This is a genomic window from Pseudomonas sp. LBUM1646 (genome assembly GCF_059716165.1).
Map to the genome: position 1 here is coordinate 1 of NZ_CP166810.1, position 57,671 is coordinate 57,671.

At 59.6% G+C, this 57,671-nt stretch carries 50 protein-coding genes (1 of these 50 running past the window's edge); 28 read left to right on the top strand and 22 right to left on the bottom strand.

Going from position 1 to position 57,671, the window contains the following annotated elements:
• The 4 genes from dnaA to gyrB are packed head-to-tail and all read left to right on the top strand — an operon-like array spanning position 1 to position 6,217.
• On the top strand, positions 1–1,521 hold the full coding sequence (gene dnaA / locus ACA071_RS00005; protein ID WP_497642606.1) for a chromosomal replication initiator protein DnaA: 1,521 nt from the start codon (positions 1–3) through the stop codon (positions 1,519–1,521).
• Positions 1,522–1,560: 39 nt separating this feature from the next.
• A complete protein-coding gene (gene dnaN, locus ACA071_RS00010; protein WP_054048133.1) occupies positions 1,561–2,664 on the top strand; it encodes a DNA polymerase III subunit beta in 1,104 nt (367 codons plus the stop codon).
• A 20-nt stretch (positions 2,665–2,684) separates the two neighbouring features.
• On the top strand, positions 2,685–3,788 hold the full coding sequence (gene recF, locus ACA071_RS00015) for a DNA replication/repair protein RecF (RefSeq protein ID WP_201196040.1): 1,104 nt from the start codon (positions 2,685–2,687) through the stop codon (positions 3,786–3,788).
• Between the two features lie 5 nt (positions 3,789–3,793).
• Positions 3,794–6,217: a DNA topoisomerase (ATP-hydrolyzing) subunit B gene (gene gyrB / locus ACA071_RS00020; RefSeq protein ID WP_497642607.1), complete on the top strand. Its 2,424-nt coding sequence runs from the start codon at positions 3,794–3,796 to the stop codon at positions 6,215–6,217.
• Between the two features lie 151 nt (positions 6,218–6,368).
• Here the strand turns inward: gyrB and ACA071_RS00025 are convergent, their stop codons facing one another.
• Positions 6,369–7,088, bottom strand: coding sequence for a response regulator transcription factor (locus tag ACA071_RS00025; RefSeq protein ID WP_497642608.1), 720 nt, complete (start codon positions 7,086–7,088; stop codon positions 6,369–6,371).
• Positions 7,089–7,899: 811 nt separating this feature from the next.
• Here ACA071_RS00025 and ACA071_RS00030 point away from each other — a divergent pair.
• Complete coding sequence (locus ACA071_RS00030) at positions 7,900–8,880, top strand: FecR family protein (protein ID WP_497645416.1); 981 nt, start codon at positions 7,900–7,902, stop codon at positions 8,878–8,880.
• Positions 8,881–8,898: 18 nt separating this feature from the next.
• Positions 8,899–11,211, top strand: coding sequence for a CHASE2 domain-containing protein (locus ACA071_RS00035; protein WP_497642609.1), 2,313 nt, complete (start codon positions 8,899–8,901; stop codon positions 11,209–11,211).
• Between the two features lie 215 nt (positions 11,212–11,426).
• Here the strand turns inward: ACA071_RS00035 and ACA071_RS00040 are convergent, their stop codons facing one another.
• The 4 genes from ACA071_RS00040 to glyQ all read right to left on the bottom strand — a co-directional run bounded on the left by ACA071_RS00040 (position 11,427) and on the right by glyQ (position 15,833).
• Complete coding sequence (locus ACA071_RS00040; RefSeq protein ID WP_497642610.1) at positions 11,427–12,206, bottom strand: lysophospholipid acyltransferase family protein; 780 nt, start codon at positions 12,204–12,206, stop codon at positions 11,427–11,429.
• Between the two features lie 82 nt (positions 12,207–12,288).
• Positions 12,289–12,822 carry a D-glycero-beta-D-manno-heptose 1,7-bisphosphate 7-phosphatase gene (gene gmhB / locus ACA071_RS00045; protein ID WP_497642611.1) on the bottom strand — a complete coding sequence of 178 codons (534 nt, stop codon included), beginning with the start codon at positions 12,820–12,822 and terminating at the stop codon, positions 12,289–12,291.
• A 6-nt stretch (positions 12,823–12,828) separates the two neighbouring features.
• Positions 12,829–14,883 carry a glycine--tRNA ligase subunit beta gene (gene glyS, locus ACA071_RS00050; protein ID WP_497642612.1) on the bottom strand — a complete coding sequence of 685 codons (2,055 nt, stop codon included), beginning with the start codon at positions 14,881–14,883 and terminating at the stop codon, positions 12,829–12,831.
• Positions 14,880–15,833: a glycine--tRNA ligase subunit alpha gene (gene glyQ / locus ACA071_RS00055; RefSeq protein WP_008155694.1), complete on the bottom strand. Its 954-nt coding sequence runs from the start codon at positions 15,831–15,833 to the stop codon at positions 14,880–14,882. Before glyQ ends, glyS begins: the two co-directional genes overlap by 4 nt.
• Before the next feature lie 81 nt (positions 15,834–15,914).
• On the opposite strand from glyQ, the gene tag reads away from it, so the two are divergent.
• From tag to ACA071_RS00070, 3 genes are all read left to right on the top strand, one after another.
• On the top strand, positions 15,915–16,472 hold the full coding sequence (gene tag, locus ACA071_RS00060) for a DNA-3-methyladenine glycosylase I (protein WP_497642613.1): 558 nt from the start codon (positions 15,915–15,917) through the stop codon (positions 16,470–16,472).
• A gap of 40 nt (positions 16,473–16,512) precedes the next feature.
• The gene (locus tag ACA071_RS00065; RefSeq protein ID WP_497642614.1) at positions 16,513–17,400 is read left to right on the top strand and encodes a lysophospholipid acyltransferase; all 888 of its coding nucleotides are present in this window, start codon (positions 16,513–16,515) and stop codon (positions 17,398–17,400) included.
• 72 nt (positions 17,401–17,472) lie between these two features.
• On the top strand, positions 17,473–17,712 hold the full coding sequence (locus tag ACA071_RS00070) for a PilZ domain-containing protein (RefSeq protein WP_461982768.1): 240 nt from the start codon (positions 17,473–17,475) through the stop codon (positions 17,710–17,712).
• Here ACA071_RS00070 and ACA071_RS00075 read toward each other — a convergent pair whose 3' ends face one another.
• The 5 genes from ACA071_RS00075 to def all read right to left on the bottom strand — a co-directional run bounded on the left by ACA071_RS00075 (position 17,713) and on the right by def (position 22,401).
• Positions 17,713–18,030, bottom strand: coding sequence for a tetratricopeptide repeat protein (locus ACA071_RS00075; RefSeq protein ID WP_497645417.1), 318 nt, complete (start codon positions 18,028–18,030; stop codon positions 17,713–17,715). It abuts the gene before it with no gap.
• Between the two features lie 142 nt (positions 18,031–18,172).
• On the bottom strand, positions 18,173–19,546 hold the full coding sequence (gene trkA / locus ACA071_RS00080; protein WP_497642615.1) for a Trk system potassium transporter TrkA: 1,374 nt from the start codon (positions 19,544–19,546) through the stop codon (positions 18,173–18,175).
• A 24-nt stretch (positions 19,547–19,570) separates the two neighbouring features.
• Positions 19,571–20,881, bottom strand: coding sequence for a 16S rRNA (cytosine(967)-C(5))-methyltransferase RsmB (gene rsmB / locus ACA071_RS00085; RefSeq protein WP_497642616.1), 1,311 nt, complete (start codon positions 20,879–20,881; stop codon positions 19,571–19,573).
• Positions 20,878–21,837 (bottom strand): methionyl-tRNA formyltransferase, encoded by a 960-nt coding sequence (gene fmt, locus ACA071_RS00090; RefSeq protein ID WP_497642617.1) that lies wholly within the window; start codon positions 21,835–21,837, stop codon positions 20,878–20,880. Before fmt ends, rsmB begins: the two co-directional genes overlap by 4 nt.
• Positions 21,838–21,894: 57 nt before the next feature.
• A complete protein-coding gene (gene def / locus ACA071_RS00095) occupies positions 21,895–22,401 on the bottom strand; it encodes a peptide deformylase (protein WP_497642618.1) in 507 nt (168 codons plus the stop codon).
• A gap of 167 nt (positions 22,402–22,568) precedes the next feature.
• On the opposite strand from def, the gene ACA071_RS00100 reads away from it, so the two are divergent.
• The 4 genes from ACA071_RS00100 to ACA071_RS00115 all read left to right on the top strand — a co-directional run bounded on the left by ACA071_RS00100 (position 22,569) and on the right by ACA071_RS00115 (position 26,755).
• Positions 22,569–23,594: a LysM peptidoglycan-binding domain-containing protein gene (locus ACA071_RS00100; RefSeq protein ID WP_497642619.1), complete on the top strand. Its 1,026-nt coding sequence runs from the start codon at positions 22,569–22,571 to the stop codon at positions 23,592–23,594.
• A gap of 79 nt (positions 23,595–23,673) precedes the next feature.
• On the top strand, positions 23,674–24,774 hold the full coding sequence (gene dprA, locus ACA071_RS00105; protein WP_497642620.1) for a DNA-processing protein DprA: 1,101 nt from the start codon (positions 23,674–23,676) through the stop codon (positions 24,772–24,774).
• A 55-nt stretch (positions 24,775–24,829) separates the two neighbouring features.
• Positions 24,830–25,387 carry an L-threonylcarbamoyladenylate synthase type 1 TsaC gene (gene tsaC, locus ACA071_RS00110; protein ID WP_497642621.1) on the top strand — a complete coding sequence of 186 codons (558 nt, stop codon included), beginning with the start codon at positions 24,830–24,832 and terminating at the stop codon, positions 25,385–25,387.
• Positions 25,388–25,585: 198 nt separating this feature from the next.
• Positions 25,586–26,755, top strand: a complete 1,170-nt coding sequence (locus ACA071_RS00115) for an IS4 family transposase (RefSeq protein ID WP_497641581.1) — start codon at positions 25,586–25,588, stop codon at positions 26,753–26,755.
• A 50-nt stretch (positions 26,756–26,805) separates the two neighbouring features.
• Here ACA071_RS00115 and ACA071_RS00120 read toward each other — a convergent pair whose 3' ends face one another.
• Positions 26,806–27,783: an NADPH:quinone reductase gene (locus ACA071_RS00120; RefSeq protein ID WP_497642622.1), complete on the bottom strand. Its 978-nt coding sequence runs from the start codon at positions 27,781–27,783 to the stop codon at positions 26,806–26,808.
• A gap of 164 nt (positions 27,784–27,947) precedes the next feature.
• On the opposite strand from ACA071_RS00120, the gene hemF reads away from it, so the two are divergent.
• Positions 27,948–28,862, top strand: a complete 915-nt coding sequence (hemF, locus tag ACA071_RS00125) for an oxygen-dependent coproporphyrinogen oxidase (RefSeq protein WP_497642623.1) — start codon at positions 27,948–27,950, stop codon at positions 28,860–28,862.
• 13 nt (positions 28,863–28,875) lie between these two features.
• Positions 28,876–29,697, top strand: a complete 822-nt coding sequence (gene aroE, locus ACA071_RS00130) for a shikimate dehydrogenase (protein ID WP_497642624.1) — start codon at positions 28,876–28,878, stop codon at positions 29,695–29,697.
• 92 nt (positions 29,698–29,789) lie between these two features.
• Here the strand turns inward: aroE and ACA071_RS00135 are convergent, their stop codons facing one another.
• From ACA071_RS00135 to betC, 3 genes are all read right to left on the bottom strand, one after another.
• Positions 29,790–31,358 (bottom strand): SulP family inorganic anion transporter, encoded by a 1,569-nt coding sequence (locus ACA071_RS00135; protein WP_497642625.1) that lies wholly within the window; start codon positions 31,356–31,358, stop codon positions 29,790–29,792.
• A 169-nt stretch (positions 31,359–31,527) separates the two neighbouring features.
• Positions 31,528–32,448: a choline ABC transporter substrate-binding protein gene (choX, locus tag ACA071_RS00140; RefSeq protein WP_497642626.1), complete on the bottom strand. Its 921-nt coding sequence runs from the start codon at positions 32,446–32,448 to the stop codon at positions 31,528–31,530.
• A gap of 16 nt (positions 32,449–32,464) precedes the next feature.
• Positions 32,465–33,979: a choline-sulfatase gene (gene betC / locus ACA071_RS00145; protein WP_497642627.1), complete on the bottom strand. Its 1,515-nt coding sequence runs from the start codon at positions 33,977–33,979 to the stop codon at positions 32,465–32,467.
• A 114-nt stretch (positions 33,980–34,093) separates the two neighbouring features.
• On the opposite strand from betC, the gene ACA071_RS00150 reads away from it, so the two are divergent.
• On the top strand, positions 34,094–35,044 hold the full coding sequence (locus ACA071_RS00150; protein ID WP_497642628.1) for a choline sulfate utilization transcriptional regulator: 951 nt from the start codon (positions 34,094–34,096) through the stop codon (positions 35,042–35,044).
• 80 nt (positions 35,045–35,124) lie between these two features.
• Here the strand turns inward: ACA071_RS00150 and ACA071_RS00155 are convergent, their stop codons facing one another.
• Complete coding sequence (locus ACA071_RS00155; protein WP_497642629.1) at positions 35,125–35,790, bottom strand: NAD(P)-dependent oxidoreductase; 666 nt, start codon at positions 35,788–35,790, stop codon at positions 35,125–35,127.
• Between the two features lie 84 nt (positions 35,791–35,874).
• Here ACA071_RS00155 and ACA071_RS00160 point away from each other — a divergent pair, with 84 nt between their 5' ends.
• Positions 35,875–36,201: a DOPA 4,5-dioxygenase family protein gene (locus ACA071_RS00160; RefSeq protein ID WP_497642630.1), complete on the top strand. Its 327-nt coding sequence runs from the start codon at positions 35,875–35,877 to the stop codon at positions 36,199–36,201.
• Here the strand turns inward: ACA071_RS00160 and ACA071_RS00165 are convergent, their stop codons facing one another.
• The gene (locus ACA071_RS00165; protein WP_497642631.1) at positions 36,202–36,603 is read right to left on the bottom strand and encodes a GFA family protein; all 402 of its coding nucleotides are present in this window, start codon (positions 36,601–36,603) and stop codon (positions 36,202–36,204) included. It abuts the gene before it with no gap.
• 318 nt (positions 36,604–36,921) lie between these two features.
• Here ACA071_RS00165 and ACA071_RS00170 point away from each other — a divergent pair, with 318 nt between their 5' ends.
• The 9 genes from ACA071_RS00170 (at position 36,922) to ACA071_RS00210 (ending at position 47,938) form a co-directional block, all read left to right on the top strand.
• Positions 36,922–38,229, top strand: coding sequence for a CitMHS family transporter (locus ACA071_RS00170; RefSeq protein ID WP_497642632.1), 1,308 nt, complete (start codon positions 36,922–36,924; stop codon positions 38,227–38,229).
• Positions 38,230–38,315: 86 nt separating this feature from the next.
• Complete coding sequence (locus tag ACA071_RS00175) at positions 38,316–39,083, top strand: TerC family protein (RefSeq protein ID WP_497642633.1); 768 nt, start codon at positions 38,316–38,318, stop codon at positions 39,081–39,083.
• A 363-nt stretch (positions 39,084–39,446) separates the two neighbouring features.
• Positions 39,447–41,105 carry a Na/Pi cotransporter family protein gene (locus ACA071_RS00180; RefSeq protein WP_497642634.1) on the top strand — a complete coding sequence of 553 codons (1,659 nt, stop codon included), beginning with the start codon at positions 39,447–39,449 and terminating at the stop codon, positions 41,103–41,105.
• Between the two features lie 175 nt (positions 41,106–41,280).
• Positions 41,281–42,669, top strand: coding sequence for a M16 family metallopeptidase (locus ACA071_RS00185; RefSeq protein ID WP_497642635.1), 1,389 nt, complete (start codon positions 41,281–41,283; stop codon positions 42,667–42,669).
• 659 nt (positions 42,670–43,328) lie between these two features.
• Positions 43,329–44,357, top strand: a complete 1,029-nt coding sequence (locus ACA071_RS00190; RefSeq protein ID WP_497642636.1) for a DUF5924 family protein — start codon at positions 43,329–43,331, stop codon at positions 44,355–44,357.
• A gap of 54 nt (positions 44,358–44,411) precedes the next feature.
• Positions 44,412–45,560 (top strand): ABC transporter permease, encoded by a 1,149-nt coding sequence (locus ACA071_RS00195; protein WP_497642637.1) that lies wholly within the window; start codon positions 44,412–44,414, stop codon positions 45,558–45,560.
• Entirely contained in the window at positions 45,557–46,360 is an 804-nt protein-coding gene (locus tag ACA071_RS00200; protein ID WP_497642638.1) for an ABC transporter ATP-binding protein, read from the top strand. Before ACA071_RS00195 ends, ACA071_RS00200 begins: the two co-directional genes overlap by 4 nt.
• A gap of 1 nt (position 46,361) precedes the next feature.
• On the top strand, positions 46,362–47,300 hold the full coding sequence (locus tag ACA071_RS00205) for an MlaD family protein (protein ID WP_497642639.1): 939 nt from the start codon (positions 46,362–46,364) through the stop codon (positions 47,298–47,300).
• On the top strand, positions 47,297–47,938 hold the full coding sequence (locus tag ACA071_RS00210) for an ABC-type transport auxiliary lipoprotein family protein (RefSeq protein ID WP_497642640.1): 642 nt from the start codon (positions 47,297–47,299) through the stop codon (positions 47,936–47,938). Before ACA071_RS00205 ends, ACA071_RS00210 begins: the two co-directional genes overlap by 4 nt.
• Before the next feature lie 138 nt (positions 47,939–48,076).
• Here the strand turns inward: ACA071_RS00210 and ACA071_RS00215 are convergent, their stop codons facing one another.
• The 5 genes from ACA071_RS00215 to ACA071_RS00235 form a co-directional block, all read right to left on the bottom strand.
• Positions 48,077–49,306, bottom strand: coding sequence for a nucleoside recognition domain-containing protein (locus ACA071_RS00215; protein WP_497642641.1), 1,230 nt, complete (start codon positions 49,304–49,306; stop codon positions 48,077–48,079).
• A gap of 193 nt (positions 49,307–49,499) precedes the next feature.
• Positions 49,500–50,831 carry a glutamate/aspartate:proton symporter GltP gene (gltP, locus tag ACA071_RS00220; RefSeq protein ID WP_123408509.1) on the bottom strand — a complete coding sequence of 444 codons (1,332 nt, stop codon included), beginning with the start codon at positions 50,829–50,831 and terminating at the stop codon, positions 49,500–49,502.
• 699 nt (positions 50,832–51,530) lie between these two features.
• Entirely contained in the window at positions 51,531–51,995 is a 465-nt protein-coding gene (locus tag ACA071_RS00225) for an inhibitor of vertebrate lysozyme family protein (protein ID WP_497642642.1), read from the bottom strand.
• Positions 51,996–51,997: 2 nt separating this feature from the next.
• Positions 51,998–52,162, bottom strand: coding sequence for a DUF1328 domain-containing protein (locus ACA071_RS00230; RefSeq protein ID WP_003177151.1), 165 nt, complete (start codon positions 52,160–52,162; stop codon positions 51,998–52,000).
• An 81-nt stretch (positions 52,163–52,243) separates the two neighbouring features.
• Positions 52,244–52,531, bottom strand: a complete 288-nt coding sequence (locus tag ACA071_RS00235) for a hypothetical protein (RefSeq protein WP_497642643.1) — start codon at positions 52,529–52,531, stop codon at positions 52,244–52,246.
• A 439-nt stretch (positions 52,532–52,970) separates the two neighbouring features.
• Between ACA071_RS00235 and algB the strand changes: the two genes are divergently transcribed.
• Together algB and ACA071_RS00245 are read left to right on the top strand one after the other, a co-directional pair.
• Positions 52,971–54,317: a sigma-54-dependent response regulator transcription factor AlgB gene (gene algB, locus ACA071_RS00240; RefSeq protein WP_497642644.1), complete on the top strand. Its 1,347-nt coding sequence runs from the start codon at positions 52,971–52,973 to the stop codon at positions 54,315–54,317.
• A gap of 10 nt (positions 54,318–54,327) precedes the next feature.
• On the top strand, positions 54,328–56,118 hold the full coding sequence (locus ACA071_RS00245) for an ATP-binding protein (protein ID WP_497642645.1): 1,791 nt from the start codon (positions 54,328–54,330) through the stop codon (positions 56,116–56,118).
• Between the two features lie 7 nt (positions 56,119–56,125).
• On the opposite strand, the gene ACA071_RS00250 is transcribed toward ACA071_RS00245, so the two are convergent.
• Positions 56,126–57,671, bottom strand: the 3' portion of a protein-coding gene (locus ACA071_RS00250) for an EAL domain-containing protein (RefSeq protein WP_497642646.1). It continues 68 nt past the right edge of the window; only the last 1,546 of its 1,614 coding nucleotides appear in the window; its start codon lies off the right edge, out of view; it ends in the stop codon at positions 56,126–56,128.

The window sequence follows — 57,671 nt, forward strand, 5'->3', positions numbered from 1 at the left end:
GTGTCAGTGGAACTTTGGCAGCAGTGCGTGGAGCTTTTGCGCGATGAGCTGCCTGCCCAACAATTCAACACTTGGATCCGTCCACTACAGGTCGAAGCCGAAGGCGACGAGTTGCGTGTTTACGCACCGAATCGTTTTGTTCTCGACTGGGTCAACGAAAAGTACCTGGGCCGCGTCCTCGAACTGCTCGATGAGCATGGCAATGGCATGGCGCCGGCGCTTTCCTTATTAATAGGCAGCAAACGCAGTTCGGCGCCGCGTGCGGCACCCAATGCCCCGCTGGCCGCTGCGGCTTCCCAGGCCCAGGCTGCTCAAGCGCCAGTCAGCGCGCAAGCACCTGCCCCGGTCGCCACACAGACCAAACGTGCAACCCAAAAGATTGCCGACGTCAGTGAGGAGCCGTCCCGCGACAGCTTCGACCCGATGGCCGGCGCCAGCTCGCAACAGGCCCCGGTCCGTGCCGAACAGCGCACGGTCCAGGTTGAAGGCGCGCTCAAGCACACCAGCTACCTGAACCGCACGTTCACTTTCGAGAATTTCGTCGAAGGTAAGTCCAACCAACTGGCCCGGGCCGCGGCCTGGCAAGTGGCGGACAACCCCAAGCACGGTTACAACCCGCTCTTCCTTTATGGTGGTGTTGGCTTGGGTAAAACCCACTTGATGCACGCTGTGGGTAACCACCTATTAAAGAAGAACCCGAATGCCAAGGTCGTGTACTTGCATTCCGAGCGTTTCGTGGCCGACATGGTCAAAGCGCTGCAACTGAACGCCATCAACGAATTCAAGCGCTTCTACCGTTCGGTGGACGCCCTGCTGATCGATGACATTCAGTTCTTCGCCCGCAAGGAACGTTCCCAGGAAGAGTTCTTCCACACCTTCAACGCCCTGCTTGAAGGTGGCCAGCAGGTCATTCTCACGAGTGACCGCTATCCGAAAGAAATCGAAGGCCTCGAAGAGCGCCTCAAGTCCCGCTTCGGCTGGGGCCTGACGGTTGCCGTCGAACCGCCGGAGCTGGAAACCCGCGTGGCGATCCTGATGAAAAAGGCCGACCAGGCCAAAGTCGATCTGCCACACGATGCGGCGTTCTTTATTGCCCAGCGTATTCGCTCCAACGTCCGGGAGCTGGAAGGCGCGCTTAAACGCGTGATTGCCCACTCGCACTTCATGGGCCGCGATATCACCATCGAGCTGATTCGCGAATCCCTGAAGGACTTGTTGGCGCTGCAAGACAAACTGGTCTCTGTGGATAACATTCAGCGCACTGTCGCCGAGTACTACAAGATCAAGATCTCCGACTTGCTGTCCAAGCGTCGTTCACGCTCGGTCGCACGTCCGCGTCAGGTTGCAATGGCCCTCTCCAAAGAGTTGACTAACCACAGCCTGCCGGAAATCGGCGATGTGTTTGGCGGCCGCGACCACACGACCGTTTTGCACGCCTGCCGCAAGATCAACGAACTTAAGGAATCCGACGCGGACATCCGCGAGGACTACAAGAACCTGCTGCGTACACTGACCACTTGATGAACACCAGCGCAGCTTATTAAGGCAAGGGACTAGACCATGCATTTCACCATTCAACGCGAAGCCCTGTTGAAACCCCTGCAACTGGTCGCAGGCGTTGTCGAGCGCCGACAGACCTTGCCGGTGCTCTCCAACGTGCTGCTGGTTGTCGAAGGCCAGCAACTGTCGCTGACCGGTACCGACCTGGAAGTCGAGCTGGTCGGTCGTGTGCAACTCGAAGAACCGGCTGATCCAGGTTCCATCACCGTGCCTGCGCGCAAGCTGATGGACATCTGCAAGAGCTTGCCGAACGACGCGCTGATCGACATCAAGGTCGATGAGCAGAAGCTCGTCGTGAAAGCTGGCCGTAGCCGCTTCACCCTGTCGACCCTGCCAGCCAACGACTTCCCGACGGTGGAAGAAGGCCCGGGTTCGCTGACTTGCAGCCTGGAGCAAAGCAAACTGCGTCGTTTGATCGAACGCACCAGCTTCGCCATGGCCCAGCAGGACGTGCGTTATTACCTGAACGGCATGCTGTTGGAAGTGTCCGAAGGCATCATCCGCGCCGTGGCCACCGACGGTCACCGTCTGGCCATGTGCTCGATGAAGGCAGATATCGGTCAGCCGGATCGTCACCAGGTCATCGTGCCGCGCAAGGGGATCCTTGAACTGGCGCGCCTGCTGACCGAGCCGGACGGTCTTGTCAGCATCGTCCTGGGTCAGCACCACATCCGTGCGACCACTGGTGAGTTCACCTTCACTTCGAAACTGGTCGACGGCAAATTCCCGGATTACGAGCGCGTTCTGCCCAAAGGTGGCGACAAGCTGGTACTCGGCGACCGTCAGGCCCTGCGTGAAGCCTTCAGCCGCACCGCGATTCTCTCCAACGAGAAGTACCGCGGCATTCGTCTGCAATTGGCCAATGGTCAACTGAAGATCCAGGCGAACAACCCGGAGCAGGAAGAAGCGGAAGAAGAAGTGGGCGTCGAGTACAACGGCGGCAATCTGGAAATCGGCTTCAACGTGAGCTACTTGCTCGACGTATTGGGCGTGATGACCACCGAGCAGGTTCGCCTGATCCTGTCAGACTCCAACAGCAGTGCGCTGGTGCAAGAGTCCGACAACGACGACTCGGCCTACGTTGTCATGCCGATGCGTCTGTAATCATGCTCAGCAGAAGCTAGATGTCCTTAAGTCGCGTCTCGGTCACCGCGGTGCGCAATCTGCACCCGGTGACCTTCTCCCCCTCTCCCCGAATCAACATTCTTTACGGCGCCAACGGCAGCGGCAAAACCAGTGTTCTGGAAGCCATTCATCTGCTGGGGCTTGCCCGTTCGTTTCGCAGCACCCGCCTTTTACCCGTGATTCAGTACGAGCAATTGGCGTGCACGGTGTTTGGTCAGGTGGAATTGGCCGAGGGCGGACACAGTGCGTTGGGGATATCTCGGGACCGTCAGGGCGAGTTCCAGATCCGTATCGACGGGCAGAATGCCCGCAGCGCCGCGCAACTGGCAGAGATCCTGCCGTTGCAATTGATCAACCCGGACAGCTTCCGGCTGTTGGAGGGGGCGCCGAAGATTCGGAGGCAGTTTCTCGACTGGGGTGTGTTCCACGTGGAACCGCGATTCATGTCCACTTGGCAGCGCTTGCAGAAGGCCCTGCGTCAGAGAAACTCTTGGCTGCGGCATGGTACACTTGACGCCGTTTCGCAAGCGGTTTGGGACAGGGAACTGTGCCAGGCCAGCGCAGAAATTGATGAATACCGCCGCGCTTACATCAAAGCCTTGAAACCAGTCTTTGAACAGACCTTGAGTGAGTTGGTTGAGCTCGAGGGCTTAACGCTCAGCTATTACCGAGGTTGGGACAAAGAGCGCGAGCTAAGTGCCGTGCTCGCCGGGTCTCTTCAGCGGGATCAGCAAATGGGCCATACCCAGGCCGGACCACAACGTGCTGATTTGCGTCTTCGATTGGGCGCACATAACGCCGCGGACATTTTGTCCCGGGGTCAGCAGAAGTTGGTGGTCTGTGCATTGCGGATTGCCCAAGGGCACTTGGTTAGCCAGGCCCGACGCGGCCAGTGTATTTATCTGGTGGATGACTTGCCGTCCGAACTGGACGAGCAACACCGCCGTGCGCTTTGCCGCTTGCTGGAAGACTTACGCTGCCAGGTGTTTATCACCTGTGTAGATCACGAATTATTGAGGGAAGGCTGGCAGACGGAAACGCCAGTCGCTCTGTTCCACGTGGAACAGGGCCGTATCACCCAGACCCACGACCATCGGGAGTGAAGGCATTGAGCGAAGAAAATACGAATACCTACGACTCAACGAGCATTAAAGTGCTGAAAGGCCTGGATGCCGTACGCAAACGTCCCGGTATGTACATTGGTGACACCGACGATGGTAGCGGTCTGCACCACATGGTCTTCGAGGTAGTCGACAACTCCATCGATGAAGCGCTCGCTGGCCATTGCGACGACATCAGCATCATTATCCACCCGGATGAATCCATCACCGTGCGCGACAACGGTCGTGGCATCCCGGTAGACGTGCATAAAGAAGAAGGCGTATCCGCAGCCGAGGTCATCATGACCGTGCTGCACGCCGGCGGTAAGTTCGACGACAACTCCTACAAAGTATCCGGCGGTCTGCACGGTGTAGGTGTATCGGTTGTGAACGCCCTGTCCGAAGAACTGGTCCTGACCGTTCGCCGCAGCGGAAAAATCTGGGAACAGACTTACATCCACGGTGTTCCGAAAGAGCCGATGAAAATCGTTGGCGAGAGCGAATCCACCGGTACCCAGATTCACTTCAAACCGTCCGACCTGACCTTCAAGAACATCCATTTCAGCTGGGACATCCTGGCCAAACGGATCCGTGAACTGTCCTTCCTCAACTCCGGTGTCGGCATCGTCCTCAAGGACGAGCGCAGCGGCAAGGAAGAGCTGTTCAAGTACGAAGGCGGCCTGCGTGCGTTCGTTGAATACCTGAACACCAACAAGACTCCGGTCAACCAGGTGTTCCACTTCAACATCCAGCGTGAAGACGGCATTGGCGTGGAAATCGCCCTGCAGTGGAACGACAGCTTCAACGAGAACCTGTTGTGCTTCACCAACAACATTCCACAGCGCGATGGCGGTACTCACCTGGTGGGTTTCCGTTCCGCACTGACGCGTAACCTGAACACCTACATCGAAGCGGAAGGCCTGGCGAAGAAACACAAAGTCGCCACCACCGGTGACGATGCCCGTGAAGGCCTGACCGCGATCATTTCGGTGAAAGTACCGGATCCGAAGTTCAGCTCCCAGACCAAAGACAAGCTGGTTTCTTCCGAAGTGAAGACCGCGGTCGAACAGGAAATGGGCAAGTACTTCTCCGACTTCCTGCTGGAAAACCCGAACGAAGCCAAACTGGTCGTCGGCAAGATGATCGACGCGGCGCGCGCTCGTGAAGCGGCGCGTAAAGCCCGTGAGATGACCCGTCGTAAAGGCGCGCTGGATATCGCCGGCCTGCCGGGCAAACTGGCTGACTGCCAGGAAAAAGACCCTGCCCTGTCCGAACTGTACCTCGTGGAAGGTGACTCTGCTGGCGGCTCCGCCAAGCAGGGTCGCAACCGTCGCACTCAGGCTATCCTGCCGTTGAAAGGCAAGATCCTGAACGTCGAAAAGGCGCGCTTCGACAAGATGATCTCTTCGCAAGAAGTGGGCACCTTGATCACCGCGCTGGGCTGCGGCATCGGCCGCGACGAGTACAACATCGCCAAGCTGCGCTATCACAACATCATCATCATGACCGATGCTGACGTCGACGGTTCTCACATCCGTACCCTGCTGCTGACCTTCTTCTTCCGTCAGTTGCCGGAGCTGATTGAGCGCGGTTACATCTACATCGCTCAGCCGCCGCTGTACAAGGTCAAAAAAGGCAAGCAAGAGCAATACATCAAAGACGACGACGCCATGGAAGAGTACATGACGCAGTCGGCCCTGGAAGACGCGAGCCTGCACCTGAACGAGGACGCTCCGGGTATTTCCGGACCTGCCCTTGAGCGCCTGGTGAATGACTTCCGTCTGGTAATGAAGACCCTTAAGCGTCTGTCGCGCCTGTACCCACAGGAATTGACCGAGCACTTCATCTACCTGCCTGCTGTCACCTTGGAACAACTGTCCGATCACGCAGCAATGCAGGACTGGATGGCCAAGTTTGAAGTTCGCCTGCGTACCGTCGAGAAGTCTGGCCTGGTTTACAAAGCCAGCCTGCGTGAAGACCGTGAACGTAACGTCTGGCTGCCAGAGGTCGAACTGATCTCCCACGGCCTGTCGAACTACATCACGTTTAACCGCGACTTCTTCGGCAGCAACGATTACAAGACGGTTGTCTCGTTGGGCGCGCAACTGAGCACCCTGTTGGACGACGGCGCGTACATCCAGCGCGGCGAGCGCAAGAAGCCGGTCACCGAGTTCAAGGAAGCACTTGAATGGCTGATGGCTGAAAGCACCAAGCGTCACACCATCCAGCGCTATAAAGGTCTGGGCGAGATGAACCCGGATCAGCTGTGGGAAACCACCATGGACCCAGCCCAGCGCCGGATGCTCAAAGTGACCATCGAAGACGCCATTGGCGCGGATCAGATCTTCAACACCCTGATGGGTGATGCGGTCGAACCCCGTCGTGACTTCATCGAAAGCAACGCCTTGGCGGTTTCCAACCTGGACTTCTGATCCAGCGGCAGCGCCAAAACGAAAAAGGCCAACGCACATGCGTTGGCCTTTTTTTATGGCTTCTGGAAAATCAAAAGATCGCAGCCTTCGGTAGCTCCTACGCCGACCGCATTTCCCTGTAGGAGCTGCCGAAGGCTGCGATCTTTTGATCTTATTCGCTCACCGACCCCACACTCTCCAACCGATACCCATACCCATAAATCGTCAGCAGCTGCCAGCCACGATCCGCCGTCAGCCCGAGCTTATTGCGCAGGCGATAAATGTGAGTATCCAGCGGTCTTGAAGAGACCATTTCTTCATGACTCCAAAACCGCTCATACAGGTATTCCCGAGACAGCGGTCGGCCCAGGTTGGTGAACAAGCAGTGGGCCAGTCGGTATTCTTTTTCAGTCAGGCTGATGGGGCTGCCGGCACGGGTGACGGTCAGTTCCGCGTCGTCGAAGGCCAGGTCATTGAAGGTCAGTAATTCGGTGGCGGCTGATCGCTGTAGACCGTGGCGCCGCAGCACCGCGCTGACCCGCGCCTTGAGCTCGTTTGGGCGGAACGGTTTGCTCACGTAGTCATCGGCACCGGCATTCAGCGCCTGGACGATATCACTCTCGGCGTCGCGACTGGTCAGCATGATCGCGGCAGGCGGAGCGGCCATGTGTTCGCGGGTCCAGCGTAACAATGACAAGCCACTGAGATCGGGCAGATGCCAGTCGAGGATCAGCAGGTCGAAGGTTTCCCGCCGAAGTTGTCGCAGCAAGTCCTCCCCTCGTTCGAAGCTGTGCAACGTCCACGCTTGCTCTCCCGTGGCCGGGATCTGTCGCAGTGTCTGTTCCACCCGTCGTAGCTCGGCGGGTTCGTCATCCAGTATTGCGACACGCATGCGCAGTGATTCCCTATCTCGTCAGTGCAAAGTTGAAGAAAAGTCCTACAGGAGCAAGTTTAGGCTGATTGCCTGATTCTGAACAATTGTGGCAAATCGCTCCGGATTCCCCGAGGGTGGCTACGCTAGTAGCACTTCGCCGTCAGGCGAGAAGCCATTGGCAGAATACTCAATAGGGACTGTGGGAAAGATGCAGCGCAAGGTTCTGGAAAAGATTGCCTGTCACGGTTTTACAAGATGGGCTGCATTGGTGTTTGTAGGCAGCCTTGGGCTGGGATGCACCTCGGTTCCATCGACTCCGGGCATCTATCGAGAGGTCACTGCGCACTATTTCAGTCCTGGAGGAATCAGCCCATTTATGGGGGATTCCCAGGGTTTCGCACCTGTGCATTCGCCGCCGGTGGAAGTGGCTCAACCCGCCAGTCAGGCGCAGCAACAACAACGCTGGGTGTTTTAGAACCCAGGGCAATTCTGAACAAATATTGAGAATCGCCTCACAGTGGGTGCATGCCGGTAAATTCGTTCTCGCTGAGCGGCACATAGGCATTGGGATGTGCCGACGCAGGGAGCGTCAACGCCAACCTGGCGGGACCGCCGATCGCCGGTTTGCGGGCGGTCTGCAGTTCAGGGGGAAATCAAGGAGTGCCTGCTCAGCAATCAAATTGGCCCGATGATCGAGCCGATTCCGACACAGGGAAGTGTCATCCCCGAGGCCTTTGGCTATCTGCCAGAGCGTCCGGTCAGGTATGGTGCTTCCAGCGGATCGAAGCCTTCGCGGCGTGATTACCACAAGAGCATAAAAAGCCAATCCATGAATTCCAAGACTCTACTGCACCTGCGCCGTTGTGGCGTTTGCCTGTTTTTGGTGACCGGCCTGATGGGGATGATCGCCCAAGGCGCATCCGCCGCTTCAGCCTCCGTAAAACGTCTCCCGTATATCGACGACAACCAGCAATGCCGTGGCCAGCCGCTGCCCGCGACGGTTGAGCACTTGACCGGCGAAGCCTGGAAGCTCGACATCGAAGGCAAACAAGTACCGCTGCAAGAAGGCATGAAGGTGGGTGAACGAGAAGGTGTCATGACTTCCCCGTCGGCATTCGTCAGCCTTTCCATGGGTGATGGTTCTCGTATTGTCTTGCCTTCAAGCTCCCGGATTACCCTGCGTTTGAATGAAGAACATTCGATCCCCCAAGTCATTCTTGAGCAGGGCCAAGTCGAGTCGTATGTGATCAAGCGCGCCAGCGACTATGATCGTTTCCAGATTGTCACGCCGGTTGGTGTATTGGGCGTGCGCGGGACACATTTTCGGGTTCGTAACGATGATGGTGGCCAGGCGATGCTGGAAGTGCTGAACGGGCAAGTGGCGGTCAAGCGTGAGGACGAGCCGCAGTCCCCCACTGCAAAACGTTCTGATGATCCAGACAATGATGAAGTCCAGGTCATGGCTCGCCAGGGGCTGCGTATACAGAAACAGGGCAAGTTGACCCCGGTCGAATTGCTACCGGCCCCGCGACTGCTCGGGCAGGCAGGTCAGACTGGACCGGTACCCACTTGGCAGCTGATCATGAAGCCCATTGAGGGGGCCACGCGTTATCGAGCGCAAGTCGCCACCGATCCGGCGTTTCTGAACATCAAACAAGAGCAGTATTCCAGCACGCCCCAGGTCAATTTCCACGACCTGAAAGCGTTCTTCTATCATGTGCGGCTCTCGGCGTATGACGCGCAGGGACTAGAGGGAGAAACCGGGGTATATGATATTTTCTATTACCCCAGGACCACACGTGTCCGATAGCACCCCGGCCAACTGCCGATGAAGGGCCGGCCAAGGAAGGAAGCGCGCGAGCCGACCCAGGCTCAACGATTGTTTCGGCGGATGGTCCGCGAATGGCTGTGGGTCAGTCTGATCCTGCTGCCACTCACTGCGATCCTGTCCCTGAGTCATGGCCTGACCTTGAGTAATCTGCTGTACGACAGCCTGCGCCGACTCAGCCCGCTGCCGGTCGATCCCCGAATCCTTATTGTGACCATCGACGACTACAGCCTGCAGCAGCTTGGGCAATGGCCGTGGTCGCGAGCGCTACACGCCGATTTGCTTGATCGACTGAGCGCTGCAAACGCCAAAGGCATTCTGTTCGATGTGATCTTCAGCGAACCCGACACCCATCCCGACAACGATCAGCGCCTGGCCCAGGCAGCCTGTCGGGCGGGCAATGTGTTTGTGCCGCTGCTGCGTGAAGGTGTGGCGCGTTACGGGCAGCCGCTGGGGGAAATCGAACCGGTGGCGCCGCTGAGCCATTGCGCCAAAGGTATCGGGCACATCAATGCCGAAGCGGACGTCGATGGCATCGTGCGCAGCGTGTACCTGAGCGAAGGATCGGCGCAACAGCCTCGGGCTCAGCTTGCGTGGCTGTTGTATGAACGGAGCCTGTCCGGCGATCACCTTCCAGCAATGCCCGGCAGCCCTGCCCCGCTGTCGGTGCAAGGTTGGCAACGCGCCCACGAAATACGTATTCCTTTCATCCGGTCCGATGCCGGTTTTCCCAGCGTGCCCTACGTCAGCGTGTTGCGTGGCGAGGTCGCGCCGCAGTTGCTGCGTGATCGGTTGATTCTGATTGGCTCGACCGCGCCGGGTCTGGGTGACCGCTACGTCACGCCGCAATCGGCCAGTATTGGCACGACGCCGGGCATCGAGATTCAGGCGAACATTCTCAACGGGTTGCTGCAGCAGCGAAGCATTGTGGTCCTCGATGAGCGATGGGCAGTGTTGCTCTCGGTGATGAGCGTAGGGTTGCTGCTGGGCCTGTTGTTGCTGCGCCCTCGCCTGGCCCTGTGGATAACGGTTGGTGGCATCGCGGTTGTCTTGCTCGGGTCTTGCCTGCTGTTGCGGCTGGGCTGGTGGTGGTCTCCGGCGGCAAGTCTGCTGGGCATGTTACTGGGTTACCTGATCTGGAGCTGGCGGCGGCTGAGCGCGGTACTCGCTTACTTCGGCTGGGAACTGGCGCGACTGGACAGCGAGCCGAAAGTCTTCCCCGAGCGCCGACGTACCCAGGCCCCGGCCGGAGATTTCCTGCAAGGGCAAATTGTTGCACTGGAACAGGCCATGAGCCGGACACGGGACACCCGGCGCTTCATCGCCGATGGCCTGGAGTACCTGCCGGTCGCGACCCTGATCAGCGATCCAAACGGCCGCATTCTGTTGGCCAATCGCAAAGCTCGCGATGTGTTTGCCAGCGAGCTGGTGGGTCAAGACTTGCTCAATCAATTGACTGCACTGGGTTATCCGGTAGCTCCAAATGACACGCCTGCAGCGTTATCGAGCCTGGAGCCGATGGAATTTCGTGACACCCAGTCACGCAGTCTGCGAGTCGATCTCGCCCCGTTGCTGCCCGCCGAAGGGGATACGCCGATTGGCTGGCTACTGAGCCTGACCGACTTGAGCGTTGAACGCGATGCCGAAGAGCAACGGGCGGTGTTGCTGCGGTTTCTGTCCCATGACCTGCGGGCGCCGCACTCGGCGATCCTTGCGTTGCTTGATGTGCAGCGGCATCCGCTGAGCGGCGACGCTCAATTGTTCGCCCAGATCGAGTTGCAAGTGCGCAAGGCGCTGAGCCTGACCGAGGCGTTTGTGCAGTTGGCGAAAGCCGAGTCGGAGGCCTATCAGTTCCAGCCGAGCATGTTCGCGATGCTGCTGCTCGATACTTTCGACCAAGCCCTGAGCATCGCGCAGCTAAAGAACATCCAACTGCTGCATGACCTGGATGAAGACGCTGAAGCCTTGGTCATGGCCGATCAATCGTTGCTGACCCGCGCGCTGTTCAACCTGCTGGAGAATGCGATCAAGTACAGCCCGGCCGGTTCGCGGATCACCGTGGGGGTAAGTTGTGCCGATGACTGGCTGACGTGTGAGATCACTGATCAGGGCAAAGGCATCGCCGCCGAAGAATTGCCTGAGTTGTTCAGCCAGTATCGGCGTTTTGCTTCGGCCCATGGCAACGACGGTTTGGGTCTGGGTCTGTCGATGGTGAAGGCGGTGGTGGATCGTCACGGTGGGCGGATCGAGTGCCAAAGCGAGGTCGGACATGGCACTACGTTCAGGCTTTTTTTACCGGTTTTTATCGATTAAAGGCAGAAGATCGCAGCCTGCGGTAGCTCCTACACAAGCTCGTTGTTTGAGTCATAAAAAAACCGGCTATATCAGCCGGTTTTTTTACGTCTTAAAAAAACTTATGCACCTTTTTCGGCGTTTTATGAGCTTAAGAAATATGTATATAAATCAGCAGCCTACAAACTAAATTCGCTGTTTTTCAACAAAACGGTACACAGGTTATCCACAGAATCTCAGACAGCCACTTGATCTGTAGCGGCCGGGGCTTGAGGAGCCGGAGGCAGCGAACCCATGTCGCGCTGCATCTGCTCGTTCCAGGCCTGGACGCGATCATTCAGTGCAGCAACGGCTCGCGGCCCCGTGCCCTCGGCGTACATCGGTTCGCCAATGATCACGGTGATCACTCCCTGCTTCTTTGCCCAACCGGTTTTCGGCCAAAACTTGCCGGCATTGTGTGCAATCGGCAGTACTGGAAGTTCAGCGTTGACGGCCAAAGCGCTACCACCGCGCGAGAACTTTCCGACGGTGCCGTAGGGAACGCGAGTGCCCTCAGGGAAGATCAGCACCCAGACGCCATCCTTCAGTAACTCATCGCCTTTCTTCGCCACATGCTTGAGCGCGGCTTTCGGGTTATCGCGGTCGATGGCGATCGGGCGCAGCATGGCCATCGCCCAGCCGAAGAACGGTACGAAGAGCAGAGAACGTTTGAGAACCTGGCTCAGCGGCTCGAAGTACGCCGAGAGAAAGAACGTCTCCCAAGTGCTCTGGTGGTTCGACTGAATCACGCAGGGCCGCTCAGGCACGTTCTCGGCGCCTTTGATTTCGTAGGTGATGCCCAGAAACACTTTGCTCAGCCACAACGCGCAGCGGCACCAGTACACGTTGATAAAGCGATAACGCGCCTTGAATGGCAGAAACGGCGCGATAAAAAAGCTCAGGCTGCACCAGAGCAAAGAGCTGGTGCCCAGCAGCAGGTAAAAGAGGAAGGTTCTGATGGCCTGCAGTATCGACATGGTGACGTTTACCGTGCGGGCTCTGCCCGTCTATATAAAGCGCACTCCCGATCAATCCTTGGTCAGGAACAATCGAAGCACTCTAATTGTGGATAAGTTCTGCGGCAATCGCCGCCAGATCGTCAAAAATCAAGGTGCCTACCGGTAGGGTCTTGCCCAAAGTCTTTTCGCCTTTCCCGGTCTTTACTAAAACTGGCTGAGAATCGACGGCTTTTGCGGCTTCCAGGTCACCAAGGGTATCGCCGACGAACCAAAGATTAGTCAGCGACACGTTGTAATGTGCGGCGATGGTTTTCAACATCCCGGGTTTTGGCTTGCGGCAATCGCAGCCATCGTCCGGCCCGTGAGGGCAATAGACGATCAGCCCGACTTCACCGCCCTGCTCCGCCACTAACGAACGCAAGCGCTCGTGCATGGCTTCAAGGGTGGCGATGTCGTAATAGCCGCGAGCGATGCCCGACTGGTTGGTAGCGACTGCCACCGTCCAGCCGGCCTTGCTCAACTGCGCGATGGCTTCGATCGAACCGGGGAGCGGAATCCACTCCTCCACCGACTTGATGTAAGCGTCGGAGTCGTAATTGATCACCCCGTCCCGATCGAGAATCAGCAGTTTCAAACAGTCTTACCCCAGCAGCGAAATGTCGGCAACGCCGAGGAACAGCCCACGCAGACGCGACAGCAGTGCATAACGGTTGGCGCGCACGTTGGCGTCATCCGCGTTGACCATCACCGCTTCGAAGAACGCATCCACCGGCTCGCGCAAGGCAGCCAGACGCGCCAGCGATTCGCTGTACTGACGAGCAGCGGCCATTGGCTGGACAGCCTGGTCAGCCTGCTGGATTGCCGAGTACAGGGAGAACTCGTTGGCGTTGTCGAAGTACTTGGCTTCCACCACCGATGGAATCGAGCCTTCGGCCTTGCTCAGCAAGTTCGAAACACGCTTGTTCACCGCGGCCAGGGCTGCGGCTTCCGGCAATTTGCGGAACGCTTGAACCGCTTGCACACGCTGATCGAAGTCCAGCGCCGAACCCGGCTTCAGGGCACGTACCGACAGGTAAGTCGCGACGTCCACGCCTTCGTCTTCGTAGCGGGCCCGCAGACGGTCGAAGACGAACTCCAGCACCGACTCGTTCAGGCCGGCAGCCTTGATCTTGGCGCCGAACGCGTTCACGGCGAAAGCCACGGCGTCGTTCAGGTCGAGGTCGAGCTTCTTGTCGATCAGAATGCGCAACACACCGAGTGCAGCACGGCGCAGGGCATACGGGTCTTTGCTGCCGGTGGGCAGCATGCCGATGCCGAAGATACCGACCAACGTGTCGAGCTTGTCGGCGATGGCCACGGCCGCACCGGTCAGGGTGGTCGGCAGTTCAGCACCGGCACCGCGCGGCATGTACTGCTCGTTCAGCGCCAAGGCGACTTCTTCCGGCTCGCCGTCATTGAGGGCGTAGTAGTAACCGGCGACACCTTGCATCTCCGGGAACTCACCGACCATCTCGGTCGCCAGGTCGCACTTGGACAGCAGGCCGGCACGGGAAGCCCAGGCTGCGTTGCCGCCAATGCGCTGCGCGATGTACGCCGCGAGTTTGGAAACGCGTTCGGCCTTGTCGTAGACGCTGCCGAGTTTTTCCTGGAACACCACGTTTTGCAGGCGCAGGTTGAAGTCTTCGAGTTTCTGCTTCTTGTCTTGCTTGAAGAAGAACTCTGCGTCGGTCAGGCGTGGGCGAACCACTTTCTCGTTACCGGCGATGATCTGCTGCGGGTCTTTGCTTTCGATGTTGGCCACGGTAATAAAACGTGGCAGCAACTTGCCGTCGGCATCCAGCAGGCAGAAGTACTTCTGGTTGTCCTGCATGGTGGTGATCAGGGCTTCTTGCGGCACGTCGAGGAAACGTTCCTCGAATGAGCACACCAGCGGCACCGGCCATTCAACCAGCGCAGTCACTTCGTCGAGCAATGCCGGAGGAACGATGGCCGTGCCTTCCTGCAGGGTCGCGAGTTCTTCGGTGCGCTTGCTGATGATTGCGCGACGCTCGTTGGCATCGGCCAATACGTAGGCGCCACGCAGGTCGGCCAGGTAGTTGGCTGGCGCGGTGATGCGTACGCTTTGCGGGTGATGGAAGCGGTGGCCACGGGAGTCACGGCCAGCCTTTTGGGCGAGGATCGTGCAATCGATGACTTGGTCACCGAGCAACATCACCAGCCACTGGGTCGGACGAACGAATTCTTCCTTGCGAGCACCCCAGCGCATGCGCTTCGGGATCGGCAGGTCGTTCAGGGAATCTTCGACGATGGTCGGCAGCAGGCTCGCGGTCGGTTTACCGGCGATGCTCTGGCTGTAACGCAGTTTCGGACCGCTCTGATCGATTTCGCTCAGGTCGACGCCGCACTTCTTGGCGAAGCCCAGGGCGGCTTGAGTCGGGTTGCCGTCGGCATCGAACGCAGCCTGACGTGGCGGGCCGTCGAGGTTGATGCTGCGATCCGGTTGCTGGGTATCCAGCGCGGTGATCAGCACAGCCAGGCGACGTGGCGCGGCGTAGACGGTTTTGGCTTCGTAGCTCAGGCCAGCAGCTTGCAGGCCCTTGTCGATACCGGCCAGGAACGCGTCGGCCAGGGTGTTCAGGGCTTTGGGTGGCAGTTCTTCGGTGCCCAATTCAACCAGGAAATCCAGAGCACTCATTGTGCAGCCTCCAGCTTAGCCAACACTTCATCACGCAGGTCCGGGGTCGCCATCGGGAAGCCCAGCTTGGCGCGAGCCAGCAGGTAGGCTTGCGCAACGGAACGCGCCAGGGTGCGTACACGCAGAATGTATTGCTGACGCGCAGTCACCGAGATCGCCCGGCGCGCATCCAGCAGGTTGAAGGTATGGGAGGCCTTCAACACCATTTCGTAGCTCGGCAATGGCAGCGGCTGGTCGAGTTCGATCAGGCGCTTGGCTTCGCTTTCATAGAAATCGAACAGTTCGAACAGCTTCTCGACGTTGGCGTGTTCGAAGTTGTAGGTCGACTGCTCGACTTCGTTTTGGTGGAACACGTCGCCGTAGGTCACTTTGCCCATAGGACCGTCAGCCCAGACCAGGTCGTAGACCGAGTCCACGCCTTGCAGGTACATGGCCAGACGCTCAAGACCGTAGGTGATCTCGCCGGTCACCGGGTAGCACTCGATGCCGCCCGCTTGCTGGAAGTACGTGAACTGCGTCACTTCCATGCCGTTGAGCCAGACTTCCCAGCCCAGACCCCAGGCGCCCAGGGTTGGCGACTCCCAGTTGTCTTCGACGAAGCGGATGTCGTGGACCAGCGGGTCCAGGCCAACGTGCTTGAGGGAGCCCAGGTACAGTTCCTGGAAGTTGTCCGGGTTCGGCTTCAGGACTACCTGGAACTGGTAGTAGTGCTGCAGACGGTTCGGGTTTTCGCCGTAGCGGCCGTCAGTCGGGCGACGACTGGGCTGCACATAAGCGGCGTTCCAGGTTTCCGGGCCGATGGCGCGCAGAAACGTGGCTGTGTGGAAAGTGCCGGCGCCTACTTCCATATCGTAGGGCTGAAGTACCACGCAACCTTGCTCGGCCCAGTATTGCTGGAGGGCGAGGATCAAGTCTTGGAAGGTACGCACGGCTGGCGTAGGCTGGCTCACGAAATTCACCTGTTTCTTGGGCTGCGATTTAAAGAGCGGGAGTATACCCGATTCGTTGCTGCGCACGCCCCCTGGAGCCTTATGCCACGCTGCTTTTGGTGTTCCGAAGATCCGCTGTACATGGCTTATCACGATCAGGAGTGGGGCACGCCGCTACGCGATGCGCAGGGTTTGTTCGAGTTGCTTTTGCTCGAAGGGTTCCAGGCCGGCCTTTCATGGATCACCGTGTTGCGAAAACGTGAGCGATATCGCGAGGTGTTGTTCGGCTTCGACGTCCAGCGCGTGGCGCAGATGAGTGACGCGGAAATCGATGAATTGATGCTCGATCCCGGCATCATCCGCAACCGCCTCAAACTCAACGCCGCCCGACGCAATGCTCAGGCCTGGCTGGCGCTGGAAGACCCGGTGGGGTTTCTCTGGTCGTTCGTTGGCGGCAACCCCGTGATCAATCATTTCAAGGATCGCAGCCAGGTTCCGGCTATAACGCCGGTCGCCGTGGAGATGAGCAAAGGCCTGAAAAAGGCCGGATTCACGTTCGTCGGCCCGACCATCTGTTACGCGCTGATGCAGGCTTCGGGCATGGTCATGGACCACACCCAGGATTGCGATCGCTACGCGACGCTGGCGAACGGCGGTTAGAATGGCCGCCTCGCACACAGCACAAGATCAGGAGTGACCTGTGGATAAGTTTAAAGGCGCCTTGCTGGTAGGCGCTCTGCGGCTGTTTGCCTTGCTTCCGTGGCGGGCAGTGCAGGCGGTGGGCTCGGCCATTGGCTGGATGATGTGGAAAACCCCCAACCGTTCCCGCGACGTGGTGCGTATCAACCTGGCCAAGTGCTTCCCGGACATGGACCCAGCCGAGCGCGAGCGCCTGGTGGGCCAGAGCCTGAAAGATATCGGCAAGTCCCTGACCGAAAGCGCCTGCGCCTGGATCTGGCCGGCCCAGCGTTCCATTGATCTGGTGCGCGAAGTCGAAGGCCTCGACGTATTGAAGGACGCCCTCGCTTCCGGCAAAGGCGTGGTTGGCATCACCAGCCACCTGGGCAACTGGGAAGTGCTGAACCACTTCTATTGCAACCAGTGCAAACCGATCATTTTCTATCGCCCACCGAAATTGAAGGCAGTGGACGATTTGCTGCGCAAGCAGCGGGTGCAATTGGGCAACCGCGTGGCGGCTTCTACTAAGGAAGGCATCCTCAGCGTCATCAAGGAAGTGCGCAAAGGTGGTGCAGTGGGCATCCCCGCGGACCCGGAACCGGCCGAATCCGCCGGGATCTTCGTACCGTTTTTCGCCACCCAGGCGCTGACCAGTAAATTCGTACCGAATATGCTCGCCGGCGGCAAAGCGGTCGGCGTGTTCCTGCATGCCCTGCGCCTGCCGGACGGTTCGGGGTACAAAGTGATCCTCGAAGCTGCGCCAGAAGCCATGTACAGCACCGATACCGAGACTTCCTGCGCAGCGATGAGCCAAGTGGTCGAGCGTTACGTGCGGGCGTATCCGAGCCAGTACATGTGGAGCATGAAGCGCTTCAAGAAGCGTCCGCCGGGCGAAGAGCGTTGGTACTGATTCAATTGGCATGATCTGTGGATAACCTTGGGCTCAAGGTTATCCACAACCGTTCATTCAAGGGCGCAGAAGATGTCCGAACACCGCAAATCGTTTCGCATCAAGATCAGCCACGAAAGCTTCGGCGAATGCCTGGGGCAGACCCGCAATCTTTCGACGACGGGCGTCTACGTCAAACATCCAGGCCTGTCGGCGTTGCCCAAGGGCGCGGTGGTCTACGGTCAGGTGCAGGACTTACCCACAGGCGCGCCGCGAGTGCGCATGGAAGTGGTGCTAGTGGATGCCGAAGGGATCGGCCTGCGCTATCTCTGATCAGTGGGCCTGACGATCAAGCTTCTTCAGGAACACCGTCATTTCCTTCTCAGCCTGCTTGTCACCATGGGCGCGAGCGGCTTCCAACCCTTGCTCCCATGCCTGACGCGCGGCCCCATGGTCTGCCAGCGCCAGATGGGCCTTGCCCAACAGTTTCCAGGCCGCCGAATACTTCGGATCAAACTCTACGCAGCGCTGGAAATGCTCCGCCGCTTTGGCGTTCTCCCCAAGATCCAGATAACCCTTGCCGAGACCGAAGCGCAGCAGCGAGTTATCCACACCCTTGGCGAGCATTTTTTCCAGGGATTCGATCATCAGTATTTGCCCTCAGTCAATGATCGTTCCCACGCTCCGCGTGGGAATGCCTCAACGGACGCTCCGCGTTCGGCTTTGGATAGGACGCGGAGCGTCCCGGGCTGCATTCCCACGCGGAGCGTGGGAACGATCAGTTAACGATCAGTTAGAAGAAGCTAAGCCCCACGTGGAACAGCTTCTCCACATCCCTAATATGTTTCTTATCCACAAGGAAAAGAATCACATGGTCGCCCGTTTTGATCACCGTATCGTCGTGGGCAATGATCACTTCTTCATCACGAATGATCGCGCCAATCGTGGTGCCCGGCGGCAAACCAATGTTCTCGATGGCCTTGCCAATCACTTTGCTCGACTTCGCATCGCCATGGGCAATCGCCTCGATGGCTTCCGCTGCGCCCCGGCGCAATGAGTGCACGCTGACGATATCGCCACGGCGCACGTGGGCCAGCAAAGTGCCGATGGTCGCCAGTTGCGGGCTGATGGCGATGTCGATGTCGCCGCCCTGGATCAGGTCGACGTACGCCGGGTTGTTGATGATCGTCATCACCTTCTTCGCGCCCAGGCGCTTGGCCAGCAGCGAGGACATGATGTTGGCTTCGTCATCGTTGGTCAGCGCCAGGAAGATATCGGCATCGGCGATGTTCTCTTCCAGCAGCAAGTCGCGGTCCGAAGCGCTGCCCTGCAACACCACGGTGCTGTCGAGGGTGTCCGAGAGGTAGCGGCAGCGCGCCGGGTTCATCTCGATGATCTTCACCTGATAGCGACTTTCGATGGCTTCAGCCAAGCGTTCGCCGATCTGCCCGCCTCCGGCAATAACAATGCGTTTGTAGCTCTCGTCGAGACGGCGCATTTCGCTCATAACGGCGCGAATGTTCGCTTTGGCGGCGATGAAAAACACTTCGTCGTCCGCCTCGATCACCGTATCGCCCTGAGGCAAAATCGGCCGATCACGACGAAAAATCGCCGCTACGCGGGTTTCGACATTCGGCATGTGTTCGCGCAATTGCCGCAGTTGCTGGCCCACCAACGGTCCGCCGTAATAGGCCTTCACCGCCACCAATTGCGCTTTGCCTTCGGCGAAGTCGATCACCTGCAAGGCCCCCGGATGTTCGATCAGGCGCTTGATGTAATTGGTGACCACCTGCTCCGGGCTGATCAGCACGTCCACCGGGATTGCTTCGTTGTTGAACAACCCGCCGCGCGTCAGGTACGCGGCTTCGCGAACCCGGGCGATCTTGGTCGGGGTGTGGAACAGGGTGTGGGCGACCTGGCAGGCGACCATGTTGGTTTCGTCGCTGTTGGTCACCGCGACCAGCATGTCCGCGTCATCGGCGCCGGCCTGGCGCAGCACGGTCGGAAACGACGCACGGCCCTGCACGGTGCGAATGTCCAGACGATCGCCGAGGTCGCGCAGGCGTTCGCCGTCGGTGTCGACCACGGTGATGTCATTGGCTTCGCTGGCCAAGTGTTCCGCCAGCGAACCGCCGACCTGCCCCGCGCCGAGGATGATGATCTTCATCCAGTCACTCCCTTGGAAATCCGGTTATCCGCGCGCGGCGGCAATCTTGATCAGCTTGGCGTAGTAGAACCCGTCGTGACCGCCCTGCTGGGCCAGCAATTGGCGACCATGAGGCTGCTTGATCCCGGCCGTGGTGGCGAGGTCCAGCTCACGCGCGCCCGGCGTGCGGGCGAGGAAGGCTTCGATGACTTCGGTGTTCTCGGTCGGCAATGTAGAGCAGGTGGCGTAAAGCAGAATCCCGCCGACCTCCAAAGTTATCCACATCGCATCAAGCAGTTCGCCCTGAAGCACCGCGAGCGCGGCGATGTCGTCGGGTTGGCGCGTCAACTTGATGTCCGGGTGACGACGGATCACACCGGTGGCCGAGCACGGCGCGTCCAGCAGGATGCGCTGGAACGGCTTGCCATCCCACCAGGTCGCGGTGTCGCGGCCGTCGGCGGCGATCAGTTCGGCGCTCAGGCCCAGGCGCGCGAGGTTTTCCCGCACTCGCACCAGACGCTTGGCTTCCAGGTCCACCGCCACGACGCCGGCCAGCGCGGGCTCGGCTTCAAGGATGTGGCAGGTCTTGCCGCCCGGTGCGCAGCAGGCGTCCAGCACCCGTTGGCCGGGTGCCAGGTCCAGCAAGTCAGCGGCCAGTTGCGCCGCTTCGTCCTGCACACTGATCCAGCCTTCGGCGAAACCCGGCAGGCTGCGCACATCGGCGGCGGCCTCGAGGATGATGCCATCGCGGCTGTAAACGCATGGGTTAGCGGCGATACCTGCTTCGCTCAGCAATCCGAGATAAGCGTCGCGCGTCTGATGACGGCGGTTAACCCGCAAAATCATTGGCGGATGCGCGTTGTTCGCCGCGCAGATGGCTTCCCACTGTTCAGGCCAAAAGGCTTTCAGGGATTTTTGCAGCCAGCGCGGGTGGGCGGTGCGCACCACCGGGTCGTGTTCTAGCTCAGCCAGCAGTGCTTCGCTTTCCCGTTGGGCGCGGCGCAGCACGGCGTTGAGCAAGGCTTTGGCCCAGGGTTTTTTAAGCTTTTCGGCGCAACCGACGGTTTCGCCGATGGCGGCGTGGGCCGGGACGCGGGTGTAGAGCAATTGATAGAGGCCGACCAGCAACAATGCCTCGACATCGGCGTCCGCAGCCTTGAACGGCTTCTGCAGCAACTTGGCCGCCAACGCCGACAAGCGTGGTTGCCAGCGCGCGGTGCCGAATGCCAGGTCCTGAGTGAAGCCGCGGTCGCGGTCTTCGACTTTGTCCATCTGCGTCGGCAAGGAACTGTTGAGTGAGGCTTTTCCGTTCAGGACAGCGGCGAGTGCCTTGGCGGCGGCCAGACGCGGGTTCATTGAGCGTCCGCCACTTGACCAAGCACGGTGCCGACGGCGAATTTCTCACGACGGCTGTTGAAGAAGTCGCTGAAGTTCAGCGCCTTGCCGCCGGGCAATTGCAGGCGGGTCAGGCACAGGGCCTGTTCACCGCAAGCGACGATCAAGCCGTCCTTGCTGGCGCCGAGGATTTCTCCCGGATTGCCCTGCCCCTCGGCGAGATTTGCGGCCAGCACTTTCAGCGCTTCGCCATTTAGGGTGCTGTGGGTGATCGGCCATGGGTTGAAGGCGCGGACCAGACGTTCCAGCTCAACGGCCGGACGGGTCCAGTTGATGCGCGCTTCGTCTTTGTTCAATTTGTGCGCGTAAGTGGCGAGGCTGTCGTCCTGTACTTCACCTTCAAGCGTGCTCGCGGCAAGGCCGGCAATCGCTTGAATTACGGCTGGTGGGCCCATTTCCGCCAGACGGTCGTGGAGGCTGCCGCCGGTGTCTTCGCCAGTGATCGGCGTGGTGACTTTGAGCAGCATCGGTCCGGTGTCGAGGCCCAGTTCCATGCGCATCACGGTTACGCCGCTTTCCGCATCGCCCGCTTCGACGGCGCGCTGGATCGGCGCCGCCCCACGCCAGCGTGGCAGCAAGGACGCGTGGCTGTTGATGCAACCCAGGCGCGGAATATCCAGCACCACTTGCGGCAGGATCAGGCCGTAGGCGACCACCACCAGCAAGTCCGGTTTGAGCGCAGCCATTTCAGCCTGGGCGTCTTCGTTGCGCAGAGTCGGCGGTTGCAACACCGGGATGTTGTTTTCCAGAGCCAACTGCTTGACCGGGCTCGGCATCAGTTTTTGCCCGCGACCCGCCGGACGGTCCGGTTGGGTGTAGACCGCGATGATCTCGTAAGGGCTGGCGAGCAGGGCCTTGAGGTGTTCAGCGGCGAATTCCGGGGTGCCGGCAAAGACGATGCGCAGTGGCTCAGTCATGGGAGCAATCTCTGAAAAGAAAAAGGCTTGCCGCAGCAAGCCTTTGAAAGGAGGGCATCAAGCGTTCTGGCGATGGAGCTTTTCCAGTTTCTTCTTGATTCGGTCGCGTTTGAGGTTCGACAGGTAATCGACGAACAACTTGCCGTTGAGGTGGTCGCATTCATGCTGGATGCACACGGCGAGCAGGCCTTCGGCGATCAGTTCGTAAGGCTGGCCGTCGCGGTCCAGGGCCTTGATCCTGACCTTCTGCGGGCGATCGACGTTTTCGTAGAAGCCCGGCACCGAGAGGCAGCCTTCCTGGTATTGCTCCATCTCGTCGGTCAGGGTTTCGAACTCGGGGTTGATGAACACCCGCGGATCGCTGCGGTCTTCGGAGAGGTCCATCACGACGATACGTTTGTGCACGTTGACCTGGGTCGCGGCGAGGCCGATGCCTGGCGCTTCATACATTGTTTCAAACATGTCATCGACCAACTGACGCACTTCGTCGTCCACTACGGCCACAGGTTTGGCGATAGTGCGCAGGCGCGAGTCGGGAAATTCGAGGATGTCTAAAATGGCCATAAGCTTAATTGCTGCACATGTGAGGTAAAGTCGGGTCGATGGCCTGGCGGGTCCGAAGATGCAGGCTACCGTTGTAAAACGTAGCTCCTTTCTTTGTGAAGAGCCAGGAGCGAGCCACGGGGGCTCTGGCGTTTTACGCGAACGCACATAATAAAGGGATTCACCGCATGAGGAAATCACTACTCGCCTTGCTCCTTCTGGCCTCGGCTGGTTTGGCGCACGGGCAAGTGCAACTCAAGGAAGGTTTTCCGCAGCAATACACAGTGGTAAGGGGCGACACACTTTGGGACATCTCCGGGAAATTTCTGCGTGAGCCGTGGAAATGGCCCGAACTCTGGCAGGTCAACCCGCAAATCCAGAACCCCAATCTGATCTATCCGGGCGACTCGCTGACGCTGGTCTATGTCAACGGCCAGCCGCGCCTGACCCTCAATCGCGGCGAGTCCCGCGGCACCATCAAGCTCTCGCCACGGGTCCGTAGCAGCCCGGTGGCCGACGCGATCCCGAGTATTCCGCTGCAATCGATCAACAGCTTTCTATTGAGTAACCGCATCGTCGACAAGGTCGAGGACTTCGACAAGGCGCCCTACATTGTCGCCGGCGATGCCGAGCGGGTACTCAGCGGTACTGGCGACCGGATCTTCGCTCGCGGGCATTTCGATCCGAACCAGCCGGTGTACGGCATCTTCCGCCAAGGCAAGGTCTACACCGATCCGCAGAGCAAGGAGTTCCTGGGGATCAACGCCGACGACATTGGCGGCGGTGAAATTATCGCGACCGAAGGCGATGTCGCCACCCTGGCGCTGCAACGCACCACCCAGGAAGTGCGCCTCGGCGATCGCTTGTTCAGCGGCGAAGAGCGGGCGATCAATTCGACCTTCATGCCCAGCGCGCCGAAGACCGATATCAACGGCTTGATCATCGATGTGCCGCGCGGGGTCACGCAGATTGGCGCGATGGACGTGGTCACGCTGAACAAGGGGCAGCGCGATGGCCTGGCCGAAGGCAACGTATTGGTGGTGATGAAAACCGGCGAAACCGTGCGTGATCGCGTGACCGGCCAGCCGTTGAAAATTCCCGATGAGCGCGCCGGTTTGCTGATGGTTTTCCGCACCTACGACAAACTGAGTTACGGGTTGGTCCTTCACGCGTCGCGCTCGTTGGCGGTGATGGATAAGGTGCGAAATCCTTAGCCTGCTCCACAAGTTACCAACAGAGTTATCCACAGCTTATTCCCGTTTGAACGGGGCTCATAACGATCAAGGATGATCCATGTCGCTCGCAGCTTTTCCCCCGGTTTCCCCTGCGGAACTGGAAGCCCGTTTACGTCTGCACCGTTTGCCAGAACTAGGTCCAGCGCGATTTAAAAAACTGCTTGAAGCCTTCGGCTCGGCGTCCAAGGCCATCAGTGCCCCGGCCAGTGCCTGGCGTTCGTTGGGTTTGCCGCTGACCTGCGCGGAGGCCAGACGCAGCAATGAAATCCGCGACGGCGCCAGCCACGCATTGGCTTGGTTAGAGCGTCCGGGCCAGCATTTGCTGATGTGGGACCAACCCGAGTACCCGGCCTTGCTGGCGGAAATCGGCGATGCACCGCCGCTGCTATTTGTCGCCGGGGATCCCGGCATCCTGGAAAAACCGCAACTGGCGATGGTCGGCAGTCGACGTGCTTCACGGCCGGGCATGGACACGGCCGCTGCGTTTTCTCGCAGCTTGGCCGGCGCCGGATTCGTCATCACCAGCGGCCTGGCCCTGGGCATCGACGCCGCCGCGCATCAGGCGGCTTTGGACGTGGGCGGTCGAACGGTCGGGGTACTTGGCACGGGACTTGAAAAGTTTTATCCACAGCGCAACCGACGACTGGCGGACGCCATGATTGCCTCGGGCAGTGCAGTGCTTTCGGAGTTCCCGCTGGACGCCGGTCCGACCGCCAGCAACTTCCCTCGACGCAACCGGATCATCAGCGGTTTATCTCTCGGTGTGTTGGTGGTCGAGGCCAGTGTCGCCAGTGGGTCGTTGATTACCGCCAGGCTCGCGGCGGAGCAAGGTCGGGAGGTGTACGCGATTCCAGGATCGATACATCACCCCGGCGCCAAGGGCTGCCATCAGTTGATCCGCGACGGTGCGCTGTTGGTAGAAACCATCGAACATATCCTCGAAGCGCTGCGTGGCTGGCAGCAATTGCCGATATCCACCGCAGCAACGCAGGTGACTCATCCTTTGCTGATGTTGCTCCACGCGGCACCGCATACCAGTGAAGCGTTGGCAAACAGCAGTGGTTGGGCCTTGCCCAAAGTGTTGGCGGCGTTGACGGAGCTGGAAATGGATGGCCAGGCGGTGTGCGAAAGCGGGCGCTGGTTTGCGCGGGTGAGCTAGGTTTTATAAGGAAGATCGGTAAACTGCGCAGAGCCTTATTCCGGAGAGTTTATTCATGGTCAACAGTTGGCGTGTGCAGCAAGCCGCACAAGCAATTCGCGCAGGCGCGGTGATTGCCTACCCAACCGAAGCTGTCTGGGGCCTGGGCTGCGACCCATGGGACGAAGAGGCCGTGCATCGTTTGTTGATGATCAAGGGGCGGGCTATGGGTAAAGGCCTGATCCTGGTGGCCGACAACATTCGCCAATTCGACTTCCTGTTCGAAGACTTCCCGGAACTGTGGATGGACCGCATGGCCAGCACTTGGCCGGGGCCCAATACCTGGCTGGTGCCGCACCAGAATCTGTTGCCGCAATGGATTACCGGCGTGCATGAAACCGTCGCGTTGCGCGTAAGCGATCATCCGTTGGTGCGGGATTTGTGCGCAGCGGTCGGGCCGCTGGTGTCGACGTCCGCCAACCCGCAGGGCCGGCCGGCGGCGCGCACGCGGATTCGCGTTGAGCAGTATTTCCGTGGGCAGATTGATGGGGTGCTGGGCGGGAATCTGGGTGGGCGCAAGAACCCGAGTGTGATTCGGGATCTGGCGACCGGGCATGTGGTTCGCCAGGGCTAGCGCATGATCGTTCCCACGCTCTGCGTGGGAATGCCTCACCGGACGCTCCGCGTCCGCTTTTGGGACGCGGAGCGTCCCTGGCTGCATTCCCACGCAGAGCGTCACTAGTGTCCGGTAAAAACTGAAGGGGGAGCTTGCTCCCCCTTGCTGTTGGCGGACTTCAGTCATAATCGGATTTTTCAGACTCGATTTTGACTCATGTTCTCCAGCACCCGTTTAGCCCAACTGCTCAGTGCGATCCCTCGCCCGTCCTTCCAGCAATCCACCGAAAAGTACCAGGCGGATCGCTACGTCAAACGCTGCACATCCTGGCAATTGCTGGTAACACTGGTCAGCGGCCATGTAACCCAAGCCTTAAGCCTGCGGTCATTGGCGACTTTCTCCGAAACGCTGGCTGCGCATAGCTACCATCTCCAAGCCGGCCCCATTGCCCGCTCGACCCTGTCAGATGCGTTGAACAAGCGTGATTACCGGCCGTTCCAAGACCTCTGTGAGAACCTGTTGCGCGGTGTCGGCCGTCAACAGCGCAAGGAAGTCGGCGCCATGGTTAGTCTGATTGATTCCACTTCGATTACCTTGCGTGGACCTCACTTTGATGACTGGACTGCCGCAACTAAAACCCGCATCACACAAGGCCTCAAGGTACACGTAGGGTTGGATCTGGCTCAGTTGGCCCCGGTGTACGTGAACATTACCCCCGCCAACGTCAACGACATGAGCGATGCGCTGAATATGCCGATTCAGGCCGGCATGACTTATGTCTTTGACAAAGGTTACTGCGATTACAACTGGTGGTACCAGTTGCAGAGCAAAGGTGCTTATTTCGTCACTCGGTTTAAGAAAAATGCCAACTACGAGGTGCTGCACGAGCACTCAACCGTTGCCGAACAAAGCCCGGTCATGAGTGATGAGGTCGTTCAGTTCGGCAAAAAACGTCTGGGTGGCAAACGTGTGAATGACTATCGAGACGAACCAGTAAGACGTGTCGTGATTGAACGCGAAGGGCACGTGACACCGTTAATCCTGGTGACCAACGACTTTGCCAGAACAGCTGAAGAAATCGCGGGTTTGTACAAGAATCGCTGGAAGATCGAGTTGTTTTTCAAGTGGATCAAGCAACATCTGAAACTCAAGCGGTTCTATGCTTTCTCCGAAAATGCCGTTCGCCTGCAGATTTACAGTGCTTTGATCAGCTACTTGTTACTGCACCTTTTTCACCGTCGCTCAGGGTTTCCCGGCTCGTTGTTTGAGCTGACGGTGCGGATTGCACATGTCCTGCATGAACGGCCCGCTACCCAAGAATTCAAAGACCGACGAAGGCAGGAACAAGAAAAACTAAAGGCTGCCCAGGGCAACCTTCAGCTTTGAAACATGTTTACCGGACACTAGTGACGCAGAGCGTGGGAACGATCAAAATCTTACGGCAACAAAACAGTCGAGCCAGTCGTACGCCGCGCCGACAACTCGGTCTGCGCCTTCGCCGCTTCAGCCAGTGGATACTTCTGGCTGATATCCACCTTCAACTTGCCGCTGATGATCATCTCGAACAGCTCATCCGCCATAAGCTGCAGGTTCTCGGCGTTATTGGCGTAGGTCGCCAGGGTCGGCCGGGTCACGTACAGCGAACCCTTCGCCGATAGAATCCCCAGATTCACCCCATCCACCGCGCCCGACGCATTGCCGAAGCTCACCACCAGGCCCCGCGGCGAAACGCTATCCAGCGAAGTCAGCCAAGTGTCCTTGCCGACGCCGTCGTACACCACCGGGACTTTTTTCCCGTCAGTCAATTCCAGGACCCGTTGTGCGACGTTTTCGTGGCTGTAGTCGATGGTCGCCCAGGCACCGTTGGCCTTGGCCAGTGCGGCTTTCTCTGCTGAGCTGACAGTGCCGATCAGCTTTACGCCCAGCGCCTTGGCCCATTGGCAGGCCAGGGAACCGACACCACCGGCAGCGGCGTGGAACAGGATGGTTTCGCCACCCTTGAGTTCATACGTCTGACGCAACAGGTACTGCACAGTGAGGCCTTTGAGCATCACACCGGCGGCCTGTTCGAAACTGATCGCATCCGGCAGTTTCACCAGATTGGCTTCCGGCAACACGTGAACCTGGCTGTAGGCGCCCAACGGGCCGCTGCCGTAGGCCACGCGGTCGCCGACCTTGAAGCGGGTGACTTCACTGCCCACGGCGTCAACGATGCCGGCGCCTTCCGATCCCAGACCGGAGGGCAAGGCTGGCAGCGGGTAGAGGCCGCTACGGTAATAGGTGTCGATAAAGTTCAGGCCGATGGCCTTGTTGGTCACGCGCACCTGCTGCGGACCGGGCTCAGCGGGTTGGTAATCGACATACTCGAGCACTTCGGGGCCGCCATGGGCGCGGAATTGAATACGCTTTGCCATCAGAACTCTCCTTAGGTCGCATTACGAAGCTCCCTATCGGACTCCTATGCTTGATCTTCGTCAACTGCGGCAGGTGTATCTGCGATGTTATGCTACGCGCCCATTTGCGCCGGCCCCCGCTCCCATGGAGCGCCGCGTAGTTTTGCCCGATTCAAGGTGATGACATGACGACCCGCACCGAGGCCGTAAAAGCCTACCTGCTCGACCTGCAAGACCGCATCTGCGCCGCCCTGGAAACCGAGGACGGCGGCACGCGCTTTGTCGAAGACGCCTGGACCCGCCCTGCCGGTGGTGGTGGTCGTACACGAGTGATCGAAAATGGCGCGGTGATCGAAAAGGGCGGCGTCAACTTTTCCCACGTCTTTGGCAGCGGTCTCCCACCGTCCGCCAGCGCTCATCGGCCGGAACTGGCCGGGCGCGGCTTTGAAGCCTTGGGCGTGTCGTTGGTGATTCACCCGCACAACCCGCATGTGCCGACGTCCCACGCCAACGTGCGCTTTTTCATCGCGGAAAAAGAAGGCGAAGAACCGGTCTGGTGGTTCGGCGGCGGCTTCGACCTGACCCCTTACTACGGCAATGAAGAAGACTGCGTGCACTGGCACCGTATTGCCGAACAGGCCTGCGCGCCGTTCGGGGCGGACGTTTATCCGCGCTACAAGGCCTGGTGCGACACGTATTTCCACATTAAGCATCGCCACGAACCACGGGGTATCGGCGGCCTGTTTTTCGATGATTTGAACGAGTGGGACTTCGACACCAGTTTCGCGTTTATGCGCGCCATCGGCGATGCGTTCATCGATGCCTATCTGCCGATCGTGCAGCGGCGCAAGAACGATGCGTTCACTGAGAAACAGCGTGAGTTCCAGGAATTCCGCCGTGGCCGTTACGTTGAGTTCAACCTGGTTTACGACCGTGGCACGTTGTTCGGCCTGCAATCGGGCGGTCGCACCGAGTCGATCCTGATGTCCTTGCCGCCGCAAGTGCGCTGGGGCTACGACTGGAAGGCCGAGCCGGGCAGCGAAGAAGCGCGGTTGACTGAGTACTTTCTGCAAGATCGCGATTGGTTGGCCAAGGCCTGAACGAGGAATCCTGATGGACCGTTATGTCGTATTCGGTAACCCGATTGGCCACAGCAAGTCGCCGCTGATCCATCGCCTGTTTGCCGAGCAGACTGGTGAGCAATTGGGCTACAGCACCTCGCTGGCGCCGCTCGACGACTTTTCCGACTTTGCCCGGGCATTTTTCGTTGAAGGCCGTGGGGCGAATGTCACGGTGCCGTTCAAGGAAGACGCCTTTCGCCTGGCCGACAGCCTGACCGAACGCGCGCAACGGGCCGGTGCGGTGAACACTTTGAGCAAACTGGCCGACGGCACACTGTTGGGCGACAACACCGACGGCGCCGGGCTGGTGCGGGACCTGACGGTCAACGCCGGTTTTAGCCTCAAGGGCAAACGCATCCTGCTGCTCGGAGCCGGTGGCGCGGTGCGCGGTGCCCTGGAGCCGTTATTGGCGGAGCAACCGGCGTCGCTGATCATCGCCAACCGCACTGTGGAAAAAGCCGAGTTGCTGGCGCAACTGTTTGCCGACTTGGGACCGGTGTCCGCCAGTGGTTTCGACTGGTTACAGGAACCGGTGGACCTGATCATCAATGCGACGTCCGCCAGCCTGTCAGGCGATGTACCGCCGATTGCCGCAAGCTTGATCGAGCCGGGCAGGACGCTGTGCTACGACATGATGTATGGCAAGGAACCGACTTCGTTCTGCCGCTGGGCCAGTGAACACGGCGCGGTAGTTTCGATGGATGGTTTGGGAATGCTCGCCGAGCAGGCGGCGGAAGCCTTCTACCTGTGGCGCGGTGTGCGGCCGGATACGGCGCCGGTGTTGGCCGAACTTCGACGGCAGTTAGCCCTATAAGATCAAAAGATCGCAGCCTTCGGCAGCTCCTACACAGGATCGGCGTTCACCCTGTAGGCGCTGCCGAAGGCTGCGATCTTTTATGGCTTCACTCAATCTTCAAACCGGATCGGGCACTTTTCGGCCCCTTCGAGCTTCCTCAACTCCTCCACCACCGGCGGCCGCGCCCCGCGCAACGTCAGGCTGCGATCCTGTTTGAGCAACCGCCGCGCTTCCTGGTGCAGCATTTCCACACCCGAATAGTCGATGAAGTTGATGTGCTGCGCCTCAATCACCACGCGCGCCCCGCGCATCCGTTGCAAACGCACTTGCAGGTAATGGCTGGCGCCAAAAAAGATCGATCCACCGACTCGCAAAATGTCTTCATCGCCATCGCGCCAATGCTGCACTCGTGGTTGCGAGGTGCGCTTGAGGTAAAAGAACAGCGACGCCAGCACCCCGGCGTAAATGGCCGTCTGCAATTCCAGCAACAATGTGGCAACACAGGTCAGGGCCATGACCAGGAATTCGGCGCGGCTGACCCGCAGCAACGCGCGAATGCCGCGATGATCCACCAACCCCCAGGCAATCAACAGAATGCTGCCAGCCATGGCCGGGATTGGAATGTGCGCGATCAACCCGGCGCCGAAGATCGCAAACAGTGCCACCCACAACGCCGAAAACACCCCGGCCAGCGGCGAACAGGCGCCCGCTTCATAGCTCAGGCCCGAGCGGGTGAAGGAGCCGGCTGACAGCGACCCGGAAAAAAACGCACCGACGATGTTCGATAAACCCTGGGCGCGGACTTCCTGGTTGGCGTCGAGCAATTGCTGCGAACGGGCGGACAGCGAGCGGGCAATCGACAGACTCGTCACCAACCCAAGCATGCCGACCGCTACGGCACTCGGCAGCAGGCGCAGTATCAATTCCAGGTCCAGCGGTAGCGCACTGAAGGGCGGCAACCGCCCGACAAACGCACTGACCAATTTCACATGGCCAAACATCGATGGCCAAAGCCACACCAGCAAACCGCTCAAGACCAGGGCGATCAACAGCGTCGGCCAGCGTGGCAGCAGCAGTTTCAAGACAATACCAACGCCCACCGTGGCCAGGCCCAGCACCAGCGAAGGTTTATCCACAGCCCCCAGATGAGTGAGCAAGGTCATCAGGCTGTTGAGCGCCGTGGCCTGGTTGGGCAAGTCCAGGCCCAGCAGGTTGGGCATTTGCCCGATGGCAATCACCACCGCCGCACCGAGGGTGAACCCCAGCACCACCGAGTGGGAGACGAAATTCACCAGCGCGCCGAAACGCAGCATCCCCAGCAACCACTGGAAAATGCCGGCCAGGAGTGTCAGCAGCAGGATCAGCATGATGTAGTCCTGGGACGCAGGCACGGCCAGAGGACTGACGCTGGCGTACAGGACGATGGAAATGGCCGCCGTAGGACCGCAGATCAAATGCCATGACGAACCCCACAGGCAGGCGATCAGCACCGGGATGATGGCGGCGTACAAGCCGTATTCCGGTGGGAGACCGGCGATCAGTGCGTAGGCAATGGATTGCGGCAGCGCGAGAATCGCGCCGCTGAGGCCGACGATCAGGTCACGCCCGACGCTGGCGCGGGTCTGCCGCGGCAGCCAACTGAGAAAAGGGAAGAGTGAATGGCGGCTGGGGAAGGCCATGGGTCCTCTCGGGTGGGAGTTTGCGCAAAGGGTAACAGGACGAGACTGATCGTTCCCACGCTCCGCGTGAGAATGCCGCCATGGACGCTCCGCGTCCGCTTCGAGAAGTGACGCGGAGCGTCACGGGATGCATTCCCACGCGGAGCGTGGGAACGATCAGCGGTGAGAGTTAGAGTTTGGCCTTCACCGCCCCCAATGCATCCTTACCATCCACGGTTTTCACGCCCTCCAGCCATTTATCCAGCACCGCCGGGTTGGCCTTGATCCACGCTTTCACCGCTTCGGCATTGCTGACCTTCTTATTCACCACTTCAGCCATGATGCTGTTCTCCATTTCCTGGGTGAAACTCAGGTTGGTCAGCAGCTTGCCAACGTTCGGACAGGCCTGTGCATAACCTTTACGGGTCAGTGTATAAACCGCGCCGGTGTCGCCGAAGTACTTCTCGCCGCCCTTCAGGTAATGCATTTTCAGCTGCACGTTCATCGGGTGCGGGGTCCAGCCGAGGAAGGTCACGAACTTCTGTTTCTTCACTGCACGGGACACTTCGGCCAGCATCGCCTGCTCGCTGGACTCGACCAGTTTCCACTGGCCCAGCTCAAAGTCGTTCTTCTTGATGATGTCCTGCAGCGAGATGTTCGCCGGGGCGCCGGAGCCGATGCCGTAGATCTTTTTGTCGAACTTGTCGGCGTATTTGTTCAGGTCGGCAAAGTTATGCACACCCGCGTCCCAGACATAATCCGGCACGGCCAGCGTGAACTCGGTACCGTCGAGGTTCTTCGCCAATTGAGTGACATCACCCGTGGCGACGAACTTGTCATAGAAGCCTTGCTGCGCCGGCATCCAGTTACCCAAAAACACGTCAACCTGGCCATCTTTCAGCCCGCCAAAGGTAATCGGCACCGCGAGGGTGTCGACCTTGGCCTTGTAGCCCATGCCATCCAGCAGAAACCCGGTGATGGCGTTGGTCGCGGCGATGTCGCTCCAGCCAGGATCGGCCATTTTCACCGTGTCGCAGCTCTGATCGGCGTACACCGATGCACTGCCCAGAGCCAATAGCCCGACCGTCAGTACTGTGGATAACCTTTGCATGGACTTCCCCTTCACATTATTGGTTTTGGCAGGGTTGTGGATAACGTGCTTTGCGCTCCAGATCATCAAGGTCGATGTGGTTGCGCATGTACTGCTGACTGGCATCCACCAGCGGCTGGTGATCCCAGCTCTTCAGCTTGCCGATGGTCAGGGCGTCGGCGACGAAACGCCGGCGCCGTTGGCTGTCGAGCACCTGTTGGTGGATCGCCGGAATATTCCATTTGGCCCGGGCTTCGGCGAGAAAATCGTCGAACAGCTGGCGATGTTGCGGCGATTGGCTAAGTTCTTCCTGCTCACGCGGGTCGTTGTGTACGTCGAAGAGTAGACACGGGTCGTCTTCGCTGTAGATGAATTTGTAGGCGCCCCGGCGGATCATCATCAACGGGCTAATGGTGCCTTCGGCCATGTATTCGCCGAACACTTCGTCGTGACCGCCCTGCCCTTGCAGATGTGAAACCAGCGAGCGGCCGTCCAGCGGCAGATTGGCTTCCAACGTTCCGCCAGCCAGTTCGACGAAGGTTGGCAGCAGGTCCGCCGTGGAAACCGCAGCGCTGACCCGGCCTGCGTCGAATTGCCCCGGGGCACTGATCAACAGGGGCACGCGGGCGGCCATTTCAAACCAATGCATTTTGTACCAGAGGCCACGCTCGCCGAGCATGTCGCCATGGTCGCCAGAGAAGACGATGATGGTGTCATCGATCAGGCCCGTTTCTTCGAGGGTTTGCAGGAGTTTGCCGACGTTGCTGTCGATATAGCTGCATGCTCCGAAGTACGCCCGGCGTGCGTCGCGAATCTTATCCACAGGCAATGGCTTGTCCCACAGGTCGTAGACCTTGAGCAAACGCTGGGAGTGCGGGTCGAGTTCAGTCTGGGCCGGAGTCGTAGGAAGCGGGATATCAGCGTCGTCGTACATATTCCAGAAAGCCTTGGGAATGGTGTACGGGTCGTGTGGGTGAGTCATCGACACCGTCAGGCAAAACGGCTGATCGCCATCTTCGCGGATGTGATCGAACAAGTACTGCTGGGCCTTGAACACCACCTCTTCGTCGAAATCCAGCTGATTGGTGCGCACGCATGGCCCGGCTTGCAGCACCGACGACATGTTGTGATACCAGGTCGGACGCACGTCCGGCTCATCCCAGTTCACCGACCAGCCATAGTCGGCCGGGTAGATGTCGCTGGTCAGGCGTTCTTCATAGCCGTGAAGCTGGTCGGGACCACAGAAATGCATCTTGCCTGACAGCGCGGTGCGGTAACCGAGGCGACGCAGGTAGTGGGCATACGTCGGGACGTCGGCGGGGAAATCGGCCGCGTTGTCGTAGGCGCCGATCTTGCTCGGCAACTGTCCGCTGACCAGGGTAAACCGCGATGGCGCGCACAATGGGCTGTTGCAATACGCGGCGTCGAACACCACGCCTTCGGCGGCGAGGCGGCTGAGATTGGGGAGTTTGATGGGCGAAGGACCGTAGAACGGCAACATTGGCGCGGCCATCTGATCGGCCATGATGAAAAGAATATTCTTGCGCTTCATGTGATCGCGGCATTCCATAGTGAATATTTATGCGAGAGTGCTGCGATCGAGCATGTAGCCCATGCAGTTTGCGGTAAAGCCCATGCACGGCAATGACTAGGATAAGCACAGCTTATGTATGACGCCCTTGGTGATTTGTCTCTGGACCTGCTGCGCGCCTTCGAGTCGGCGGCGCGTCAACACAGTTTTACCGCCGCCGCAGTGGAGCTAGGCACTACGCAGCCAGCAATCAGTCAGCAGATCAAACGGCTGGAAGAGCAACTTGGCACCCGGCTATTCGACCGCATCTATCGGGGTATTGAACTGACCGAGACCGGAATGATCCTTTTCGAGCAGGTTCAGCTCGGTTTGCAGAATATCGACGCAGGATTGACCGCAATCAGCGCTCAGCAGTCCCATGAGGTGCTGCAAGTCGCCACCGATTTCGCCTTCGCCGCCTATTGGTTGATGCCACGTCTGCACCGCTTTCACGAAGCCAATCCGCAGGTCGATGTCAGCCTGGTTACCAGCGAACGCAATCACAATATGCTGCGCACCGATATCGATGTGGCGGTGCTGTTTGGCGACGGGCGCTTTAAACAGGGCGAGAGCCATTGGCTGTTCAGCGAAGAAGTGTTTCCGGTGTGCAGTCCGTTGTTATTGAAGGAGCGCGCCCTGCCCTTACCGGTTCAGTCGCTGCTGGATTTGCCGCTGCTGCACCTGCGCGGTGAAAACAGCAGCAACTGGTTCGACTGGAGCGGCGTTTTTCGTGAACTGGGGATAACCTCGGCACCGGCGCCGGGGCAACTGCGTTTCGACAATTACACGCTGTTGATCCAGGCGGCGATTGGCGGCCAGGGCGTGGCCATCGGTTGGCGCCACCTTGTGGATAACTTACTGGCGCAGGGGTTGTTGTGTCGGCCGATCGCCGACACGGTGATTTCCAGGTTGGGTTATTACGTGGTCTTGCCCCAGCGCAAACGCCGTGGGGTGTTGATTAAACAGTTTGTAGATTGGTTGATGGCTGAGCAGGCCAGCAGCGCGCAGTCGTTGACGGGTTTGCCGTTTCCGTCGATTGCGGTTTGAAAATCAAAAGATCGCAGCCTTCGGCAGCTCCTACAGGACCGCGCCGATCCAACGTAGGAGCTGCCGAAGGCTGCGATCTTTCACGATCCTGAAGCCGCCACAAAACTCACATGCTCGCCGACATGCAGGTTCAAACGCAGCTCATCGGCGATTCCGACGGCCACCCGATTCAACCGTTCAAGCGGCTCGGCCAGCCCCGGCTCCAGGCTGCTACTGACCTGGCTGAAATGCTCGATGGTCAGCCCGGCAACCCCGCGCGGCGCATCCACCAACGTCCAGTGCAAGCCGCTGCTTTGCAGGGCTTCGAGGATTTCTTCGGCGGCATGATGCTGTAGATCGTCCTCGACCTCCGGTTCGTCGAGTTCAACAAAATCCCCCACCACAAACAACCGGCCAATGCCGGCGGCTTGCATACCGTCGATCAACGCATCCACTGCCAACACCTGTTCCACCGGGCCGGGCACGATGGTTTTTTCCACATGCTCGCTGTTAATCGGCAGCCCTGGCGCGTCCAGCAGACAGATCACCGCCGAACACCCGGCCACGCTTTGCTTGACCCGTTCGGCATCAAACAGATCGCCGTTCTTGGTGCGCAAGCCAGGTCGTGGCGCCAGCGCCGTCAGGTCATCGAGAATCGCGATCACTTCATGCTGGCGCCGCAGCATTTCAGCCATCAGCGCACTGCCCAAGCTACTCATGGCACCATAGAGCACCACTTTCACCACCGGGGTTTCGGCATTTTTCATGGCTGGGTTCCTTGTTTTCTACCTATATGGCGTGTGACCTGTAGGAAACGGTGAGGGTTCTACCGGGTTTTTCGAGAGGTTCAGATGCAGCAGATCAGCGGCTACCACGCCCACGTCTATTTCGACGCCAGCACGATCGACCAGGCACGGTCCTTGTGTGAGCAGGCGGCGCAATTATTTCCGTTGAAAATGGGCCGCGTGCATGAACGCCCGGTCGGCCCGCACCCGGATTGGAGCTGCCAACTGGCGTTCGGGCCGGAACTCATCGGCGATGTGCTGCCTTGGCTGGCGCTCAACCGCAACGGCTTGGTGGTGTTCCTGCACCCGGACACCGGCGATGATTTGCTCGATCACACCGAGCACGCGGTGTGGATGGGCGCGATTCGGCCGTTGAACCTGTCTATTTTCTGATCAGATCTTTTCCTCGGCTTCACTGGGCAAATGCTCGTCCAGATGCAGCCAGGGCAAGCGACTATCGGTCCAGATGTGCCGATCGGCCGGGGCCAGTTCCGGGTGATCGAGGGTGGCGATGGTCAGGTCGATGCTCTCGGGGCTGAGCTGCGTCACCAGCGCAACCTGCGCCCCACAGGTCGGGCAGAAATATCGCACGCAGCTTTCGGAAGATTTGTACTGCGCCGGTTGCCCCGCCAGCCATTTAAACGTGGAGCTGGGCACAGTGATCCAGGTGGTCACGATCCCGCCGCTGACCCGCCGGCAAATCGAGCAATGGCAGTGGGCGATGTCGTGCAGCGGCCCGGTGAATTGATAGCGCAGATGTCCGCAATGGCAGCCGCCCGTATGAATCTTGCCCATGTGTTTGCCTCCTGCCCCGTGTTTCGGGACGTTGAGCCCGTCCGACGACCGGTTGCACATCCGGTCAATGCTTTCACCGGCGAAAGCTGGCTGAAAGCTTTCCCCATTAGGATCGCCCCCACTACCGGCAACAGACCGGTTGGCCACGCGTGTGTTTTATCGCTCGCACGGTCCAATTAACAACAACAATGGTGATTCTGATGTCTTCCGCTACCCGCCGCTTTGCCGCAACTCCTCCCGTACGCCTCGTGCTTCCCGTTCTGCGCTGACCCACCCGGTTCGCCCATTCCCTAGCCGCGCTACGCCTGGAGTATTCCCATGCTGACTTTCCTTGGCTTTGCCATGGTCATCACGTTCATGTTCCTGATCATGACCAAGCGCCTGTCCGCGCTGATCGCTTTGATCATTATTCCAATCATCTTCGCCTTGTTCGGTGGTTTTGCGCCGAAGATCGGCCCAATGATGCTCGAAGGCATCACCAAGCTCGCGCCGACCGGCGTGATGCTGATGTTCGCCATTCTGTATTTCGCCCTGATGATCGACTCCGGCCTGTTTGACCCGGCCGTGCGCAAGATCCTCAAACTGGTCAAGGGCGACCCGTTGAAAGTTTCGGTCGGCACCGCCGTTCTGGCGCTCGTTGTCTCCCTTGATGGTGACGGCGCGACCACTTATATGATCTGCGTGGCCGCCATGCTGCCGCTCTACAGCCGCATCGGCATGAGCCCGCGGATCATGGCCGGCCTGATCATCCTCGCCGGCGGCGTAATGAACATGACCCCGTGGGGTGGCCCGACCGCTCGTGCTGCCAGTGCGCTGCACGTCGATCCGTCGGATATCTTCGTACCGATGATTCCGGCGATGCTGGCCGGTGTGGTGGCGATCCTGGCGATTGCCTACTTCTACGGTAAACGCGAGCGTGCGCGCCTGGGTGAATTGCACCTGGCGGGCGACGAAGTGGACCACAGCGAAATCAGCGTTTCGCAGTTCCCGGACGCCCGTCGTCCGAAACTGATCTGGTTCAACGGCGCACTGACTCTGGCCCTGATGGGCACCCTGATCGCCGGCCTGTTGCCGCTGCCGGTGCTGTTCATGGTGGCCTTCAGTATCGCGATGATCGTCAACTACCCATGCCTGCAACAGCAGAAGGACCGTGTAGCGGCCCACGCCGGTAGCGTGCTGGCAGTGGTCGGTTTGATCTTCGCGGCGGGTATTTTCACCGGTATTCTGTCGGGCACGGGCATGGTCGATGCCATGTCGAAAAGTCTGTTGGCGGTTATCCCGGACTTCCTCGGCCCGTACCTGGCGGTGATTACGGCGCTGGTGAGCATGCCGTTCACCTTCTTCATGTCCAACGATGCGTTTTATTACGGTGTGTTACCGGTACTGGCCGAAGCCGCCAGCCATTACGGCATCACCGCCGTGGAAATGGCCCGTGCCTCGATTGTCGGCCAGCCCGTCCACCTGCTTAGCCCGCTGGTTCCATCGACTTATCTGTTGGTGGCCCTGGCCGGTATTGAATTCGGTGACCACCAGCGCTTCACCCTGAAATGGGCCGTGCTGGTGTGTCTCTGCATATTGGTTGCAGCGTTGCTGATGGGGATTTTTCCGGTTTTCAGCACTCTATAAACCAAAGACTCACCCCGACCGGGCCCGCGCTTCGCTGATTGAAGCCCAGGCTCTTCGGGGTTTAACACTCGCTCAAAGGAATACACATGGAATGGCTGACCAACCCTGAAATCTGGGTTGCCTTCTTCACCCTGACTGCCCTGGAGATCGTCCTGGGCATCGACAACATCATCATGATTTCGATCCTGGTCAGCCGCATGCCCAAGCACATGCAAAAGCGCACCCGGCTATTCGGCCTGGCTCTGGCCATGGTCACGCGGATCCTGTTGCTGCTGTCGATCACCTGGGTCATGCGCCTCACCGCCGACCTGTTCGAAGTGTTCGGCCAGGGCATTTCCGGGCGTGACCTGATTCTGTTCTTCGGTGGTCTGTTCCTGCTGTGGAAGAGCTCGCAAGAGATGTACCACGCGCTGGAAGGTGAAGACGAAACCAACGAGGAGCCGGGCGGCAAGGGCGGCAACTTCCTCTACACCATCATTCAGATCGCGATCATCGACATCGTGTTCTCGCTGGATTCGGTGATCACCGCTGTCGGCATGGTTTCCCACGTTCCGGTGATGGTCGCGGCGATCATCGTTGCTGTGCTGGTGATGATGTGGGCGTCCGGCACCATCAGCGAGTTCATCGACAAGCACCCGTCGCTGAAGATGCTGGCGCTGTCGTTCCTGTTGATCGTCGGTACCGTGCTGATTGCCGAATCCTTCGATGTGCACGTGCCAAAAGGCTACGTCTACTTCGCCATGGCGTTCTCGCTGGCAGTGGAAGCGATCAACATCAAGATGCGCACCGCGATGGCGAAAAAGAAGAAACAGCAAGACCCGGTGAAGCTGCGCAAGGATATTCCTGGCCAGTAATTGAGCCACGCTGGCTAACCCTTGTAGCAGCTGGCGTAGCCTGCGTTCGGCTGCGCAGCAGTCGCGAGATTGGGTCGCGCGGTGTTTCAGAAAAACCGCGCGCTCAGGTTTTACGGCTGCTGCGCAACCCAACGCAGCCTTCGGCAGCTGCTACAGTGGCCGGTATCGCAAAGGGGCCTTCGGGCCCCTTTTTCATCTCTGCATCAAGCTGTTTTTATGACAGTTTTGTTTCAATCACTTCTTTAGCTATGCGATGCTGGCGCCCAGACCGTTAGCCAACTACAGCTTAAGTACAGAACGTAGAACGTCGCGCGGCACCGTCAACTTGTCCCTTTGGGGCGCTACCACCACAGGGGGCCCAGCATGCTGACCCTGCTCAATTTGCTTTCTGCCGTGACCTTGTTGATCTGGGGCACGCACATCGTCCGAACCGGCATCCTGCGGGTCTACGGTTCCAATCTGCGCCATGTGATTGGCCAGAACATGTCCAAGCGTGGGCTGGCGTTCGTCGCCGGCATCGTCGTGACCGCCATGGTCCAGAGCAGCAACGCTACGGCCATGCTCGTCACCTCCTTCGTCGGCCAGGGCCTGATGGCGCTGACCCCGGCGCTGGCAACCATGCTCGGGGCCGACGTCGGTACGGCGTTGATGGCGCGGGTGCTGACGTTTGACCTGTCATGGCTATCGCCGCTGCTGATCTTCCTCGGGGTGATTTTCTTCCTGTCGCGCAAACAGACCCGGGTCGGACAAATGGGCCGGGTCGCCATCGGCCTGGGGCTGATCATCCTGGCGCTGCAACTGATCGTCGAAGCCGCCGCCCCCATCACCCAGGCGCAAGGGGTGAAGGTGATCTTCGCCTCCCTGACCGGCGACATCCTGCTCGATGCCCTGATCGGCGCGCTGTTCGCAATGATTTCCTACTCCAGCCTGGCGGCGGTGTTGCTGACCGCCACCCTGGCCGGTGCCGGTGTGATCAGTCTGCCGGTGGCCATCGGCCTGGTGATCGGCGCCAATATCGGCAGCGGCGTGCTGGCCTTCATGAGCACCAGCATGCAGAACGCCGCCGGCCGTCAGGTGGCGTTGGGCAGCCTGTTGTACAAACTGATCGGCCTGCTGCTGATCATCCCCGTGCTCGACCCGCTGGTGCACTGGATCGACAGCCTCGATTACAGCCCTCAGGAAATGGTCATCGGCTTCCACCTGCTCTACAACACCACGCGTTGCCTGATCCTGTTGCCCAGCGTCGGGCCGATGGCCAAGCTCTGCGTCTGGCTGTTGCCGGAGCGGCCGGAACTCAACGGCATGGCCAAGCCCCGCCACCTCGACGCCACCGCGCTGGTCACCCCAAGCCTGGCGCTGGCCAACGCTGCCCGGGAAACCCTGCGCATTGGCGACCTGATCGACAACATGCTCGAAGCCATGCTCGACGTGCTGCACGGCAAACAAACCGCTGTTACCCAAGAGATGCGCCGCCTGACCGATGATGTCGAAGCGCTCTACAGCGCGATCAAACTCTACCTGGCGCAGATGCCCCGGGAAGACCTCAGCGATCAGGACAGCCGGCGCTGGGCGGAAACCATTGAGCTGGCGATTAACCTCAAACTCGCCAGCGACCTGATCGAACGCATGCTGCGCAAGGTCCAGCAGCAAAAGACTTCGCAGCGCCGGTCCTTCTCCGAGGTCGGCCTGGAAGAGCTGGCGGGGCTGCACAGTCAGTTGATTTCCAACCTGCGCCTGGGGTTGTCGGTGTTTCTGAGCAGCGATCCGGAAAGCGCCCGCCAGTTGCTGCGTGAGAAACGTCGCTTTCGCGCACAGGAACGCCGCTTGGCCCATGCCCATGTCAGCCGTTTGCAACGTAAGATCGTGCAAAGTATCGAAACCAGTTCGTTGCACCTGGAGCTGATCGCCGACATGAAACGCTTGAATTCGCTGTTTTGCAGCAGCGCGTACGCGGTATTGGAAACGTCCGACACCGGGGCGCTGGCGGCGGACGATTTGGCTGACATCACACATTCGCCTTGAACGTCTGGCAGTGTGGTCAGTCAGTAACTGTGGTTCTGGTTCAAGATCATCGCGAGCAAGCTCGCCCCCACAGTTGATTTGAGTGACACCAAAGATCCACTGTGGGGGCGAGCTTGCTCGCGATGGCTGCCTGGAAAGCGACATGGATCTCCAATCAGCCGTATGGAAGCTCGTTATGCGTTGTCTGTTGTTCGCTTGTCTGTTGCTCGGTTCATTCCCTTCGTTCGCCCTGGACCGCTTCCAGGTCGAAGGCTATGCGCTGCCCAATGGTCTGCAATTGCTGCTCAAGCCCGGCAATGATCGTGGGCATGTGGCGATTCGCCTGGTGGTCGGCGTCGGCATCGATGACTTCAACTGCGACGACAAGGAACTGCCGCATTTGCTCGAACACTTGCTGTTCAGCGGCATCGACGCCAGTGGCGAAGGCGGTCTGGAGGAGCGCATGCAGGCCTTGGGCGGTGAATGGAACGCTTTCACCAGCAACGCCGACACCACGTTCGTCATCGAAGCCCCGGCGAAAAACCAGCGCAAGGTCCTCGACCTGTTGCTGGCGCTGCTGACCCAGACCCGATTCGACGACAACGCGATCAACGCCGCCAAGCAAGTGGTCGAGCGCGAAGACGGCGGCCATTACTCGCATCTGCAACGCTGGATGGACCGTCAGGACCTGGGCCATACCGCCAGCAATCAATTGGCCGTGGAGTTGGGCCTCAAATGCCCCGAGCGCGCCGAAGTCGATAACCTGACTCGCGAGCAGCTGGATAAGGTGCGCAAGGCCTGGTACGCGCCCAACAACATGACCCTGATCGTGGTCGGCGACCTCGATAAATTGCTGCCAGCCTATCTCGAACGGGCTTGGGGCGCGCTTGAGGCGGTAGATCCTACCGAGCATTTGCCGCTGCCGGAAATCAAGGCCAGCGCCGCCCATGAACGCAACCTGATTCACGGTTTCGTCGGCGGCGGCGCAAAGTTGCATTGGCTGGTGCCGGAGCCGGTGCTGGAAGACGTGCCCGATCAAACCTTCGACCTGCTCAAGGATTATCTGGATTGGGCGCTCTATCGCCAAATGCGCCTGGCCCACGGTTTGTCTTATGGTCCTTGGGCCGAGCGCGAGTTGTTCGGCAGTGTGGGCTTCATGAGCCTGAATGCTGATCTTGAGCGCGAAAACGTCGCCGAAGCCGAGCAAGTGCTGGAGGACATGAAGGCCGAGCTGCTCAAGAACGGCCTCGATGCCGAGACCTTTGACCGCCTCAAGCAAGCCGCCATCGCTCGCCAGTCCTGGGCCGTGCAAGGCAACAGCGCGTTGGCCGATTACTACTGGAGCGCGCTGGGAGATTATGAGGACGGACGCTTCACCAACCCGGCCAAGGAACTGCAAGGCGTGACGCTGGAAGAGGCGAACAAGGCTATGCGCGAGTTGCTGCTGCAGCCGGGGTATTTGCGGATCGAGAAGCCGTTGATCAGTGATGATCAGTTGTTGTGGGCGCTGGGGGCGGTGTTGGGGTTGCTGGTGCTTGGGGTGCTTGGTTTGCGCACTTATCGCCGAGCGCCGCGACCTAAGTAGCAGCTGCCGCGGCCTGCGTTCCGCTTGTAGCAGCTGCCGAGGCACGAGGCTGCGTTCGGCTGCGAAGCAGTCGTAAAACCTGAGCACGTGGTCTCCCTGAAACACCGCGCCGCCTGATTTCACGACTGCTTCGCAGCCGAACGCAGCCTCGTGCCTCGGCAGCTGCTACATGAGTTAGCGCAGCCTCGTGCCTCGGCAGCTGCTACACGGGTTAACGCAGCCTCGTGCCTCGGCAGCTGCTACGTGGGTTAACGCAGCCTCGTGCCTCGGCAGCTGCTACACGGGTTAGCGCAGCCTCGTGCCTCGGCAGCTGCTACACGGGTTAACGCAGCCTCGTGCCTCGGCAGCTGCTACATGAGTTAGCGCAGCCTCGTGCCTCGGCAGCTGCTACACGGGTTAACGCAGCCTCGTGCCTCGGCAGCTGCTACGTGGGTTAACGCAGCCTCGTGCCTCGGCAGCTGCTACACGGGTTAGCGCAGCCTCGTGCCTCGGCAGCTGCTACGTGGGTTAACGCAGCCTCGTGCCTCGGCAGCTGCTACACGGGTTAACGCAGCCTCGTGCCTCGGCAGCTGCTACATGGGTTAGCGCAGACTCTCGCCACACCGACTCGCCAGCGTTACCCTGTCGAGGATTTCCCTACGACTACTGTGAACCGCCGAATGCCTACCCTGACCCTGTTCGTCCAGCGCATCCTCGATTTGATGAAGCGCTATCCCGGGGTCATTGCGCTCGGTGGTTTTATCTCTGGGGTCGGCAGCTTCATGCTGGTGGATCGCCAACAGGGCCTGGCGACCTGGATCACCACCATCATGCTGATCAGCTGGATCTGGCTGATGCTCGAAAACAGCCTCACCAAGCTGTTCGCCAGAATCTTCAAACGCGAGATCCCCCAACCGCTGCTGCGTTACGCCACGCAGATGATTCACCAGGAAAGCCTGTTCTTCGTCCTGCCCTTTTTCTTCATCACCACCACCTGGAACAGCGGCCAACTGTTCTTTACCGGATTGCTGAGTATCGCGGCGCTGATTTCCATCACCGACCCGCTCTACTACAAATGGCTGGCGCCGCGGCGCTGGGCGTTCCTGGCGCTGCACACCCTGACGCTGTTCGCCGCCCTGCTCACCGCCCTGCCCGTGATCCTGCATCTGACGACGTCCCAGAGCTTCAAGTTGGCCCTGGGCATTTCCGTCGTGCTGTCATTCCCGAGCCTGGCGTCGATCTTCCCGATTCGCACCGTGCGCAACGCCCTGGCGATTCTGAGCATCACGCTCGGCATTGGCGCGCTCGGTTGGGTGCTGCGTTCGTGGGTCCCGCCGGCGACGCTGTGGATGACCGATGTGGCCATCAGCACGCAAATGCAGGACCGCACACCGGGCAAGAGTCTGGACGAGGTCAGCGCCGAACAGATCCGGGGTGACGGACTGTACGCCTACACCGCGATCAACGCCCCCCGCGGTCTGGATGAGCGGATTTATCACGTGTGGCAGTTCAACGGTAAAGAAGTCGACCGCATCCCCCTGGATATTCATGGCGGGCGCAAGGAAGGCTACCGGGCCTGGACCCACAAACAGAATTTCCCGGGCAACCCGGCAGGCAAATGGCAGGTCCGGGTGCTGACCGAAGATGGCCAGGTGATCGGCGTGCTGCGCTTCGTGATCACGGACAGCACACCGACCAAAGAAAAGTAATCCGGTTCGTGCTATTACGTAGTTCTGCGTAACAGCCGAACAAGCACGGAGCTTATGACCAGCAGCACATTGCCCGGCAGTGCCCAACTGGACACCTCCAACACCCCCGCGCAATTGCGGGTCACGGGTGACTGGACGCTCGCCCATTACGCCGATCTCAAGCGCCTGGGCGACAAGCTTCGCGGCCAATACGACGACAGCACCCACATCGACCTGAATGGCCTCGGCGCGCTCGACACCGCCGGCGCCTCGCTGCTGGTGGAGTTGCTGGGTTCCGAACGCCTGGGCCGATCGGCCGAACACCCCGAATGCACCCTCTCCAACGCCGATCGCGCGTTGCTGCAAACCGTCTACTGCTCGCTGACCGATTTCTGCGTACCGCTCAAAGAGCCGGAAACCGGCGTCGGCATTCAACTGCTGACCCGCATCGGTCGCGCCGTTGACACCGTCTGGCAAGACACTCTACAACTGCTGGGCTTCGTCGGCCTGATCCTCGAAACCATCGCCCGCGGGCTGTTCCGGCCCAAGCGCTGGCGCATCACGCCGATGGTCGCGCACATCGAACAGACCGGCCTCGACGCTGCGCCCATCGTCGCCCTGCTGACCTTTCTGGTGGGCGCGGTGGTGGCGTTTCTCGGGGCGACCGTACTGGCCAGTTTCGGCGCGAGCATTTTCACCGTGGACCTGGTGGCGTTCTCGTTCCTGCGCGAATTCGGCGTGTTGCTGACCGCGATCCTGATGGCCGGGCGCACCGCCAGTGCGTTCACCGCACAGATCGGCTCGATGAAGGCCAATGAAGAAATCGACGCGATCCGCACCCTGGGCCTCGACCCCATGGAGTTGCTCGTGGTGCCACGCGTCCTGGCGCTGCTGGTGGCGCTGCCGATGCTGACCTTTCTGGCGATGATCTCCGGGATTATTGGTGGTGGCGTGGTCTGCGCGGTGTCGCTGGGGATTTCGCCGGCGATGTTCCTGTCGCTGCTGCAAACCGACATTGGTGTTCAGCATTTTCTGGTGGGGATCGTCAAAGCGCCGATCTTCGCCTTCCTGATTGCGGCGATTGGTTGCCTTGAAGGCTTCAAGGTCAGCGGCAGTGCCGAATCCGTCGGCGCCCACACCACGTCCAGCGTGGTCCAATCGATTTTCGTGGTGATCGTGCTCGACGCCGTGGCCGCGTTGTTTTTCATGGAGATGGGCTGGTGAGTCGTCTACCCCGAGCGCCCACCGAGGCGGTGATTGAAGTCCGTGGGCTGTGCAATCGCTTCGGCAGCCAGAGCGTGCATGAGAACCTCGACCTGGATTTGTACAAGGGCGAAATCCTTGCAGTGGTCGGTGGCTCCGGCAGCGGCAAGTCGGTGTTGCTTCGCAGCATCGTTGGCTTGCGCCAGCCCAGTGAGGGTGTGGTGAAGGTCTTCGGCAAGAATCTGCCAACGCTGTCGGAGCATGAGCGTTCGATGGTCGAGCGACGCTTCGGCGTGCTGTTCCAGAAAGGCGCGCTGTTCTCTTCGCTGACCGTGACCGAGAACGTCGCCCTGCCCTTGATCGAACACGCCGGCCTCAGCCGTGCCGACGCCGAGCACTTGGCCGCAGTGAAACTGGCGCTGGCCGGGCTGCCGCTGTCGGCGGCGGACAAATACCCGGCGTCCCTGTCCGGCGGCATGATCAAACGTGCGGCGCTGGCCCGGGCCTTGGCGCTGGACCCGGACATCCTGTTTCTCGACGAACCCACCGCCGGCCTCGACCCGATTGGCGCTTCGGCTTTCGATCAGTTGATCCTGACCCTGCGCGATGCCTTGGGCCTGAGCTTTTTCCTGGTGACCCACGACCTCGACACGCTCTACACCATCACCGACCGGGTGGCGGTGCTGGCGCAGAAGAAAGTGTTGGTGGCGGATGCCATCGACAAGGTCTCGGAAACCGACGATCCGTGGATTCACGAATACTTCCATGGCCCACGTGGCCGCGCGGCGCTGACCGCCGCTCAACAGCTTAACGAGGTCTGACATGGAAACCCGAGCCCATCATGTATTGATCGGCCTGTTCACCGTGATTGTGGTGGCAGGCGCCCTGCTCTTCGGTCTCTGGCTGGCCAAGTCCAGCGTCGACACCGAGTTCAAGGACTACGAAATCGTCTTCAACGAGGCGGTCAGCGGCCTGTCCAAAGGCAGCGCCGTGCAGTACAGCGGGATCAAGGTCGGCGACGTAGTGACCCTGCGCCTGGACCCGAAGGACCCGCGCCGGGTGCTGGCGCGGATTCGTCTCGGCGGCGATACGCCGATCAAGGAAGACACCGAGGCCAAACTGGCGCTGACCGGGATCACCGGCACCTCGATCATTCAGCTCAGTGGCGGCACGCCACAAAGTCCCAAGCTCAAAGGCAAGGATGGCGAGTTGCCGACGATTGTCGCGGCACCCTCACCCATCGCCCGTCTGCTGAACGACAGCAGCGACCTGATGGCCGGGGTGAACGTCTTGATGCATAACGCCAATCAGATGTTTTCATCGGAGAACGTCGAGCGCATCAGCAAAACCCTTGAGCACCTGGAACAAACCACCGGGACCATCGCCGACCAACGCGGCGATATTCGTCAGGCGATGCAGCAACTGGCATCGGTCGGCAAACAGGCCAACACCATGATGGAACAGACGTCGCTGCTGATGCGCAACGCCAATGGCTTGCTCAACGATCAGGGCAAGCAGATGTTCGGCAGTGCCGAGCAGGCCATGAAGTCGCTGGAACAGAGCAGCGCGACCATCAACAAATTGTTGACCAACAATCAGGATTCCCTCAACAGCGGCATGCAGGGCCTCAATGGTCTGGCCCCGGCGGTGCGTGAACTGCGCGACACCCTGACGTCGCTGCGAGCCATTTCCCAGCGCCTGGAAGCCAACCCCAGCGGTTACCTGCTGGGCAGCGACAAGAACAAGGAATTCACGCCATGAAGCTGACTCACCTCGCCCTCCTCGCCGGTTTTGTGTTGGTCAGCGCTTGCTCGATCTTGCCCAAGTCCGAGCCGTCCGATGTCTATCGCTTACCTTCGGCTCAGAACGCTACATCGGCCAGCCATGGCACGCCGCAACGCTGGTCGTTGCGCCTGGCCAAGCCCCAGGCCAGCGAAGTGTTGAACAGCCCGAAAATCGCCGTGATCCCCTCGGGTGACCTGATCAGTAGCTACAAGGCTTCACGCTGGAGCGATCCGGCGCCGGTGCTGCTGCGTAACCGGTTGCTGGATGGTTTTCAGCGCGATGGTCGGGTGTCGTTGTTGAGCACCGATGACAGCAATTTCCAGGCGGATCTGGAGCTGGGCGGGAATCTGCAAGCGTTCCAGACCGAGTACCAAGGCGCGAACGCGAGCGTGGTGGTGCGGTTGGATGCGTTGTTGGTGCGCGGTTATGACCAGCGCATCCTCGCCAGCCGCCGCTTTGAAGTGCGTCAGCCGCTGAGCGACGTGAAGGTGCCGGCGGTGGTCGCCGGGTTTGGCCAAGCCAGCGATCAGTTGACGGCGCAGGTGGTGGCTTGGGCGGTGGAGCAAGGACAGAAAGTCGCGCCGGCACCCAGGAACGCCGCCGATCCCTTGTAGCAGCTGGCGCAGCCTGCGTTCGGCTGCGAAGCAGTCGTCAATTCATTGTCCCGGATCTATCAGGTGGATTGCAGTGCCTGGTTTAGCGACTGCTTCGCAGCCGAACGCAGGCTGCGCCAGCTGCTACAGGGGTCTTTATTAACCGAAGAACCAGTAGCAAACCCCGATCGCGCCGACCACCCCGGCAAATTCCGCCAGCAACGCACACCCCACCGCATGCCGCGCCCGCTGAATCCCCACCGCGCCGAAGTACACCGCCAGCACATAGAACGTGGTTTCAGTACTGCCCTGAATCGTCGCCGCCACCAGCGCCGGGAAGCTGTCGACCCCGGAGGTCTTCATGGTTTCGATCAGCATCGCCCGGGCGGCGCTGCCGGAGAATGGCTTGACCATCGCCGTCGGCAGCGCATCGACGAAGCGTGTGTCCCAACCGGCCCACTCCACCAGATGCCGAATGCCGTCCAGGCCGAAGTCCAGCGCCCCGGACGCCCGCAATACGCCTACTGCACAGAGCATCGCCACCAAGTACGGCAGCAGGTTCTTGGCGACATCGAAGCCTTCTTTGGCGCCTTCGACGAATGCTTCGTAGACCTTCACTTTGCGCAGTGCGCCAATGATCAAAAACACCATGATCAGGCCGAACAGCGTCAAGTTCCCAAGGATTGAAGACAGACCGGCCAGCGCGGTGGCTGAGAGCGTCCCCAGCAGCGCCATGAAGGCACCCAATGCCAGGGCGCCGGGAATCAGATACGCAAGCACCACGGGGTCCCACAGGCGCAGGCGTTGCATGAACGCCACCGACAGCAGGCCGACGATGGTCGAGCAGCTAGTGGCGAGCAGGATCGGCAGGAACACCAGCGTCGGGTCCGGCGCGCCTTGCTGGGCGCGGTACATGAAGATCGTCACCGGCAGCAGGGTCAGGGACGAAGCGTTGAGCACCAGGAACAGAATTTGCGCGTTGCTGGCCACCGTGGCGCTGGGGTTTAACTCTTGCAGCGCCTTCATCGCCTTGAGGCCGATCGGCGTCGCGGCGTTGTCCAGGCCCAAGCCGTTGGCGGCGAAGTTCAGGGTGATCAGGCCGATCGCCGGGTGCCCGGGCGGAACTTCCGGCATCAGGCGCAGGAACAATGGGCCGAGGGCCTTGGCCAGCCAGTCGACGATCCCGGCTTTCTCGGCAATCCGCAGAAAGCCCAGCCACAGGGTCAGGGTGCCGAACAACAGGACCATGACCTCCACCGACAACTTGGCCATGGCGAAGATGCTTTCCACCATCGCCGCGAAGATCCCGGCGTTGCCGCCGATCAGCCACTGCGCCAGAGCCGACACGGCTGCCACGATGAAGAAGCCAAGCCACAGGCCATTGAGCATCAGTTAAATCCCCCGAAGAATGCGGCGAATGATAGCGGGGTCGTCAGAAACGACAAACCCCGGATTTCTCCGGGGTTTGTTTTGGCTGTTCTTTGTAGGAGCAAAGCTTGCTCGCGATGCAGACGCCGCGGTGTTTCAGTTACACCGGGTCATCGTTCATCGCGGGCAAGCCTTGCTCCTACAGAGGGCGTGATCAGCTCTTGGAAATTTCACCTGCCGGCAGTTTTTCCTTGCTGCGCCAGTGCGGCAGGGAGTTCCAGTAGCGCTCGCCCTTGGCGTCGTCGTACATGCCTTCCCAGCGCGAGATAACCAGCACAGCCAAGGCGTTGCCGATCACGTTCAGTGCGGTGCGGGCCATGTCCATGATGCGGTCGACACCGGCGATGAATGCCAGGCCTTCCAGCGGAATACCGACGCTGCCCAAGGTGGCCAGCAGCACCACGAAGGACACGCCCGGTACACCGGCGATGCCTTTGGAGGTGACCATCAGGGTCAACACCAGCAGCAATTGCTGGCTGATCGACAGGTCGATGCCGTAGAGCTGGGCAATGAAGATCGCCGCGATGCTCTGGTACAGGGTCGAACCATCGAGGTTGAACGAGTAACCGGTCGGCACCACGAAGCTGCAAATGGCTTTCGGCGCGCCGTACGCTTCCATCTTCTCGATCACGCGCGGCAACACGGTTTCGGAACTGGCGGTGGAGTAAGCCAACACCAGCTCATCTTTGAAGATGCGCATCAGCTTGATGACCGAGAAGCCGAACAGCTTGGCGATCAGGCCCAGCACCACGAAGGCGAAGAAGGCGATGGCGAAGTAAACCAGCACCACCAGTTTGGCCAGCGGCAGCAAAGAGGCGAAACCGAAGTTGGCCACGGTCACCGCGATCAGGGCGAACACGCCGATTGGCGCGTAGTTCATGATCATGTGGGTGACTTTGAACATGCTCTCGGACACGCCCTGGAACATCTTCACCAGCGGCTCGCGCAGGTCCGATTGCAGGCTCGACAGACCGAGACCGAACAATACGGAGAAGAAGATGATCGGCAGCATCTCGCCGCGGGCCATGGCCGCGAAGATGTTCGATGGGATCAGGTTGAGGATGGTTTCGATGAACGCGTGTTCATGCTGAACCTCGGCGGCAGTCGCCTGGTACTTGGAAATATCCACAGTACCCAGGGTGCTCATGTCGATGCCGGTGCCCGGATGGACCACGTTGGCCAGCACCAGACCGACCAGGATGGCGATGGTGGTGACGACTTCGAAGTAAAGAATGGTCTTGAGGCCGATGCGCCCGAGCTTCTTCGCGTCGCCGACGCCGGCAATACCGACTACCAGCGAAGAGATCACGATCGGGATCACGATCATCTTGATCAGACGGATAAAGATATCGCCCGCAGGTTGCAGGACGTTACTGATCCACCAGGCTTTTTCGGCACTGAAATGGTTGAGCAGCGCACCGATTGCAATCCCCAATACCAGACCGATGAGGATCTGCCAGGCGAGGCTAAGCTTTGCCTTCTTCATATCATTACCCTTACTTCAGTTTGACTCGGGCAGATGCGCGAACTGGAACGCTCAGTGGCGGAAAAGTTTGTGCATCTGCCCCCGTATAAGGTGCCCCGAAGCGCGTAATTACGGCTCTTCGGCAGGCGAAAAAAGGCGCAACTATTCCGATGCAAGGAAGCGACGTCTAATGCCGTAAACGCCTACCCTATGCCGAATCGGCATGAGCTTTTTCAAATGAAACTGGCGTCCCAACCGGTTCGAATACGACATTTCGGCAGGCATAAGTGCCGTGAACCGGCCATTTCAGAGCAGGTTGGTTGATTTTTAAACAGTTGAATTCATGGCAAAACTTAGGAAAAAGCCTACGTTTAGCAGCGAAAACTCTTCGGATGAAAGTCGGAGGTTTCTCGATATACGGTCGTGAAGAAACACCGCGAAACGGTTTTGCGGGGAATATGCAGCAGAAGGGATTAAGCGAAGTGCTCTAGATCAACGTTTTGCACGTTGAAGCTCTCCGCAAGTCCGTCGAGCCACTCGGGGACGGCGAACTTGCGTAGCAGCTTTACACCTGACCCGGCCCTTGCGCAGACACTCCATGTGCCCGTAGGTCACTCCGACACTGGAACAGTCAGAGCGTCCCGACCCCTTGGTCATGCGCCTGCCTTCCTCGGGTGGCGCACTGGAAAGAAGCGATGCTGCTCCTTTCATGTTTCAAACTCAGTACCAGTTCGGATCTTTTTTCAGTTGTTCCATCAACAGGTCCTGCATGCCCTGATTCGGCTTCCCCAGGAAGCGGTAGTCGGCATGTCGCGTGGGTGACTTGTCGGCGGGCAGTCCCGCAGGCACTTCGACCAGCATCGCGTAGGCATCCTTCTTGTTGAAGCTGAATGCCACGATCAAGCGTTTGTTCAGGCACGTCTGTTGGGTTTCGCACAGGGGCCCGACCAGATACTGGTCGCCATCTTCTTGAACGGCATTCATTTGCTCTGAGTCGCCGGTCAGGTTCATCACCCATTCCGGCAGTCGCTCTTCCTTTTTGACGACTTTTGTCCAGGTTTCACGGTACTGCGGGTCGGAGTTCAGCAGCTCATTGGCCCGCGCCTGGCCGTCATTGGCCGCCATCGCCATGGCACTACCGCCCAGAAGCAGGGCGGCTGCCAGTGTCTTAAACAAAACGCTCATATTCAGCCTCGACCGCGACGGCCAAAGAAGAACGATGCAATGAACATCACCAGGAACACGACAAAGAGAATCTTGGCGATACCCGTGGCGGTGCCCGCGATACCACCGAAGCCCAGTACGGCGGCGATGATGGCAATGATCAAGAATGTAATTGCCCAGCTCAACATGGTGATTCTCCTTACGCTTCTATTTAGAGGTAGTGCAGGTGGTGCTTTTCCCGGCGCATCGGTCGCGCCAAGTTCGGTTCTTTAAAACACCCAACGTTCCTGACGGGGCATCTGGTCCACAGGCTGGGCCTGGTCGACGTCCATCATTCGCATCGAGGCGCTGTCAGCCACGTTGCTGCTGACGGCACTGAAGTGGGTCTGGGTGGCGTGTTGAATCGACAGGCGTGGCGCCTCTGGCTGCTGGTTTTGCTCCCAGCGGGCAAACTGCTGGCCGCCGATCAAAGTGATCGTAAGGGCGAGCATGGCGAACAAGCCCTGCTGGATATGCAGTGGCGAGATACGCAGTTGCGCGGCACGTTGGCGATTCATCCTGTAGCTCCTCCACCTGGGTGGTCATCTTGTTGAGAGCGTTCATTCCGTGAATGCCCTGCGTTAACAAGACTATTGCAGCCTGCATGCCAGCTTTTAGTAAGTAAAAAACACAACAAAATCAACTAGTTATGATTGTGATGAAAATCGTTCCGCACGCATCCTGCACGATGGGCCTCTGGCGGTCGTGCGTAATGCACGAAAGCTTCACAGGAACTTTCAGAATTTTTGAATTGAGAGGAGGGCGTGGATGTCAGACGTTCACGTAGGTCATCGCCGAAATGCTGGGTTTTTTATAAAAAACCAGCTAAATCAGTCTGTTGGCGAAATGGTAAGTAGATATCTACCCTGCCATCGCTGGAATGGACCAGAATCAACCATGCAACTTGCCCGATTTGTCGGGGACTAACCAAAATCATTCAGTAAGGAGCGTAGGAAAATGGAATCAGCCACTGAGCATCAAGGCCGCATTCTGCTTGTGGACGACGAGTCCGCCATCCTTCGTACCTTCCGCTATTGCCTCGAAGACGAAGGCTATACCGTCGCCACCGCCAACAGCGCCGCCCAGGCTGATGCACTGTTACAGCGTCAGGTGTTCGATCTGTGCTTCCTGGATTTGCGCCTGGGCGAGGACAACGGCCTCGATGTATTGGCACAGATGCGCATTCAGGCGCCGTGGATGCGCGTGGTGATTGTTACCGCGCATTCCGCCGTCGATACCGCGGTCGATGCGATTCAGGCGGGTGCCGCCGACTATTTGGTCAAACCCTGCAGCCCGGATCAATTGCGCCTGGCCACCGCCAAGCAACTGGAAGTGCGCCAACTCTCGGCGCGCCTGGAAGCCCTCGAAGGTGAAGTGCGCAAAACCAAGGATGGCCTGGACTCCCACAGCCCGGCGATGAAGGTTGTGCTCGAAACGGCCCGGCAAGTGGCCGGCACCGACGCCAATATCCTGATTCTCGGCGAGTCCGGGACCGGTAAAGGTGAACTGGCCCGGGCCATTCACGGCTGGAGCAAGCGCGAGAAAAAATCCTGCGTCACTATCAACTGCCCATCGCTGACCGCTGAACTGATGGAAAGCGAACTGTTCGGCCACAGCCGCGGTGCGTTTACCGGAGCCAGCGAAAGTACCTTGGGGCGTGTCAACCAGGCAGATGGCGGAACGCTGTTTCTCGACGAGATCGGCGATTTTCCCCTGACGTTGCAGCCGAAGTTACTCAGATTCATTCAAGACAAAGAATACGAGCGGGTGGGCGATCCGGTGACCCGCCGCGCCGATGTGCGGATTCTCGCCGCGACCAACCTCAACCTTGAAGACATGGTGCGCGACGGTCGTTTCCGTGAGGACTTGCTCTATCGCCTGAACGTCATCACCTTGCACCTGCCGCCGTTGCGCGAACGCAGCGAAGACATCCTGACCCTGGCCGACCGTTTTCTGGCGCGTTTCGTCAAGGAATACGGCCGTCCAGCCCGGGGCTTCAGTGATGAGGCCCGGGAGGCGCTGCTCAGCTATCGATGGCCGGGCAACATCCGTGAACTGCGAAACGTGGTGGAGCGGGCGAGCATCATCTGCCCGCAGGAGCGTGTCGAAATCAGCCACTTGGGCATGGCCGAACAACCGGCCAATAATTCACCACGGGTCGGTGCCGCGCTGAGCCTGGATGAGCTGGAAAAAGCCCACATCGGCGCCGTTCTGGCCACCGCCGGAACCCTGGACCAAGCGGCCAAAACCCTGGGCATCGATGCCTCGACCCTGTACCGCAAACGCAAGCAGTACAACCTGTGAGCGGCATCCGATGAAACTGGCGATGAAGTTGCGGACCCGGCTGTTCCTGAGTATTTCCGCACTCATCACCGTGGCGTTGCTTGGGCTATTGCTCGGGCTGGTCAGCGTCATGCAGATGGCGGGTAGCCAGGAAGCTTTAGTCCGCAACAACTTTGTCACCCTCGACTTGGGCCTCAAGCTGCGCCAAGCCCTGGGCGATCAACTGATCAGCATGCTCAGCGAGAAACCTGATCCCGCTGCATTCGAGGCCTCCCGGCAGCATTACTTTCAGTTGCTCGACGAAGGCATTGCTCATGAGCAATTGGGCGATGGCGTCCAGTACGGCTTCAACCAAGCCAAAACGGATTACCTGAGTTTTCTCCAGGCTTACGGCGAGTCCCGCGACCCGACCCACGTGTTGAGTGGCAATGAAGCGCTCACGGAAAAATTCAACACGCTGCGCAACGGCCTGATTTCCGAACACAAGCGAGCGCTGGACAACATCAACGACACCCAGCGCAAGGGCCGTGATCGGGCGCTGCTGATCGCCGGGCTGCTCGGCTTGGTAGGCCTGGCGGTACTGATCATCGGTTTCATTACGGCTCATGGGATTGCCCGACGTTTCGGTGCGCCAATCGAAGCACTGGCCAAGGCCGCGGACCACATTGGCCAAGGTAATTTCGAAGTGACCCTGCCGATTTCCTCGGCTGCGGAAATGAACCAGTTGACCAAACGCTTTGGCATCATGGCCGAGGCCCTGCGTGAGCACCAAGCGACCAATATCGACGAGTTGATGGCCGGCCAGCAGCGCTTGCAGGCGGTGCTCGACAGCATTGATGACGGTTTGCTGATGATCGACCGCGAAGGTCATCTGGAGCACCTTAACCCGGTGGCGCAACGGCAATTGGGTTGGGACAGTGATCGTCTCGGCCAGGGGTTGGGCGCCGCGCTTGAGCGTCCCGAACTGGATGCACTGCTGCAATTGGTCTTGCGGGGCGGCACGTTGGAGCGCGCGCCGGAAGACCTGAGTGTTGAAGTCGACGGCGAGTCGCGGCTGTTGACCTACAGTCTGACCCCGGTCAGCCATACCCAGGGGCATATTCTCGGCGCGGTAATGGTGCTGCATGACGTCACCGAGCAGCGGGCGTTCGAACGGGTGCGCAGTGAGTTCGTGTTGCGTGCTTCGCATGAACTGCGCACGCCGGTCACCGGGATGCACATGGCGTTCGGTCTGTTTCGCGAGCGAGCGAAATTCCCGCCGGATTCGCGCGAAGCGGACTTGCTGGACACGGTGAACGAAGAAATGCAGCGTTTGATGCAGTTGATCAACGACCTGCTGAACTTCTCGCGCTACCAGAACGGTCTACAGAAACTGACACTGGGCCCGTGCTCCATAGAGGACTTGCTGGAGCAGGCACAAGGTCGTTTTGCGGGGGCGGCGGCAGAGAGGGGGATCGAGTTGCTGGTGGAAGTGCAGGGGTCGTTGCCGCGGTTGCAGGCGGATCAGGCGCAACTGGATCGAGTACTCGACAACCTGATCGACAATGCCTTGCGGCATACCGCCGAGGATGGGCAGATCCGCTTGCAGGCCCGGCGCCATGGCGAGCGGGTGATTATCAGCGTCGAGGATAACGGCGAAGGCATTGCCTACGGCCAGCAAGGGCGGATTTTCGAGCCGTTTGTGCAGGTCGGGCGCAAAAAGGGCGGTGCCGGGCTGGGCCTGGCCTTGTGCAAGGAAATCGTGCAATTGCACGGCGGGCGGATGGGGGTTTATTCGCGGCCGGGGCAGGGCACGCAGTTCTATATGGCGCTGGCGGTCTAAGGCGCTGTTACGCTTCGTCATCCAGGCGCCGGCTCGTTAGCCGGCGACCACGGGTAATCAGTTCGATGAACTGCACCGCGCTCAACGCATGGGCGAACAGCCAGCCCTGACCGAACTTCACCCCTTCGCTGCTCAGGAACGCCGCCTGGGCTTCATGCTCGATGCCTTCGGCGATCACCTTGAGTTGCAGGGCCTGGGCCATGTGAATGATGTGCGGGGCCACGCCGCTGCTGGCGGCGTCATGGCCCAGGGCATCGATGAAAGCCTTGTCGATTTTCAGGCAATCCACCGGCAGGGTTTGCAGGTACGCCAGGCTGCAATAGCCGGTGCCAAAGTCATCGATCAGCACTTGGTGCCCTACATCGCGCAAGGCTTGCAGGTTTTCCCGAGCCACCACCACGTCGATCAAGCCGCGCTCCGTCACCTCGAAGGCAATCTGTTTGGCCGCGACCCGGTGCAAGGTCAGCAGACGCGCCATCACCTGTCCGATACGCGGCACCATCACATCGCAGGCCGCCAGATTGACCGAGATGTACAGCTGCGGATTCGCCCGTAGTAGTTGACCTAACTGTTCAAGCAAACGCTGCAAGACGAAGTCGGTCATCTGGCGAATCTGACCGGTGTTCTCCGCCATCGGGATAAATAGATCGGGACTGGTCAGCGTGCCATCCGGCCTTCGCCATCGCAGCAGGGCTTCAGCACCGACGCAGTTGCGACTGACGAGGTCGAAGATCGGTTGATACAACACTTGCAACTCGCCACGGCGTATCGCGCCTTGCAGTTCGGCGTCCAGCGACTGACGCTGGCGCACCAGCAGAAACACCAGGAAGCCGACGATAATCCCCAAGGCCAGACTCGCCGGCAGCAGCCACCACCAGACCGCCGGCACATGCATGGCGGTGCGCGGAGTGATCAGTACCAACTGATATTCCGGATTATTAGTGGGCATGCGGTAAATCAGGCGGGTTTGAGTCACTTGCAGGGAATCGAGGCTTTTCGGCGGCCAGGGCTCCGTGGGTGGCCAGGCCTGCTCGACGCCCAGCACCGGGATCGCTCGCTTCCCGTGGTCGAGCACCACCAGCAGGCTGCTGCCGGGGGAGAGGTCGACCATGTCGGTCAGATGCCCGCGAGAAGTCGCCACCCTGAAGTTGCCACGACTAAGCATCAGTGCAGCGCGGTTTTCATCGGGTTCGGTGGTGGTGTTCAGCCAGTAACTGTAGGTGGGGCCTCTGAGGTCCGCTGGTCGTATCATCGCCAGCCCTTCCTGACGAGGGCGATTGGAGCAGATTCGGTTGGTGTCCATAAAAGCGGCTTCGTAGACGAAGCGGTAGCTGAAGCTGATCTGCTGCAAAGTAGCGATCATTTCGTCGTTGCAACTTCGCAGCGGTTGGGCTTCCAGGTCATCGAGGCTTTCGCGCAGTTGCCCGAACATTTGCTCAAGACGGGCGAGGAAGCGCTCCCCTTGGGCGTTCATTTCCTGGCTTTCGTTTTGCTCGACCTGATGCATCGCGATAAACAGACTGCCGGCCATCAGCAGGGTTGCGCTCAAGGCA

Excerpts from the sequence above, each read along its gene's own strand:
- dnaN (WP_054048133.1), top strand. The coding sequence starts at position 1,561 with ATGCATTTCACCATTCAACGCGAAGCCCTGTTGAAACCCCTGCAACTG.
- recF (WP_201196040.1), top strand. The coding sequence starts at position 2,685 with ATGTCCTTAAGTCGCGTCTCGGTCACCGCGGTGCGCAATCTGCACCCG.
- ACA071_RS00025 (WP_497642608.1), bottom strand. The coding sequence starts at position 7,088 with ATGCGTGTCGCAATACTGGATGACGAACCCGCCGAGCTACGACGGGTG.
- ACA071_RS00030 (WP_497645416.1), top strand. The coding sequence starts at position 7,900 with ATGAATTCCAAGACTCTACTGCACCTGCGCCGTTGTGGCGTTTGCCTG.
- ACA071_RS00035 (WP_497642609.1), top strand. The coding sequence starts at position 8,899 with ATGAAGGGCCGGCCAAGGAAGGAAGCGCGCGAGCCGACCCAGGCTCAA.
- ACA071_RS00040 (WP_497642610.1), bottom strand. The coding sequence starts at position 12,206 with ATGTCGATACTGCAGGCCATCAGAACCTTCCTCTTTTACCTGCTGCTG.
- glyS (WP_497642612.1), bottom strand. The coding sequence starts at position 14,883 with ATGAGTGCTCTGGATTTCCTGGTTGAATTGGGCACCGAAGAACTGCCA.
- tag (WP_497642613.1), top strand. The coding sequence starts at position 15,915 with ATGCCACGCTGCTTTTGGTGTTCCGAAGATCCGCTGTACATGGCTTAT.
- ACA071_RS00070 (WP_461982768.1), top strand. The coding sequence starts at position 17,473 with ATGTCCGAACACCGCAAATCGTTTCGCATCAAGATCAGCCACGAAAGC.
- trkA (WP_497642615.1), bottom strand. The coding sequence starts at position 19,546 with ATGAAGATCATCATCCTCGGCGCGGGGCAGGTCGGCGGTTCGCTGGCG.
- rsmB (WP_497642616.1), bottom strand. The coding sequence starts at position 20,881 with ATGAACCCGCGTCTGGCCGCCGCCAAGGCACTCGCCGCTGTCCTGAAC.
- fmt (WP_497642617.1), bottom strand. The coding sequence starts at position 21,837 with ATGACTGAGCCACTGCGCATCGTCTTTGCCGGCACCCCGGAATTCGCC.
- def (WP_497642618.1), bottom strand. The coding sequence starts at position 22,401 with ATGGCCATTTTAGACATCCTCGAATTTCCCGACTCGCGCCTGCGCACT.
- ACA071_RS00100 (WP_497642619.1), top strand. The coding sequence starts at position 22,569 with ATGAGGAAATCACTACTCGCCTTGCTCCTTCTGGCCTCGGCTGGTTTG.
- dprA (WP_497642620.1), top strand. The coding sequence starts at position 23,674 with ATGTCGCTCGCAGCTTTTCCCCCGGTTTCCCCTGCGGAACTGGAAGCC.
- tsaC (WP_497642621.1), top strand. The coding sequence starts at position 24,830 with ATGGTCAACAGTTGGCGTGTGCAGCAAGCCGCACAAGCAATTCGCGCA.
- ACA071_RS00115 (WP_497641581.1), top strand. The coding sequence starts at position 25,586 with ATGTTCTCCAGCACCCGTTTAGCCCAACTGCTCAGTGCGATCCCTCGC.
- ACA071_RS00120 (WP_497642622.1), bottom strand. The coding sequence starts at position 27,783 with ATGGCAAAGCGTATTCAATTCCGCGCCCATGGCGGCCCCGAAGTGCTC.
- hemF (WP_497642623.1), top strand. The coding sequence starts at position 27,948 with ATGACGACCCGCACCGAGGCCGTAAAAGCCTACCTGCTCGACCTGCAA.
- aroE (WP_497642624.1), top strand. The coding sequence starts at position 28,876 with ATGGACCGTTATGTCGTATTCGGTAACCCGATTGGCCACAGCAAGTCG.
- ACA071_RS00135 (WP_497642625.1), bottom strand. The coding sequence starts at position 31,358 with ATGGCCTTCCCCAGCCGCCATTCACTCTTCCCTTTTCTCAGTTGGCTG.
- choX (WP_497642626.1), bottom strand. The coding sequence starts at position 32,448 with ATGCAAAGGTTATCCACAGTACTGACGGTCGGGCTATTGGCTCTGGGC.
- betC (WP_497642627.1), bottom strand. The coding sequence starts at position 33,979 with ATGAAGCGCAAGAATATTCTTTTCATCATGGCCGATCAGATGGCCGCG.
- ACA071_RS00150 (WP_497642628.1), top strand. The coding sequence starts at position 34,094 with ATGTATGACGCCCTTGGTGATTTGTCTCTGGACCTGCTGCGCGCCTTC.
- ACA071_RS00155 (WP_497642629.1), bottom strand. The coding sequence starts at position 35,790 with ATGAAAAATGCCGAAACCCCGGTGGTGAAAGTGGTGCTCTATGGTGCC.
- ACA071_RS00160 (WP_497642630.1), top strand. The coding sequence starts at position 35,875 with ATGCAGCAGATCAGCGGCTACCACGCCCACGTCTATTTCGACGCCAGC.
- ACA071_RS00165 (WP_497642631.1), bottom strand. The coding sequence starts at position 36,603 with ATGGGCAAGATTCATACGGGCGGCTGCCATTGCGGACATCTGCGCTAT.
- ACA071_RS00170 (WP_497642632.1), top strand. The coding sequence starts at position 36,922 with ATGCTGACTTTCCTTGGCTTTGCCATGGTCATCACGTTCATGTTCCTG.
- ACA071_RS00175 (WP_497642633.1), top strand. The coding sequence starts at position 38,316 with ATGGAATGGCTGACCAACCCTGAAATCTGGGTTGCCTTCTTCACCCTG.
- ACA071_RS00180 (WP_497642634.1), top strand. The coding sequence starts at position 39,447 with ATGCTGACCCTGCTCAATTTGCTTTCTGCCGTGACCTTGTTGATCTGG.
- ACA071_RS00185 (WP_497642635.1), top strand. The coding sequence starts at position 41,281 with ATGCGTTGTCTGTTGTTCGCTTGTCTGTTGCTCGGTTCATTCCCTTCG.
- ACA071_RS00190 (WP_497642636.1), top strand. The coding sequence starts at position 43,329 with ATGCCTACCCTGACCCTGTTCGTCCAGCGCATCCTCGATTTGATGAAG.
- ACA071_RS00195 (WP_497642637.1), top strand. The coding sequence starts at position 44,412 with ATGACCAGCAGCACATTGCCCGGCAGTGCCCAACTGGACACCTCCAAC.
- ACA071_RS00205 (WP_497642639.1), top strand. The coding sequence starts at position 46,362 with ATGGAAACCCGAGCCCATCATGTATTGATCGGCCTGTTCACCGTGATT.
- ACA071_RS00210 (WP_497642640.1), top strand. The coding sequence starts at position 47,297 with ATGAAGCTGACTCACCTCGCCCTCCTCGCCGGTTTTGTGTTGGTCAGC.
- ACA071_RS00215 (WP_497642641.1), bottom strand. The coding sequence starts at position 49,306 with ATGCTCAATGGCCTGTGGCTTGGCTTCTTCATCGTGGCAGCCGTGTCG.
- gltP (WP_123408509.1), bottom strand. The coding sequence starts at position 50,831 with ATGAAGAAGGCAAAGCTTAGCCTCGCCTGGCAGATCCTCATCGGTCTG.
- ACA071_RS00225 (WP_497642642.1), bottom strand. The coding sequence starts at position 51,995 with ATGAGCGTTTTGTTTAAGACACTGGCAGCCGCCCTGCTTCTGGGCGGT.
- ACA071_RS00230 (WP_003177151.1), bottom strand. The coding sequence starts at position 52,162 with ATGTTGAGCTGGGCAATTACATTCTTGATCATTGCCATCATCGCCGCC.
- ACA071_RS00235 (WP_497642643.1), bottom strand. The coding sequence starts at position 52,531 with ATGAATCGCCAACGTGCCGCGCAACTGCGTATCTCGCCACTGCATATC.
- algB (WP_497642644.1), top strand. The coding sequence starts at position 52,971 with ATGGAATCAGCCACTGAGCATCAAGGCCGCATTCTGCTTGTGGACGAC.
- ACA071_RS00245 (WP_497642645.1), top strand. The coding sequence starts at position 54,328 with ATGAAACTGGCGATGAAGTTGCGGACCCGGCTGTTCCTGAGTATTTCC.